This window comes from Pseudomonas sp. NY15463, assembly GCF_048068415.1.
GTDB lineage: Bacteria > Pseudomonadota > Gammaproteobacteria > Pseudomonadales > Pseudomonadaceae > Aquipseudomonas > Aquipseudomonas mosselii_C.
Genome location: NZ_JBLUQD010000007.1, coordinates 340,845 through 398,515 on the forward strand (window position 1 = coordinate 340,845; position 57,671 = coordinate 398,515).

General features: G+C 61.6%; 52 protein-coding genes and 6 tRNA genes (2 of these 58 cut by a window edge). 10 read left to right on the forward strand and 48 right to left on the reverse strand.

The features are described 5' to 3' along the window. The 30 genes from ACNFIC_RS19455 to ACNFIC_RS19600 form a co-directional block, all read right to left on the reverse strand. A protein-coding gene (locus ACNFIC_RS19455) for a sensor histidine kinase (protein WP_416781653.1) crosses the window boundary here: on the reverse strand, positions 1-1,122 show its 5' portion. Its footprint begins 90 nt before the window's first position; the window shows 1,122 of its 1,212 coding nt (coding positions 1-1,122); its start codon is at positions 1,120-1,122; its stop codon lies beyond the left edge, outside the window. A 160-nt stretch (positions 1,123-1,282) separates the two neighbouring features. Beyond that, on the reverse strand, positions 1,283-2,758 hold the full coding sequence (gene fleQ / locus ACNFIC_RS19460; protein ID WP_138218199.1) for a transcriptional regulator FleQ: 1,476 nt from the start codon (positions 2,756-2,758) through the stop codon (positions 1,283-1,285). Positions 2,759-2,925: 167 nt separating this feature from the next. Then, positions 2,926-3,222, reverse strand: a complete 297-nt coding sequence (gene fliT, locus ACNFIC_RS19465; RefSeq protein ID WP_138218200.1) for a flagellar protein FliT — start codon at positions 3,220-3,222, stop codon at positions 2,926-2,928. Positions 3,223-3,235: 13 nt separating this feature from the next. Then, positions 3,236-3,631 (reverse strand): flagellar export chaperone FliS, encoded by a 396-nt coding sequence (gene fliS, locus ACNFIC_RS19470; RefSeq protein ID WP_138218201.1) that lies wholly within the window; start codon positions 3,629-3,631, stop codon positions 3,236-3,238. A 133-nt stretch (positions 3,632-3,764) separates the two neighbouring features. Continuing rightward, the gene (fliD, locus tag ACNFIC_RS19475) at positions 3,765-5,183 is read right to left on the reverse strand and encodes a flagellar filament capping protein FliD (protein ID WP_138218202.1); all 1,419 of its coding nucleotides are present in this window, start codon (positions 5,181-5,183) and stop codon (positions 3,765-3,767) included. A gap of 79 nt (positions 5,184-5,262) precedes the next feature. Continuing rightward, a complete protein-coding gene (locus tag ACNFIC_RS19480; protein ID WP_138218203.1) occupies positions 5,263-5,637 on the reverse strand; it encodes a flagellar protein FlaG in 375 nt (124 codons plus the stop codon). Positions 5,638-5,708: 71 nt separating this feature from the next. Continuing rightward, positions 5,709-6,560, reverse strand: a complete 852-nt coding sequence (locus ACNFIC_RS19485; RefSeq protein ID WP_138218204.1) for a flagellin domain-containing protein — start codon at positions 6,558-6,560, stop codon at positions 5,709-5,711. A gap of 249 nt (positions 6,561-6,809) precedes the next feature. Beyond that, positions 6,810-7,745 carry a ketoacyl-ACP synthase III gene (locus ACNFIC_RS19490; protein ID WP_138218205.1) on the reverse strand — a complete coding sequence of 312 codons (936 nt, stop codon included), beginning with the start codon at positions 7,743-7,745 and terminating at the stop codon, positions 6,810-6,812. Positions 7,746-8,015: 270 nt separating this feature from the next. Next, complete coding sequence (locus ACNFIC_RS19495; RefSeq protein ID WP_416781654.1) at positions 8,016-10,940, reverse strand: TIGR00180 family glycosyltransferase; 2,925 nt, start codon at positions 10,938-10,940, stop codon at positions 8,016-8,018. 32 nt (positions 10,941-10,972) lie between these two features. Continuing rightward, the gene (locus tag ACNFIC_RS19500; protein ID WP_416781655.1) at positions 10,973-11,710 is read right to left on the reverse strand and encodes a cephalosporin hydroxylase family protein; all 738 of its coding nucleotides are present in this window, start codon (positions 11,708-11,710) and stop codon (positions 10,973-10,975) included. A 17-nt stretch (positions 11,711-11,727) separates the two neighbouring features. Beyond that, positions 11,728-12,795, reverse strand: a complete 1,068-nt coding sequence (locus ACNFIC_RS19505; RefSeq protein ID WP_416781656.1) for a class I SAM-dependent methyltransferase — start codon at positions 12,793-12,795, stop codon at positions 11,728-11,730. Next, positions 12,785-13,657 (reverse strand): NAD-dependent epimerase/dehydratase family protein, encoded by an 873-nt coding sequence (locus tag ACNFIC_RS19510; protein WP_416781657.1) that lies wholly within the window; start codon positions 13,655-13,657, stop codon positions 12,785-12,787. The genes ACNFIC_RS19505 and ACNFIC_RS19510 overlap by 11 nt, the downstream gene beginning before the upstream one ends. Then, positions 13,654-14,214, reverse strand: coding sequence for a dTDP-4-dehydrorhamnose 3,5-epimerase family protein (locus tag ACNFIC_RS19515; protein ID WP_416781658.1), 561 nt, complete (start codon positions 14,212-14,214; stop codon positions 13,654-13,656). The genes ACNFIC_RS19510 and ACNFIC_RS19515 overlap by 4 nt, the downstream gene beginning before the upstream one ends. Before the next feature lie 42 nt (positions 14,215-14,256). Beyond that, entirely contained in the window at positions 14,257-15,339 is a 1,083-nt protein-coding gene (rfbG, locus tag ACNFIC_RS19520; protein WP_138218210.1) for a CDP-glucose 4,6-dehydratase, read from the reverse strand. Next, a complete protein-coding gene (rfbF, locus tag ACNFIC_RS19525) occupies positions 15,321-16,094 on the reverse strand; it encodes a glucose-1-phosphate cytidylyltransferase (RefSeq protein WP_416781659.1) in 774 nt (257 codons plus the stop codon). The genes rfbG and rfbF overlap by 19 nt, the downstream gene beginning before the upstream one ends. Positions 16,095-16,275: 181 nt before the next feature. Then, the gene (locus tag ACNFIC_RS19530; RefSeq protein ID WP_416781660.1) at positions 16,276-19,842 is read right to left on the reverse strand and encodes a glycosyltransferase; all 3,567 of its coding nucleotides are present in this window, start codon (positions 19,840-19,842) and stop codon (positions 16,276-16,278) included. 73 nt (positions 19,843-19,915) lie between these two features. Next, entirely contained in the window at positions 19,916-21,487 is a 1,572-nt protein-coding gene (locus ACNFIC_RS19535; protein ID WP_416781661.1) for a flagellar hook-associated protein 3, read from the reverse strand. Between the two features lie 13 nt (positions 21,488-21,500). Next, positions 21,501-23,555 carry a flagellar hook-associated protein FlgK gene (gene flgK / locus ACNFIC_RS19540; RefSeq protein WP_416781662.1) on the reverse strand — a complete coding sequence of 685 codons (2,055 nt, stop codon included), beginning with the start codon at positions 23,553-23,555 and terminating at the stop codon, positions 21,501-21,503. A gap of 11 nt (positions 23,556-23,566) precedes the next feature. Continuing rightward, positions 23,567-24,757 (reverse strand): flagellar assembly peptidoglycan hydrolase FlgJ, encoded by a 1,191-nt coding sequence (gene flgJ, locus ACNFIC_RS19545; RefSeq protein ID WP_416781663.1) that lies wholly within the window; start codon positions 24,755-24,757, stop codon positions 23,567-23,569. Between the two features lie 11 nt (positions 24,758-24,768). Next, positions 24,769-25,878 carry a flagellar basal body P-ring protein FlgI gene (locus ACNFIC_RS19550; protein ID WP_138219101.1) on the reverse strand — a complete coding sequence of 370 codons (1,110 nt, stop codon included), beginning with the start codon at positions 25,876-25,878 and terminating at the stop codon, positions 24,769-24,771. A gap of 12 nt (positions 25,879-25,890) precedes the next feature. Beyond that, entirely contained in the window at positions 25,891-26,586 is a 696-nt protein-coding gene (flgH, locus tag ACNFIC_RS19555; RefSeq protein WP_138218216.1) for a flagellar basal body L-ring protein FlgH, read from the reverse strand. A gap of 33 nt (positions 26,587-26,619) precedes the next feature. Beyond that, positions 26,620-27,405, reverse strand: coding sequence for a flagellar basal-body rod protein FlgG (flgG, locus tag ACNFIC_RS19560; RefSeq protein ID WP_138218217.1), 786 nt, complete (start codon positions 27,403-27,405; stop codon positions 26,620-26,622). Between the two features lie 47 nt (positions 27,406-27,452). Beyond that, positions 27,453-28,193, reverse strand: a complete 741-nt coding sequence (locus tag ACNFIC_RS19565; RefSeq protein WP_138218218.1) for a flagellar basal body rod protein FlgF — start codon at positions 28,191-28,193, stop codon at positions 27,453-27,455. Positions 28,194-28,377: 184 nt separating this feature from the next. After that, a complete protein-coding gene (locus tag ACNFIC_RS19570) occupies positions 28,378-28,563 on the reverse strand; it encodes a hypothetical protein (RefSeq protein ID WP_138218219.1) in 186 nt (61 codons plus the stop codon). A gap of 72 nt (positions 28,564-28,635) precedes the next feature. Then, positions 28,636-29,997, reverse strand: coding sequence for a flagellar hook protein FlgE (flgE, locus tag ACNFIC_RS19575; protein ID WP_138218220.1), 1,362 nt, complete (start codon positions 29,995-29,997; stop codon positions 28,636-28,638). A 31-nt stretch (positions 29,998-30,028) separates the two neighbouring features. Then, positions 30,029-30,748: a flagellar hook assembly protein FlgD gene (gene flgD, locus ACNFIC_RS19580; RefSeq protein ID WP_138218221.1), complete on the reverse strand. Its 720-nt coding sequence runs from the start codon at positions 30,746-30,748 to the stop codon at positions 30,029-30,031. A gap of 15 nt (positions 30,749-30,763) precedes the next feature. Next, positions 30,764-31,207: a flagellar basal body rod protein FlgC gene (flgC, locus tag ACNFIC_RS19585; protein ID WP_138218222.1), complete on the reverse strand. Its 444-nt coding sequence runs from the start codon at positions 31,205-31,207 to the stop codon at positions 30,764-30,766. 3 nt (positions 31,208-31,210) lie between these two features. Next, positions 31,211-31,618, reverse strand: coding sequence for a flagellar basal body rod protein FlgB (flgB, locus tag ACNFIC_RS19590; RefSeq protein ID WP_138218223.1), 408 nt, complete (start codon positions 31,616-31,618; stop codon positions 31,211-31,213). Positions 31,619-31,903: 285 nt separating this feature from the next. After that, positions 31,904-32,731: a protein-glutamate O-methyltransferase CheR gene (cheR, locus tag ACNFIC_RS19595; RefSeq protein ID WP_416781664.1), complete on the reverse strand. Its 828-nt coding sequence runs from the start codon at positions 32,729-32,731 to the stop codon at positions 31,904-31,906. A 50-nt stretch (positions 32,732-32,781) separates the two neighbouring features. After that, positions 32,782-33,711 carry a chemotaxis protein CheV gene (locus ACNFIC_RS19600; protein ID WP_138218225.1) on the reverse strand — a complete coding sequence of 310 codons (930 nt, stop codon included), beginning with the start codon at positions 33,709-33,711 and terminating at the stop codon, positions 32,782-32,784. 63 nt (positions 33,712-33,774) lie between these two features. On the opposite strand from ACNFIC_RS19600, the gene flgA reads away from it, so the two are divergent. The 4 genes from flgA (at position 33,775) to ACNFIC_RS19620 (ending at position 36,366) form a co-directional block, all read left to right on the forward strand. Continuing rightward, positions 33,775-34,524: a flagellar basal body P-ring formation chaperone FlgA gene (gene flgA / locus ACNFIC_RS19605; protein ID WP_138218226.1), complete on the forward strand. Its 750-nt coding sequence runs from the start codon at positions 33,775-33,777 to the stop codon at positions 34,522-34,524. Between the two features lie 186 nt (positions 34,525-34,710). Beyond that, a complete protein-coding gene (gene flgM, locus ACNFIC_RS19610; protein WP_138218227.1) occupies positions 34,711-35,025 on the forward strand; it encodes a flagellar biosynthesis anti-sigma factor FlgM in 315 nt (104 codons plus the stop codon). A 48-nt stretch (positions 35,026-35,073) separates the two neighbouring features. Next, a complete protein-coding gene (locus ACNFIC_RS19615) occupies positions 35,074-35,541 on the forward strand; it encodes a flagella synthesis protein FlgN (RefSeq protein ID WP_138218228.1) in 468 nt (155 codons plus the stop codon). A gap of 81 nt (positions 35,542-35,622) precedes the next feature. Further along, the gene (locus ACNFIC_RS19620; RefSeq protein ID WP_138218229.1) at positions 35,623-36,366 is read left to right on the forward strand and encodes a flagellar brake protein; all 744 of its coding nucleotides are present in this window, start codon (positions 35,623-35,625) and stop codon (positions 36,364-36,366) included. 234 nt (positions 36,367-36,600) lie between these two features. On the opposite strand, the gene ACNFIC_RS19625 is transcribed toward ACNFIC_RS19620, so the two are convergent. Next, positions 36,601-37,938 carry an MFS transporter gene (locus tag ACNFIC_RS19625; protein ID WP_416781665.1) on the reverse strand — a complete coding sequence of 446 codons (1,338 nt, stop codon included), beginning with the start codon at positions 37,936-37,938 and terminating at the stop codon, positions 36,601-36,603. 147 nt (positions 37,939-38,085) lie between these two features. Beyond that, complete coding sequence (gene bkdR / locus ACNFIC_RS19630) at positions 38,086-38,571, reverse strand: Bkd operon transcriptional regulator BkdR (protein ID WP_138218231.1); 486 nt, start codon at positions 38,569-38,571, stop codon at positions 38,086-38,088. Positions 38,572-38,767: 196 nt separating this feature from the next. Here bkdR and ACNFIC_RS19635 point away from each other — a divergent pair, with 196 nt between their 5' ends. From ACNFIC_RS19635 to lpdA, 4 genes are read left to right on the forward strand one after another with little or no spacing between them, the layout of a single operon-like run. Further along, entirely contained in the window at positions 38,768-40,000 is a 1,233-nt protein-coding gene (locus ACNFIC_RS19635) for a 3-methyl-2-oxobutanoate dehydrogenase (2-methylpropanoyl-transferring) subunit alpha (RefSeq protein ID WP_138218232.1), read from the forward strand. A gap of 1 nt (position 40,001) precedes the next feature. Then, positions 40,002-41,060: an alpha-ketoacid dehydrogenase subunit beta gene (locus ACNFIC_RS19640; protein ID WP_138218233.1), complete on the forward strand. Its 1,059-nt coding sequence runs from the start codon at positions 40,002-40,004 to the stop codon at positions 41,058-41,060. After that, a complete protein-coding gene (locus ACNFIC_RS19645; RefSeq protein ID WP_416781666.1) occupies positions 41,061-42,335 on the forward strand; it encodes a dihydrolipoamide acetyltransferase family protein in 1,275 nt (424 codons plus the stop codon). It begins immediately after the preceding gene. A 2-nt stretch (positions 42,336-42,337) separates the two neighbouring features. After that, positions 42,338-43,717, forward strand: a complete 1,380-nt coding sequence (lpdA, locus tag ACNFIC_RS19650) for a dihydrolipoyl dehydrogenase (RefSeq protein WP_416781667.1) — start codon at positions 42,338-42,340, stop codon at positions 43,715-43,717. Positions 43,718-43,826: 109 nt separating this feature from the next. Here lpdA and ACNFIC_RS19655 read toward each other — a convergent pair whose 3' ends face one another. Continuing rightward, the gene (locus tag ACNFIC_RS19655; protein WP_416781668.1) at positions 43,827-44,825 is read right to left on the reverse strand and encodes a diguanylate cyclase domain-containing protein; all 999 of its coding nucleotides are present in this window, start codon (positions 44,823-44,825) and stop codon (positions 43,827-43,829) included. Positions 44,826-45,043: 218 nt separating this feature from the next. Here ACNFIC_RS19655 and ACNFIC_RS19660 point away from each other — a divergent pair, with 218 nt between their 5' ends. Beyond that, on the forward strand, positions 45,044-45,607 hold the full coding sequence (locus ACNFIC_RS19660; protein WP_416781669.1) for a hypothetical protein: 564 nt from the start codon (positions 45,044-45,046) through the stop codon (positions 45,605-45,607). Between the two features lie 42 nt (positions 45,608-45,649). Here the strand turns inward: ACNFIC_RS19660 and ACNFIC_RS19665 are convergent. Continuing rightward, positions 45,650-45,726 (reverse strand) — tRNA-Arg (locus tag ACNFIC_RS19665). 64 nt (positions 45,727-45,790) lie between these two features. Beyond that, positions 45,791-46,402, reverse strand: coding sequence for a phosphonate metabolism protein/1,5-bisphosphokinase (PRPP-forming) PhnN (gene phnN, locus ACNFIC_RS19670; protein ID WP_138218237.1), 612 nt, complete (start codon positions 46,400-46,402; stop codon positions 45,791-45,793). 347 nt (positions 46,403-46,749) lie between these two features. Between phnN and ACNFIC_RS19675 the strand changes: the two genes are divergently transcribed. Further along, positions 46,750-47,076 (forward strand): Arc family DNA-binding protein, encoded by a 327-nt coding sequence (locus ACNFIC_RS19675; protein ID WP_138218239.1) that lies wholly within the window; start codon positions 46,750-46,752, stop codon positions 47,074-47,076. 95 nt (positions 47,077-47,171) lie between these two features. On the opposite strand, the gene mgtE is transcribed toward ACNFIC_RS19675, so the two are convergent. The 13 genes from mgtE to astD form a co-directional block, all read right to left on the reverse strand. Then, entirely contained in the window at positions 47,172-48,614 is a 1,443-nt protein-coding gene (mgtE, locus tag ACNFIC_RS19680) for a magnesium transporter (RefSeq protein ID WP_138218240.1), read from the reverse strand. 386 nt (positions 48,615-49,000) lie between these two features. Continuing rightward, positions 49,001-49,077: transfer RNA gene (locus ACNFIC_RS19685), tRNA-Arg, on the reverse strand. Between the two features lie 72 nt (positions 49,078-49,149). Beyond that, positions 49,150-49,226 (reverse strand) — tRNA-Arg (locus ACNFIC_RS19690). A gap of 72 nt (positions 49,227-49,298) precedes the next feature. Beyond that, positions 49,299-49,375, reverse strand: a tRNA-Arg gene (locus tag ACNFIC_RS19695). Between the two features lie 70 nt (positions 49,376-49,445). Then, positions 49,446-49,522 (reverse strand) — tRNA-Arg (locus ACNFIC_RS19700). A 48-nt stretch (positions 49,523-49,570) separates the two neighbouring features. Further along, a tRNA-Ser gene (locus ACNFIC_RS19705) sits at positions 49,571-49,661 on the reverse strand. Between the two features lie 72 nt (positions 49,662-49,733). Next, entirely contained in the window at positions 49,734-49,922 is a 189-nt protein-coding gene (gene csrA / locus ACNFIC_RS19710) for a carbon storage regulator CsrA (protein WP_003254503.1), read from the reverse strand. Positions 49,923-50,087: 165 nt separating this feature from the next. After that, positions 50,088-51,323 (reverse strand): aspartate kinase, encoded by a 1,236-nt coding sequence (locus tag ACNFIC_RS19715; RefSeq protein ID WP_138218241.1) that lies wholly within the window; start codon positions 51,321-51,323, stop codon positions 50,088-50,090. Between the two features lie 80 nt (positions 51,324-51,403). Continuing rightward, the gene (gene alaS, locus ACNFIC_RS19720; RefSeq protein ID WP_138218242.1) at positions 51,404-54,028 is read right to left on the reverse strand and encodes an alanine--tRNA ligase; all 2,625 of its coding nucleotides are present in this window, start codon (positions 54,026-54,028) and stop codon (positions 51,404-51,406) included. A gap of 275 nt (positions 54,029-54,303) precedes the next feature. After that, positions 54,304-55,311 (reverse strand): succinylglutamate desuccinylase, encoded by a 1,008-nt coding sequence (astE, locus tag ACNFIC_RS19725; RefSeq protein ID WP_138218243.1) that lies wholly within the window; start codon positions 55,309-55,311, stop codon positions 54,304-54,306. A 10-nt stretch (positions 55,312-55,321) separates the two neighbouring features. Beyond that, positions 55,322-55,612 carry a topoisomerase II gene (locus ACNFIC_RS19730; protein ID WP_138218244.1) on the reverse strand — a complete coding sequence of 97 codons (291 nt, stop codon included), beginning with the start codon at positions 55,610-55,612 and terminating at the stop codon, positions 55,322-55,324. A gap of 15 nt (positions 55,613-55,627) precedes the next feature. Next, a complete protein-coding gene (astB, locus tag ACNFIC_RS19735) occupies positions 55,628-56,977 on the reverse strand; it encodes an N-succinylarginine dihydrolase (RefSeq protein WP_138218245.1) in 1,350 nt (449 codons plus the stop codon). A 23-nt stretch (positions 56,978-57,000) separates the two neighbouring features. Beyond that, positions 57,001-57,671: the end of a succinylglutamate-semialdehyde dehydrogenase gene (astD, locus tag ACNFIC_RS19740; protein WP_138218246.1), read on the reverse strand. It continues 793 nt past the right edge of the window; 671 of the gene's 1,464 nt are visible here — the last part of the coding sequence; the start codon falls outside the window, past its right edge — the gene reads right to left on this strand; the stop codon is at positions 57,001-57,003.

Genomic DNA, 57,671 nt, shown 5'->3' on the forward strand with positions numbered 1-57,671 from the left:
GTGGGCACGCACCACCGCCTGGACCACCGCCAGTCCTAGCCCGGTGCCGGTCGTCTTGGTGGTGAGGAATGGCTCACCCAGCCGCGCCAGCAACTCGGCATCGATGCCGCAGCCAGCGTCGCTCACGCACAGGTGAAGGTTTTGCGCACGGCGGTACAGATGCACTTTCAGGCGCGCCGGCTCGGCACTGGCCTGCAGACCGTTATCGATCAGATTGAGCAAGGCGCCCACCAGGGTATCGCGATTGCACAGCAACTCACCCAGATGGATATCGCACTGCCAGCGCACCGCATGCCCCTGTACATGCACCTGCGCGGCCTGCTGCAAGGCCTGGAACAAAGCCTTGGGGGTCAAGCGCTCGCCCAACGGCAGCTCGCCCCGAGCAAACACCAACATATCGCGCACCTGATGCTCCAGCTCCTGCAACCGCTCCTTGAGGTTACCGGCAAAACGCTGACGGGTTTCAAATGGCAAGTCACGCTCGCCATCAGCCAGATGACCGGCATAGAGCATCGCTGCGGCAAGCGGGGTACGGATCTGATGAGCCAGCGAAGCGACCATGCGCCCCAGCGACGACAGTCGCTCATGACGCGCCAACTGGTCTTGCAGGCGACGGGTTTCAGTCAGGTCGGTCAGCAGCACCAACTGGCCCGGCTCGGCGTCCAGCGAACGGGTCGCGATCGACAGGCGCCGACCGTCGCGCAGCGAGACTTCGTGGCCGTCATCCTTGCGCGGGGCGAAACTGCGGGCAATGACCTGACGCCATAGCTGACCGATCAGTGGCTCGCCCAGCAGCTCGCAAGCGGCCGGGTTGGCCTCGGACACGCAGCCCTGGGCATCGATCACGATCACCCCACCCGGTAGCAGGTCCAGCAGGTTTTGCAGACGATTGGCCAAGCGCTCTTTTTCACCAAGCTCGGCCATACGCTGGGCGCTGACGACCTCCAGTTCACCCTTGAGCTCGCTGACGCGCGCCTCGAGCATCCCGTAGGACTCGGTGAGCTGGGTCGATACCTGACTGAACAGGGCGAAGGCCTGTTCAAGGCCCAGTCGGCTTTCCTGCTCGACCGGGAGGCTCCCCTGCAAGGCAGGGACTCGGGAGTGATGGGCGGCCTGGGGCATCGTGCTCTCTCGCGTGGCTGACCGTCATAAAAACGGTGTGATGCCAGCGATATAGCAATAGCCGTGCCGGGGATGGGGAAATAGTCCAAACGGGCCACCCACCGCGCGCCACAAGCGCCCGCTAGGACAAACCCACCCCAACCCCAAGGCCGAACAGGCGTCAATCCTCCGCCTGCTCCTCGCCACCTTGGCGGCTCATGCCGTACTTACGCATTTTTTCCACCAACGTGGTACGACGGATGCGTAGACGCTCAGCGGCACGCGCAACGATGCCATTGGCATCATCCAGCGCCTGCTGGATCAGGCCTTGTTCCAGCCCGCCCAGATAGTCCTTCAGGTCCAGGCCCTCAGGCGGCAGCATCGCGTGGCTGGCAAAGCTCGGCGTATGGCCATTGATCGCCACCCGCTCCTCCAAGTCACTGCGCAGGCTGTCCACCAACTGCTCGTCTTCGTCATCGACATAGCGGAATTTCTTTGGCAGCTCGGAAACACCGATCACACCGTACGGATGCATGATCGCCATGCGCTCCACCAGGTTGGCCAGTTCGCGAACGTTACCCGGCCAACCGTGGCGACACAGCGACATGATCGAGGCCGAGTTGAAGCGGATCGAACCGCGCTTCTCATGCTCCATGCGTGAGATCAGCTCGTTCATCAGCAGCGGAATGTCCTCGACACGCTCGCGCAGGGGCGCCATCTCGATAGGGAAGACATTCAGACGATAATAGAGGTCTTCGCGGAACGTGCCGTCCTCGATCATGCTCTCGAGGTTCTTGTGGGTAGCCGCGATGATGCGCACGTCAATGCTCTGGGTCTTGTTGCTGCCCACGCGTTCGAAGGTGCGCTCCTGCAACACACGCAGCAGCTTGACCTGCATTGGCAACGGCATGTCGCCGATCTCATCGAGGAACAGCGTACCGCCGTTGGCCAGCTCGAAGCGCCCGGCACGGCTGGTGATGGCCCCGGTGAATGCTCCCTTCTCGTGACCGAACAGTTCGCTTTCCAGCAGCTCGGCCGGAATAGCACCGCAGTTGACCGGCACGAACGGGGCTTCGCGGCGCTTGGAGTGGTAGTGCAGGTTGCGCGCGACCACCTCCTTGCCGGTACCGGATTCACCGAGAATGAGCACGCTGGCGTCGGTATCGGCCACCTGCTGCATCATTTGGCGCACATGCTGGATCGCACGGCTGGTGCCTACCAGACTGCGGAACAGGTTGGGCTCGCGCTGGCGGCCGCGCTCGCGAGCCTGATCGTACATCTCGCGGTAGACCTGCGCACGGTGCAGCGAATCGAGCAGCTGACTGTAGCTCGGCGGCATTTCGAGGTTCGAAAGCACGCGCCGACGCAGCTCTTCGGGGAACTCCGCAGAAGAAATTTCACCCAGAAGCAACACCGGAAGGAACTCATCCCACCCAGCCACTGTCTTAAGAAGCCCGAGCACACTACCCGGAGCATTCACAGCCCCGATCAGCACGCACAGCACTTCACGACTAGACGATAACGACTCGACCACCTGCTGCCAGTTGTCACTGGAACAGGACAGGTTTTCTTCGCCGAGGAAATTCAGAACCACCGCCAGATCGCGGCGGCGTGCGCTGTCGTCATCGATCAGGAGAATCTTGGTTTCACGCCACATGCAATAGCAACTTCCCTAGTCATATCGGCGCCCTGGGGGCGAGCTCGACATCATTCCGACTGAATGGTCAGTGTTCGGACGTCTGAAATTCGAAAACAGCCACTAGTTAAGTCAAAAAATAGCGTGCAGTCAAATTAATGGCGCGCTATTTCTCGTATCGCTCGTGGTCAAGAGAACAGATGGTATACCTTCGCGGCGCTTTTCGCCTGACGTATCTGCATCATCTCGTCGACTATCGATTGCCGTTCACCACTGGCGACATCAATCAACTGCCGGTAGACCGCCAGCAACTCCTCGAGGCTCGCGCGCACCGCCCTCTCGTTGCTGCTCGCCTCGGCCAACACGTCCTCGACGCAAATCCGACATTCCAGATCGAGTTCCCCCACCGCATCCCAGTCACGACTGGCCAGCGCCGACAGCAGCGCCTCGCGGGTCTGTTCGATACGCTCGATCACCTCGCTCATACCACCTCCTGGATCACGGCGTCGCCACAGGCTCGGCGATCGCGTCCCAACCTTCCTTGACCGTGATCAGCAGGCGCGCTACTTCGTCGATGATCGCCGGATCACTTTTCACGTTGGCTTCGACCAAACGGCGGCTCATATAGGTGTAGAGACTGTCCAGGTCAGCCAGGCTCTCAGCGTGGTTTTCCAGGTCCAGACCTTCGCGCAAGCCGCCGATGATGTCGATGGCCTTGCCGATCAGGATGCCCTTCTGGGCCACGTCCTTGCGTGCGATAGCACCCTTGGCCTGGGCCAGGCGGTCCAGGCCACCCTGCATGAGCATTTGCACCAGGCGGTGCGGACTGGCTTCGGAAGTCTGCGCCACGCCGTTGACTTTCTGGTATTGCCGAAGGGCCAACATCGGGTTCATGAATCTACCTCGTTGCAGCGAAAAAAGTTGCCTATAGCCAGTGTATCGCCGACACGTCAAAAAACTTTAGGGGAAAAACAAAAAGCCCGGGACACCAGGTTGGCGTCGCCGGGCTTTTGGCGCCATCAGCGTATCAGGAGTTCTTCGCCTGGGCGTTGAGCGCTTCGAAGATCGCGGTGATCTGCGAGGCCTGGGCCTTCATCTTGCCCAGGTTGGCGTCCAAGGTCGCGTATTGCTTGGTCAACGAGGTGGTCAACGCGTCGATACGACGGTCCAGCGCGTCCTGCTGATCACTGAGGTTCTTGGCGATTTTGTCCAGACCAGACTTACGCGTAGCCAGACTACCGTCGGTCTTGTTGTACGGGTCGATTGCCTTGTTCATGCGGGCAATGATGCCGTTGTCACCAGTGAACAGCTCCTGCACCTCATTACCCAGCTTTTTGTCGTTCATCGCCGCGGTGAACTTGGTGCTGTTGAACTCGAGGGTGCCGTCCTTGGTGGTGTTGATACCCAGCTGGCTGAGGCTGGTCAGGCGATCACCCGAACCGACTTCGCTCAGCACCTTGCGGACATCACCCAACAGGGAGCGAGTGGTCGGGTCGTTGGTCAGCGAACCCAACACGATGTTGCCATCTGCATCCTCAGAGGTGGAGGTCAGCGAAGTGATGGCTTTCTGCAGGGTGTTGTAGGCGTCAACGAAGCTCTGAATGGAGGTTTTCAGGCCGTCGTTGTTGGTGGCCACGGTGACCTTGGTGCTAGTGAAGGCGTTGCCACTGGAGGCGCTGACACCGGTGAGCTCAAGGGTCAGGCCGCTGACTGCATCGGCCACCTTGTTGGTGGAGCTGGTCACCACCAGACCATCGATGGTCAGCTTGGCATCCTGAGCCGCCGCCTCGATGAAACCAGCGCCATTGGCGTTTTGGCTCATCGACTGGGTGCCATCGATCTGCAGTTCGGCGATATCACCGGTCACGGAGATGTCGTTACCGGCACCGGTGGTGCTGGAGCTCAACACCAGGCGCGAACCATCCTTGCCGTTGACGATGTTGGCAGAGATACCGCTGGCACCCAGCTCCTTGTTGATCTGGTCACGCACCGATTCGAGCGTGGCACCCGCGCCCACCTTGACGGTATAGCTGGTGCCAGTGCCCACACCGATGACCATGTCGCCTTCACTGATCGCCGTGGTGCTGCTGGCGAAGCTCTGGCTGGCAACCTTTGAGCTGGTTGCCAGGGCTTCCACGGCAATGCTGTAGCTGCCGGCCACCGCCTTGTTGCTGGCCGTGACCTTGATCACACCCTCGTTGGCCGACGTAGCCGCATAGGCGTTGAACGCCGGCGAAGTGCTGTCGTTGAGCTTGCCCATGGAGGTGGTGAATGCAGTGAGGGCACTGCGCAGCGCACCGATACCCGAGATCATTGCCGAGTTATTGCTGGTCTGGCGAGCGATCTGGGCCTTCTTGGCCGCCGTATCAGCGTTTACCAGGGTCTGGACGATCGTACCGATCTCAAGACCCGAACCGATACCAACGGAGGAAGTAATGGTTGCCATGCTGTGTCCCTCTTGATTTACGCGCCTTCCCCGCTCCTGCCGGGCCGACATGAATTACTTCAGGATGCTCGCTGCCAGGTCAGACCTTGGCATCGAACAGAATACTGTTGACATCGCTGAGGCTGTTGGCGATTCGCAGTGCCTCTTCGGAGGGCAACTGACGAACCAGCTCACCGGTCTCGCTGGCGATGACCTTGACCACGATCTTGCCGGATTCTTCGTCCGTGGAGAATTCCAGGCTGCGTCGTGTCGTACTGAGAAATTTTTCGATATCCGATACGGCGCTTTTGACCTTTTCGATATCGTTTGCACTATCGGCAGCGCTGATTGCCGTAGGTTCCAGCGAATCACTGCCATGGTTGTTTTGTACCGACTGGGCAGCCGGCTTCTCGCCTACCTGCTCGGCCGGACGAGCGGCCGGGTAGGACAGATTCAGCTTGACGCTCATGTCCATTTCTACCACCTCGCAACGAAAAGGCGGGGAAGTGCCCTATTATGCACTCCCCCGCCGGTTACCATCAGCGATTACTGAAGCAGTTTCAGTACGGCGGATGGCAGCTGGTTGGCCTGGGCCAGAACCGAAGTCGAAGCTTGCTGCAGAGTCTGCTGCTTGGTCAGCTGGGCAGTTTCAGCGGCGAAGTCGGTGTCCTGTACACGGCCACGGGCAGCTTCGGCGTTTTCGTTGATGTTCTGCAGGTTGTTGATGGTGCTGGTCAGACGGTTCTGCGAAGCACCCAGGTCAGCACGAGTGGTGTTGATGGTCTGCAGAGCGGCGTCGATGGCGTCCAGAGCAGCGTTCATGCTGGCTTCGGCTTCGTCGGAAGTCGAACCGGTGATCGCGATGGTAGCCGAGTCAACGCTCAGGGTAGCAGCGTCGAAGCCGCTGTCCAGAGTGATGGAGATCTGGTTGTCAGCACCGGAGTTCGAACCGACCTGGAAGGTCATCTTGCCAGCCGAACCGTCCAGCAGGTTTTTGCCGTTGAGCTGAGTCGAGTTGGCGATACGGGTCAGCTCGTCGGACATCTGGGCGAACTCTTTGTTCAGAGCTATGCGGTCTTCGGTGCTGTTGGAGTCGTTACGCGACTGGACGGCCAGTTCACGCATACGCTGCAGGATGTTGGTCTGCTCTTGCATCGCGCCTTCAGCGGTCTGTGCGATGGAGATACCGTCGTTGGCGTTTTTGATCGCCATGGTCTGACCGCGGATCTGCGAGGTCATGCGGGTAGCGATCTGCAGGCCGGCGGCGTCGTCTTTGGCGCTGTTGATTTTCAGGCCGGAGGACAGACGGGACATCGAGGTGCTCAGGGCATCGGTAGCACGGTTCAGGTTCTTCTGAACGCCCAGGGAGGTGGTGTTGGTGTTTACGGTCAAAGCCATGACGAATTCCTCGTGATATGGGTACTACGGCTTCCGGCCCTGGCATTCGCCGGGTGTGGCACAGAGAACCTTCGTAATAGTTATCGTCGTCAGGGCGGGTTGCTTTAGCGGATTTTCGAAAAAAATTACTGGCATCCTGCCAGCCCAATGAAATCAAGGACTTGACGCCAGATTACAGGCGCGCCCTTTGATGCAGCAGAAACAAAAACGCCGCCTGAAGCGGCGGCGTCTTGCGATGGCAAACAACGGTCAGTCGCGGCGCTCGATGATCGCAGAGCCCCACGACAAGCCCACGCCGAAGCCGCTCAACGCAACGCGCTGGTGCTGCGAGCCAATCACATGCTTTTCCAGCAGCAACGGGATGCTCGACGACACGGTGTTGCCGGTCTCGACCATGTCCTTGACGAACTTGTGCTTGTACTCGCCCTCGTCGAAACGCTGGGACACCGCATCGACGATCGCCGCGCTGCCCTGGTGCAGGCAGTACAAGTCGATGTCGCCCGCCTTAAGCTCACTGGCTTCGAGCAACTGCTGAAGGTGCGCCGGCACCTTCACCAAGGCGAAGTTGTAGACCTGGCGGCCGTTCATGAAGAACTTGCCGTCGGTGGTGCGCAGATGCTCGGCACCGGCACCGTCGCTGCCGAACAACGACTTGCCCAGTTGCCAGGCAGCACCCTCGCCCATCCAGGTGGCGGTGGCGGCATCACCGAACAGCATGGTGGTATTGCGATCTTCCGGGTCGACGATCTTCGAATATGGATCAGCGGTAAGCAGCAGTCCGTTCTTCAGGCCCGCTGCTTCCATGAAGCCCTTCATCGCGTACAAGCCATAGACATAGCCCGAGCAGCCCAGCGAGATATCGAAGGCAGCAATCGCAGTCGGCAGGCCCAGCTTGTGCTGGACGATGGCCGCGGTGTGCGGCAGGCCTTCGGCGTCGCCGTTCTGGGTGACGACGATCACGACATCAATGGCTGCAGGATCCAGCGAAGGGTTGGCAGCGAACAGGTTCTTGGCAGCCTCGACGCACAAGTCGGAGGTTTCCTGGCCAGCTTCCTTGCGCGGCAAGAAGGTCGAACCGATCTTGCCAAAGATGAAATCCTGATCCTTGCCGAATTTCGCGCCCTGGGCGTAGTTGTCCACGCCTTCAGTTGGCACGTAACTGGCGATGCTTTTAATGCCAATCATATGGCTTCCCAATTCAGTAACAGCGAAATACCCGCGCGCCTTCAACAGAAAAACGCCAGGCGATGGGGGCGGCCCTATCCCTGACGGCTTGTCCGGGTGCGACGCAGCGGTTCCCGGTTTCGACAATATACAGTGAAGATGCGCGTTATGACTCTCAGGTCACGCTCTTTTTGTCGAATCGACACAAGGGCTTGGCTGACCGTACCGACAAATGAAAAAGCCCTGGCCGTCACTCGACGACCAGGGCTCCATGCAACTGCCAGCTCGGCGTCAGCCGATCAGCGCCTGCCACTGCACTCGAGCCTCGAGGTCGAGGCTGAACAACTGGCCGTCATGCCGATGGCTGGCGTTGTGGCAAGGGTCTTGCGCCAGGGCCTGAGCCCAACGCTGGCGCAGCACCGGACAGGCCAACGCATCGTCGTTGACGGCCGCGTGTCGCACCGCCTGAGCCTGTGGCGTCAACACCACCAGCAGGCCGGAAGCGGCGGCCTGTAGACACAGATCGACCTGCGCGGCGCGCACGTCCGTGGCCTGTTCATCCAGACCACCCGCCGCCCGCAGCAGCTCGGCGCGCACCATCACACACCCAGACACCGCCGAGACATTGTGTTCGGCCTGCAAGCGCTGCAGATAACCCGCCGCGTCCTTGGCCTCTCCGGCGAACGCTGCACGCACACCCGCCTGACCTGCCAGCACCAGGCCGGCCTCCACCACCTTGCCATCGGCGCCCAGCAGCTTGCCGCCCACCACCCCGACTTCCGGACGCAGGGCCTGGTTGAGCAGACTTTCAAGCCAGTTGGCGTTGAGCACTTCGGCAGAACTGTCGAGCAGTACCAGGTACTCGCCGCGCGCCTCACGGCAAGCCAGGTTGAGCATGGCCGCCGGAGCCAGCGCCTGCTCGCTGCGAATCACCCGCACCCGGCTGCCAGCGGCTGCCAGGCTTCCCAACCAGTCGCGCAGCGCGGCGCTCTGGCTGGCGTTGTCGGCGATCAGGATCTCGTGATTCTGGTAGCGGGTACGCTGCAGCACGCTGACCAGGCACGCCTGTAGCTCGTCGAAATTGTCCTGGCAATGCAAGATGATCGAAACCAGCGGACGCGCCTCGTGGCGATAGTCGACCTGTAGCACGCCCGGATGGTTCATGCCGATCGCTGCGGCGTAGCCACGCTGCTTGATGTGGTGGGCCAGCACACTGCGCTGCTGGTCATGCTCGTCGGTGCCAGGTGCCGTGCAGATCAGCAGCGGCTCGGCGAGGTGCGCAAGGCCGGCCATGCCACCTTCGCCGATCAGGCGCAGCAGCAGGTCGAACTCCAGTGCCTGGGGATACTGCGCATCGAAGCCGCCACAGGCCAGCCACAGGTCTCGGCGCACCAGCCAGTGGCGCGCCATCAACCCCGGCACGCTTTGCAGCAGGTCGAGGTTGACGCCCGGGCGCAGCACTTCGCGCAGCGAACCATCGGTCTGGCTGTGCAGCTCATCCATGGCCACGGCACGCACACCGTCGACATTCAACAACTCAAGACCGGCGCGCAACAAACCACCGACGGTGAAGCGATCACCACTTTCGGCCAGCAGCAGCCAGTCGGTGCCCAGCTCGCGGGCGGCTTCATTCAGGCGCTGAACGTAGTCCTGCGTGCTGACCTTGACGAAGTGCACGGTCTGCTGCGCATGGGTGACCGCCGGCAGCTCGCCGGTAGTCAGCACCACCACCTTGAAGGCACGGCAGTGGCCGTTCATCAGGCTGTCGAAGGTCGCCTGCAACTTGGCCATGTCAGCGTCCAGGTCCAGCAGCAGGATGCCGAAGCTCGGCCCCCCCTGATGCTGCGCCAGGTGCTGAGCCGCACTGCGCGCCTGCTCGGCGCTCGGTTCGCGGGCCTTCAGCCAGTTCAACAGACGCCCCGATGGCAAGCTGTCGAGCAGCGCCTGGCTGTCAAAGCACGGCACGCTGTCGAGCTTGCCCAGCCACGCGCGCAGCGACGCCGCTTCGCTGTCTTCGCCGGCCTCTTCCAACGACGCCAGCAACTGCTGGACCACGACGCGGTTGAACGGGCTGAGCGTCAGCGCTTCCCACAAGCGGCTGCGGCGGGTCCGCGCATCATCGTTGGCCTGCACTTGCAGCAACTGCGACTGACGCAGCAGGATCGGTTCAAGCTCCAGCAATTGCTGGCGACCGGCCGGCATGGTGTGAATCAGGAATTCGCATTCAGCCAGCAGGTCGAAGGTAGGCTGGTTGTAGAACGGCATCTCGACGAACTGCCGCTCGCCGAAAATCCGCTCCGGCTCGGCCTTGGGCTGTGACCAGTACGAGCGAACGATCAAGCAGCCCTGTAGCGCACGCCCCGTGAGCAGGCCCTCAGCCATAGCCTTGAAACTGTCCAAGGCAATACGCTTGACTGCCTCTGCCCCCTGCCCGCTCAACGCGGTTGGGATGGAGGCGAGGAATTCGGCGAAGGCTTCGCGCCCACGCTGCGACTGCTCGTCCTGCAGCGCCAGCACGGTCAGCACGTTGGTGCTGTGCTCCGAGGCACCATAGTTGATCTCGCGCACTGCGTAAGGGATCGGCAGAATCCGCGCCTTGGCGTTGGCTAGCAGGTAGAAGGTATGACCGATCTCCTGCCATTCGAAATTAGTACCCGGCGGCAGCAAGGCATACCACTGCTGCAGCAACGCGGTGCGGGTGACTGCATAAAATGGCGGCAGGAACTGCCCCATGAACTCGATCAGGCGCTGCCCCGGCTCAACGCAGTAGTCTTCCTGCACGCGCTTGTCACGCCGATAGAAGTCCACCCGGGTACCGCGCCCGACGTACATCATGCCGTAGCCATGGCACATGCCGTAATCGGGATGCTGCTCCAGGAACTCGAGGGATCTCACCATGCCCTCGTGCAGCAGGAAGTCGTCATCAGCAGCGAAGGTCATGTAGGGCGTGCGGACTTCATTGACCCCGTAGCTGACCTTGTCCTGCAAGCCCTTGTAGGTGAACTGCGGCAGGTGCCGGTAGTCAACGTTTGGGTAGTCATCCAGCAGGGCGGCATTGCTCTGGGCGGAGGAGTCGAGCACCAGGATGCTGGCGGGGAAATTCCGATAGTAGTGCAAGGTCCGACGCAGAAACGCCGGGCGATTATGGGTAATCACCACGACAGTGAAGCGCTCGCGCAGCGAGCTGTCGATGCACGGGTTTTGCTGATACGGCATAAGGCGTTCCTGCTTGAGATCCACGATATTGATCAGCGCACTCGGCGCAGATAGCCATCCGGCGCGACGGTCAGCAAAAGCTTGTCCTGCAGCGGGCGATCGATTTCAAAGTCACCGTTTTCTTTCAGGTACTGCCACACGGCGGTTTTCGGATTGTCGCCATGGCCCCATGGGCGATCCGGGAAGAAGTCGGCCGGCATGTCTTCGACCACGGTATCCATCACCACGCAGTAACTGTCGACCGACACCAGCGGCGCATAGGCACGCAGCTCCTGCAAGACATGATCATGGGTGTGGTTGGAGTCCAGCACCACGATGACTTTTTTACCCGCAGCGATGCGTGCCACCTCGGCAACCATTTCCGGCGCGACGCTGGAGCCTTCCAACATGCTGATACGGTGGGCCATGGGGTGCTCTTCGATGGCCTGGCGGTTGTGCGGTCGGATGTCGACGTCGATGCCCAGCACCTGACCATGACCCACCAACTGCAGCAGCGACGCGTAGTAGATGATCGAGCCGCCGTGGGCGATACCGCATTCGATGATCAGGTCCGGCTTGATGCGCCACACCAGCTCCTGCATGGCGATCATGTCCTGGGGCAGTTGGATGATCGGCCGCCCCATCCACGAGAAGTGGTAGCTGTACTTGTGCCTGGCCGACTCGTTGAAGAAATCGCGAGCCAGGCCCTTGACTTTCTGATCCGCTGCCTGAGCGCTGATTTCGGCCTCGCACTCACGGGCGAATATGGCGTTGGGATGATTGTCTTGCATGTGAAATTCCTTGAAGTTCAGGAGGCCGTGACGCCATCTACGGCCAGATAGGTATACCGGCCACCGGTCATATGACGAATTTCGTCCAGATAGTTGGAGTTCATTACCAGGATCAGCGCCCCGGCAGGCAGTGTCTGGAGTAGCTGCTCAGGCGATGACACCAACTGCCCGCTCAGCGGAAGAAAACGACCTTGTTTGTCTGGGTTGATATCGACCACGCAATCGATGGGCACACCAGCACGCAGCAGGAACAGCGAGTAGATCACGCCCTTGGAAGACGCCCCCCAAAGGGCGACACGCCGCTCAGGCTGGGCCAACAGGGCACGCGCGGCAATGTCGGCGCCGGCCTTGAAGGCCGTTGGCAGCGACAGCGGGGCGAATGCCTGACGCGGCGCCCGCAGGCTCGCAAGGTCAGCAACGACATACAGGTACTGACCGCCAAACAGATGTCCGCTCTCGACAACGCGGCCGAACATGCGGGTAAAGTCGTCCAGGCGGAAATAGTTGACGTGCTCGTAGAACACATCGAACCAGGCGCAGCGCTCAATGATCCAGTCGAAACACGGCACCTCGATGTAGATCAACCCACCCTCATTGGCCTCGGCGATTTCGCCAAGAAATGCACAGGGGTCCTGAATGTGTTCGAGCACGTGGCGCAGAATCACACCGTCGGCCTGGATACCCAGCTCGCGAGTAAAGGGTGCGCAGACCACATCATCGCTCTGCCCTTCATAGGACGGATCAACGCCTTTCACGGCATAGCCGCGCTCACGCAACATCTGCAGGAAATAACCCTTGCCGCAGCCAACCTCCACCAGACTCGCGCCTCTGAAGTGACGGGCCAGAATGCCTTCGACAGCCTCCAGATGACGCTGAAAGTGCGGCGAATGGGCCTGCTCGTTCTGGTAGTCGGCGTCGTACACCAGCTTGCTGGGATCGAAGACCTGGTTGAACACCAGGCCACTGACCTCATCCTGCACCAGCAGCACGTCCGCCGCGCCACACGCGCGGGCCTGCTGGGCGGTTGCGAATGTGCGGTTCTGCAAGACCGGCAGCCCCGCGGCCCGATACAGTTCACGCGCCATGCTGCTCTCCTGTCAGTTGCTGCAGCCGCTGCGGATCGCCCCAGAACGCCATCGGTTCGTGGGCAGAATACGGGTAATGACCTAGCTGCAGCGCCATGCGGCTGTTGCGCCGTGCGAGGTGCTGTTCGACCAGCGACCGAACCGATATCGGCTCGCCGCTGCAACAATTGACCACACCGGAAAATTCGCGCCTGCCAAGGATGGCCAGTAGATGCGCGGCAACCTGCTCGATGGGCAGGTAGTCACGCAACTGCTCCCCGGCAGACATGGGGAACTGCGCATGCCCTTGGTCGATTGCCCGGTCTAGGCTAGCCAGCAGGCTATTGGCCGCTTGCCCAGGGCCATACAGGTAGAACAGCCGCACCCACTGCAGCGTGAAAGGTGTTTGTTGACGCATGTGCTCAAGGAACAGACGCAAGGCATTCTTCGCCAGCCCATAGGCAGTAGCCGGCTGAGCAGCATCGGTTTCACTCTGCGGTCCATTGCGCAGACCATATTCGAAGCAGGTCCCGGTAACCATCACCTGCCCCACCCCGGCGGCGACCACGCGCTTGATGAACTGTAAGTCCGCCGGCAGGTTGACCTCGTAATGAAAGGCCTGCTGATAGTTCGGCAGCCCTGACCACGCCAGGTGGGCGAGCGCGTCGACGCTATCGGTCAAAGCCTGCACGTCCAGGGCTTGATCGTGGATATCCGCCGCTACGAACTCCACCTGGTCGAACCAGGGCAGCACGCGCGCGCGCTCGGACGAACGGGCAACCGCACGCACCTGCACGCCAGCGGCCAACAGCGCAGCCACCAAATGTTGGCCAACGAACCCCGTGGCACCGGTCACCAGCACCTTGGCCGGCAGGCAACTCACAAGCGCACCCCGCTAAAACCTGCGTCAATCGGCGGATGTGCGGCATCCCGGGCAGACAGATTGGTCACTGGCAGCGGCCAAGCGATGGCCAGCGCTGTATCCTCCGGCCCAATACCCGATTCGTGGGCAGGGCTGTAGTCGGCATCGGAGCAATAGAGAATGGTCGCCTCTTCGCTCAACACCTGAAAACCGTGCGCGAACCCGGCTGGGATCAACAGGCTGCGGCCATCGCCGGCCACCAGCTCTTCGGCATGCCACTGCAGATACGTGGGCGAGTCGATCCGCAGGTCAACCGCCACATCCCAGATCGCGCCGGCAAGGCAGGTAATCAGTTTGCTTTCGGCATGCGGGGCATACTGAAAATGCAGGCCGCGCACACTGCCTTTGCCGAGCGTATGTGAGTGGTTGATCTGGCGAATGTCAAAGCGCTTGCCTTGCACCTGTAGGCGCGATTGGCAGAACAACCGGGCAAAGCGCCCGCGATGATCGGTAAAGACTTTCTGCTGAATCAGACACAGCCCCTCCAGAGGGAGCGCGTGCACATCAAAATCATTCATTGAGATTCCTTACACAGGGCCGTGGCCGCTCAAGGTACTGGCTCATAGCGACTCCTCGTATTGGCTAAGCTGAGTCAGGCTGACCGCGCGCATGTCCACGCCCTTGCGCCAAGCAAGATGCCATCCCAGGGTCTGGCCGAGGCATTCGTGCAACGACCAACGCGGGCGCCAGGCCAACAGTTTCCGGGCCCGGGAGCTGTCCAGACGCAACAGACCGGCCTCATGCATGTCGCTCTGCTGCACGACGATGCCCGGCGCCTGCGGCCACTGCGCGGCCATCAACTCGACCACATCGCCAACGCTGCACATGTCCTCATCGCTCGGCCCGAAGTTCCACGCCCCGGCAAAGCGCTGGCCATGCTCGTAAAGCGCGGCGGCCAGTTGCAGGTAGCCGGCCAGCGGCTCCAGCGCATGCTGCCAAGGGCGAACAGCGTGGGGCATGCGCAGAGTCACTTGCTCGCCCTCGCTCCAGGCCTTCAGCACATCGGGGATCAGTCGCTCGGGAGAGAAATCGCCGCCGCCCAGCACGTTGCCGGCACGCGCCGTGGCCAGGCTCAGGCCGTGCTCGGCGTGGCGCTCGGGGGGGAAGAACGACGCGCTGTAGGACTGCGTCAGGATCTCGCAGCAGGCTTTGCTGCTGCTGTAGGGATCGTGCCCGCCCAAGGCTTCATTCTCACGGTATGGCCAGGACCACTCCTGGTTGGCATAGACCTTGTCGGTCGTGACCACCACACAGGCGCGCACGCCACCTACCTGACGCATGGCCTCCAGCAGGTTGAGGGTGCCCATGACGTTGGTCGAATATGTGCCCAGAGGGTCGCGGTAGCCTTCACGAACCAGCGGCTGCGCGGCCAGGTGCAGGACGATTTCAGGCTCGACTTCGGCCATCAGTTCCAGCAGCACGCCCAGGTCACGCACATCGCCACGCCGATCATCGATGCCTTCTCCGGCACGGGCCAGCTCGAACAAGTTCGGCTCGGTGGCCGGGTCCAGGGCAAAGCCGGTCACTTGGGCGCCCAGGCGCTGCAACCAGAGGACCAGCCAGCTGCCCTTGAAGCCGGTATGGCCAGTGACCAGGACGCGCTTGCCCTGCCAGAACGCGGGGTTCAGGCCCACTGCTTCCATGGTGCCTCCCCGCTGCTCCAAAGGTGCTCGAGGTGGTTCTTGTCGCGCAGGGTGTCCATCGGGTGCCAGAAGCCGTCATGCTCGAACGACATCAACTGCCCCTCGCGGGCCAGGTTGGTCAATGGCTCGGACTCCCATGGGGTGGCATCGTCGGCGATATAAGGAATTACCCTGGGCGATAAAACGAAGAAGCCGCCGTTGATCCACCCACCATCACCACGGGGCTTTTCACTGAAACCCAGGACCTGATCGCCGTCACGCTGCAACGCGCCATAGCGCCCCGGCGGCTGCACGGCGGTGACCGTGGCCAGCTTGCCGTGGCCGCGATGGAAGTCCACCAGCGCGCCGATGTTCAGGTCCGAGACGCCGTCGCCGTAGGTGAAACAGAATGCCTCTTCGCCTTCGAGGTAGCGCGACACACGTCGCAGGCGGCCACCGGTCATGGTTTCCTCGCCGGTATCTACCAGGGTCACGCGCCACGGCTCGCTGTAGTTCTGGTGGACGTCCATGCGGTTGTTGCACATGTCGAAGGTGACATCGGAGGTATGCAGGAAGTAATTGGCGAAGAAATCCTTGATCGCGTAGCCCTTGTAACCGAGGCAGATCACGAAGTCGTGGATGCCGTGGGCCGAGTACTGCTTCATGATGTGCCAAAGAATTGGCTTGCCACCGATTTCGATCATCGGTTTGGGCTTGAGGTGCGACTCTTCGCTGATCCGCGTGCCGAGTCCACCCGCCAGAATGACTGCCTTCATCGTTTTCCTCATGTGCTTCGCGCCCCCCGGACCCCCAGGGTGAAGGATTTATGGCGATAGCCAGGGTTATTGCAGGAACTGCGCCAAGATTCACTGGACATGAAAAGGGGGCCGCAGCAGGCCCCCAATGGACAAGGATTGGCGATGGGCTACACAGCAGCCCCAATCCTGGCAGCGACGGTCAGTCCGCCAACCACCCCCACTCCCAGTGCCGCAGGTTGTCGTCGCGCAGCACGAAGTCGCGCATCACCGCCTCGCGCAACTCATCCCCCATGCGGTAGCTGGCTGCCGGGTCGCTCAAGTGCATGCGGATCGCCTTCAACCATTCCTCAGTGCTGTTGCTGTATACCCGAGTACACGGCAAGTAGCCGCGATAGGCTTCGGTATCGGTGCAGATGGTCGGGTAGCCGCAGGCGCCGTACTCCAACAGGCGCAGGTTGCTCTTGCAGTCGTTGAAGATATGGAATTCCAACGGTGCCAGGGCCAGGTCCAAGTTGAGGCTGGCAAGCTTGGCCGGATACGCCTGCAGCGGCACGCCCGGGTGGTACTCGTGGATATACGGCTTGAGCGCCTCCGGGCACATGCCGAAGAACACCCACTCCACCTCGTTCGCCAGCTCGCGCACCACCTCGGCAATGATCTCCAGGTCGCCGCTGTGGCTGGTGCCGCCACCCCAGCCCACACGCGGCTTGCTGGAGCTGCCACGGCGGCTCGGCGGCAGGTTGGTCCACAGGTGCGGCGCGAGCATGTTGGGCACCACGCGGATATCGCGATGCATGTCGGCCAGGGCGTTGGCCAGCGCCTGGGTGGTTACCACCACCCGGTCGCACAGGCCAATGCCGCGGCGCAGGTGCTGCTCGATATCGGCTGGCTTGTTACGGGCGTGGGTATTCTTCTTCGGCGCGCTGAGCACATAGTCGTCAATCTCGTAGACCCGGCGGGCATTGGAGAAACGCGCGATGCGCTCAATGTCACGCACCGAGTCATCGGCATGGCGCAGTTGCAGGATGATCACGTCAGGGTCCATGCGCGCCAACTGCACGACGCTGGGCGACTCGTAGGCGATGCGCCCGACCACCCGGCCGGCTGCCTCCAATTGTTGGAACGGCTGACTGACCCGATAGTGGCCTACAGCGGTATCGTTGACCGGCAAACCCAGCACGGACGGCAGCGCCCGCGCGCACAGCGGGTTCCAGCTGCCGCGTAGGCTCGGTTCGAGGCTGAAGTCGGCGGTGGCCAAGCTAAGACTTGGGTTATAGGCCGGATCGCGCACCACCTTGCTCAACCAGCGCTCGCAGAACGCCTGCTGCTGCTCCAGCGCCTGCTCCGGGTCAAGCGGCGTGCCCGGCGCGGTCGCGCCAGCCTTGAGCAGCAACGCATACGGCGTGCCCACTACCAGATAACCCAGGCGCCCGGCGCGCAGACACAGGTCCAGCTCAGCCAGCCCCTGGGCCAACGCCTGGCCGGCAAGCCCGCCCAACTCGTCGAACACAGCCTTACGCACCATCAGGCAGTCGCCGCCGACCGCGCTCCAGTTCTGCACCACCTGCAAGCGTTGCAGATAGCCTCGGGCTTGCAGCTCCTCACCGGCGAACGCAGGGCCTGCAACGCTGGAAACACCCAGCACGCGCCCCACCTCGACAACCCGGCCCTGCACATCGATCAGCTTGGCACCGACCACCGCCACCTCAGGGCGACGGGCATGCTGCAACAGCTCCTGAAGCCAATGCTCATCGAACACCTGCAGCGAAGCGTCGAGCAAAAGCAAGTACTCGCCGCGCGCTTGGCCGGCCGCCGCATCGAGCAGCGACTCACGCGACTGCTGGCCCGGCAGGCGCACCACGCGCAGCATCTGCGCATCCAGCTCGCCCATGGCCTGCAACCACGTCTCGACGTCTTGATCCTGGGACTGGTCCGCCACCAGCAACACTTCGTAATGGCCACGGGTATGTTCGATCAGCGACTGCACGCAGGCATGCAAGCGTGCAAGCTCTGCGGTCGCCGGGACGATCACCGAGACCAGCGGGCTGCCCTCGTGCAGGTAGTCAACCCGGTTGAGCAGCGGCATGTCGTCATGGCGGATGCGATGGGCTACGCCAAGACGCTCCAGGTGCGCCGCCAACACCGGCTCGCTCTGCGCCTCGACCACTGGCAACGACAGCCACTGGGCGAAACTGAAGGTCGATTGCACCAGGATTTCGGCGATATGCTCCACCGCCTGCGGTCCACGCTGCTCGACTAGGCGCCAGAGCAGATCGTGCGGTGACAGCTCGGCGAACTGACTGGCAAAACCGCCAAGATCCACAACGGCGTCGCGGGCAAATGCCAGGGTCCGCCCGACGTAGGGATAGCTGCGCAGCAAGTCGAGGTTGAAATCAGGTTTGAAAACCGGCTCGCCAGGCTTGCCATCCACCCAGCAGCCTTCGTCGCTGTAAATGCATGCCACACCCGGAAACACCGCGGCGCGTTCGGCCAGCAGCAGCAGCGCGGCCTCGTCCAGCTGATCACCGGCACGCAACAGGTAGATCCAGTCAGCCTCCGGCAGCGAGACCAACAACTGATTGAGCTGCCGCGACCAGTCCTGCTGCAACGGCTGATGGACCAGCGCGAGGTCGCTGCTCGGCACGTGCTCGGCCAGCACCACGCAGGCATGCACTGGGTACAGCTGCGCCTCCAGGCTAGCGAGGGTCTGCGCCAGGGCCTGGGTATCACCGGTGCTATCCAGCACCACCGGGACGATCCGTGGCTGACGCGGCCAGGCCGCGACGGTCTGCGGCAGCAAGCGGCGCTGCACATCGCTGAAGTGTCGCGCCGCCAACCAATGTTCGTAGAGTTCGGCGTAGCTTTCGCAATCACTGCCCACGCGGCCTTTCAGGCGCATCTGCCAGTTGCTGATGACGCGTACCAGGCACAGTTCCTGCCAGTTGCGCGGCTGCTGGGCGGCCTCCTGCACCGGCACATAACGTACCCATCCGCTGGCCGGCGCGGCTTCGCCGCTGCGCGCAGCGAGCATTTGCATCAGCCAGCGCCATTCCTGGGCCTGCGCTTGGGCCACCGCCTCTTGCTTGCTCAGGCGCTGCGGATGCAGGCGCTCGATCAGCCCGGGCTCGCTGAGCATGACCATGTTGGCGCGCCGCATCAGGCACACGAACAGCGCAAGGTCGAGCAGTGCGACGAAGGTCATGCCTTCACCGGTCAATGCCTGCAAGAACCCCAGGGCCTGTTCGCGACGCATCAGCGCGGCAGAGAAGTTACCGATAAAATTCACCGGCCGGCCATCGAGCAACGCCAGCATGTCCTCGCCCTTGAACAGGCTGTCGACGGCGGCGAAACGGGTATTGGCCACACGCATGGGCAGGATGTAGTTGTTCTCGTCGCACAGCACGCGCTGGGACAGCACCAGGCCGACCTCCTCATGCGCCAGCAGCACCTCGGCCTGGCGCTCCACGCACAGCGGGAACAGGCGGTCGTCATCGCACAGCACCTTGACCAGCTCGCCGCGGGCCAGCCCCACCGCGTGCAGCAGGTTGCCGACGAAGCCCTTGCGCGACGAATTGCGCACAAAGCGCAGGCGCGGATCATCCTGCACGGCGCGGACGATGGCTTCGATCTCCTCGCCCTCGCTGTCGTCGCATACCAGCACTTCCAGCGCGGGGTAACTCTGGCCGAGGGCGCTTTGCAGCGCCATGGCGAAGAATCGAGGGTTGTAGGCGGGAATGACGATGCTGACCAGTGGCTTTTCGTTCACGATGACGACCTTGCAAAAAAAATGCGCCGCACCTGACGGTGGCGGCGCATGGTTGACGACGCGTCAGGCGCGGTCAGATGTAGTTGACCAGCGACAGACTCGCCACCTTGGCATAGGCCTGCAACGAGGCCTGGAGCATGTTGGTCTGCATCTGCAGGCGCAGCATGACGGTGGCCGGATCGCTGTCGCGAATCGAGCTTTGGGTCTTGGTATTCTCACCGCTCAGGGCTTCGTTGGTTTCGGCCTGCACGTCCAGTGCCTGACCACGACCACCAATGGCGCTGATGGAGGAAGACACCTGATTGGTGGCGCTGCTGATGTTGCCGATAGCCGAATCCAGCGCAGCCTTGAATTTCTGCGTGGCCGCCGGGTCGCCATCGATAGGCGTGTTCAGCGCGGTGCGCAGTTGGCCGATGGTGTCCAGGATGTTCTGGGTCTGGTGGGTATCGACCTTGACGCCGAACGAATCACCAGCCGCTGGCGCGCCGGACAGCTCGAACTCCACGCCCATGGCCGTGGCGGTGGTGCCACTCAGAGTTCCACTGGTGACAGGACGGCTGTTGGCTGTCACGGGCGATGCGTACAGCTCGAAATCAGTGGCGCTGGTGAACTTGAGCACCGCACCTTCCGGGAACGCTGCCTTGTAGGCCGCCTGGTCGGTGATGGTGGCGTCAGTGATCTGCGCAGAAGAACTGTTGCCGGCGCTACGGGTACCGCTGATCTGATCGGCCTTGGAGCTCAGGCTGAAGGTGTGGCCGGCGATGGCCGCATCCGGGTCGGCGGCGTCGCCCGCCTGGAAACTGACAGCCAGACGCAGGTCGACCCCGCGGAAGCTGATCATGGTGTTGTCGCCGTTAGGGTCGAACTTGCCGCCCTGGGTGGCTTCCAGGGTCACGTCGTTGCCGCTGGCATCGGTGATCTTGAACTGCGTGCTGCTGGTGAACTCGATGCTGTAGGGCTCGCCGCTACGGAAGCGGTCGTTGTACACCGAGCTGCCCGACACCTGGCCATTGGACAGGCTAACGCGACCGTCATCGGTGGCCGGCGAGGTCAGTTGAGTTTCGCTGCGGCTGGTGTTCAGTGCCTGCTCGAACGCATCGTAGCCGGTCTCGTTGGCCGCCAGGGTCAAAGCATCGCCGACCTGCAGCTTGAGCTGGGTCTGGTCGCCCTGGTAGGTGTAAGTGCCGTCAGCGTTGCGCACATAGGGCTGGGTGTCACCCTTGGAGCCCGAGAACAGGTACTTGCCGTTCTCATCCTTGCTGTTCATCAGCGAGAACAGCTGTTGCTCCAGCGCCTCCAGCTCCGCAGCGTTGGATTTACGGTCGTCGTCGGTCATGCCCGCGTTACCCGAACTCACCGCCAGTTCGTTGACACGCTGCAGAATATGCCCGATTGAGGTCAGCGTGCTTTCGGCCGAGCCCAGCGAGTTACGCACGCGGACGATGTTGTCGCTGTACTGCTTGAGCATGTTCTGCTGCTGCTCAAGCTGTAACAGGCGCGCGGCACCGACCGGATCGTCGGCGGCAGTGCGCACGCGGATACCGTCGCTGGCCTCCTGACGGGTCTTGTCCAGGCTGGCGAAGTTGCGCTGATAGTTGGCGCTGGTGGTGTTGTAGAACTGCGAAGTAGAGATGCGTACGCTCACGATCTACGATTCCTTAAAGACTGTTGATCAGGGTGGCGAAGGTTTCCTGGGCCGCCTTGATGATCTGCGACGACGCGGTGTAGTACTGCTGGAACTTGATCAGGTTGCCGGTCTCTTCATCGACCGACACCCCTGACAAGTTGTCGCGGGCATCCAGTGCCGACTTCTTCAGCGCGGTGGTGGCGTCACTGTCCATCTGCGCCTGCCCCGTCTTGCCGCCGACGTTGGACACAAGCTTTGCGTAAGCGTCAGTGAAGCTGATGCCCTTGCCATCGGCATTCAACTCGACCGTGGGCTTGGTCTGCAGATCGAGCACCGATTGGGCGTTGCGGTTGTCGGCCGAGCCCGAGGCAGTCAGCGACACGGTGAAGCTATCGCCGGTCTTGGGCACACCCGCCACGTTCATCTCGAAACCGAAGGTCTTCTGGGTAACGCCATCGGCTTCATAAATCGGGTTGCCACTGGCATCGACCATCGGCACCGACAGCTGCAGGGCGTTGTCCTGGCCCGGCACGATGGTGCCGCTGCCGATGTTGTTGCCTTGGGCGTCGAACAGGGTGTAGGCCTGCGGCGAAGCGGTGTCGTCGCCGAACACCAACTTGACCGGGGTGGAGTACTTCAAGCCCGTCTGCAAATCAGCCTTCTGGGTGGCATCGTAGATGTCCACCAGTGAGGTCAACGTCGGCTGGGTGATCGAACCAGTGCCTTTGTTGCCCGAACCGCTGACGGCGGTAAGGGGCGCGGCCATAGCCAGGCGCTTGGGATCGGTCAGGGTCGCATTGATGCTCGCCGCTTCGTTGCGGGTCGGGGTGATCTTGAAGCTGTCACCGGCGCTCATTCCACCGCCATTGAGCGACAGGCTGAAGCCGTCGATCACCGGAGCCGGGTCGTCACTCAGGTCGTAGCTGCCCATGTCGGTGCCTTCGGGCAGCTTGCGCACGGTGTAGCCAGTAGCACTGGTGAAGGTCACCTGGTAATCGCTGGTGCTCAGCTTGCCGGTGTCTTTGATGGTCACGTCGAGGTTGCCGGAACCTGCACTGTTGCCGGTCTTGGCAACACTGCGGTTGGCGATGGCCTTGGCGCTGTTGATGTCGGCGAACAGACTGGCGCCGAACTCGCCATTCTTGTCGATGCCTTGGCCCAGTTGACGGTTGATGGCATCGGCCACCACCAGCGCCACGCGCCCCAGCTCGTTGAGCGCCGGGTCCAGGGTTTCCTTGCGGTAGCGGATCAGGCCGCCCAGTTCACCACCGGTAGTGCTGTTGGTGATGTCCATTTGCGTCGAGCCGCGGTTGAGGATCAGGCTCATGCGCGTCGGATCGGTGGCACTGGCGGCCACGCCGATGGTCTGGGTGGTGTTGCCCAATACCAGCGCCTGACCGTTCTTCAGGTAGATGTCGTAGTTGCCGTTCTTTTGCTCGACCACGTCGGCGCCGATCAGCGACGACAGTTGACGCACGGCACCGTCGCGTTGGTCCAGCAGGTCGTTGGGCTGGCCGGTGATGGCACCGACCTTGGAGATTTGCGCATTGAGGTCGGCGATGGTCGCAGTCAGGTTGTTCACCTGGGAGGCCAACGACGCCATGTTGCTGTTGATGTTGCTGTTCTGCTGGTTCAACTGCGAAGACAGGGTGTTGAAGCGCTTGGCCAGCGATTGCGCGCTGGTCAGGAGCAACTGGCGCGAGGCGTCTTCGGTTGGCTTGGCCGAGGCGTCCTGCAAGGCACTGAAGAAACTTTGCAGAGCCGCAGTGATACCGGTATCGGCACTGGACAGGGCTGTGTCCAGGGGCGTGATCTGGTTCAGGTACGAGGTAGCGTCGCTAGACAACGAGGTGGTAGTGCGCAGCTGGCTTTCCAGATAGGCGTTATAGACCCGGCGTACGTCGGCCAAGGTGGTGCCGGTGCCGATAAACACCTGGCCAACCTGTTGGCCACCCTTGGTTTTCTGCACGACCTGCTGGCGCGAGTAGCTCTCGACATCGGCATTAGCGATGTTGCTACCGAGGGTGTACAACCCCGACTGCGCAGCGCCAAGTCCCGACATACCAATGTTTAGCAAACTCGCCATGGTTCAAGCCCTTAAAGTTTCGTGGTGGTACCGAGCGACGCGTAGCTCTCGTACGACTTCATCTGTCTTGCGATCTGCGAGATCTTGCTGGCGTAGTTCGGGTCGGTTGCGTACCCGGCCTTTTGCAGCTCTCGCACGAACTGTTCTGGTTTATCGGCCGACTTCACCGCTTCTTGATAGCGCGAATTGTTCTGCAACAGGCTGACCAGGTCGTGGAAACTGTCTTGGTACGAATCATACGAACGGAACGCGGCGGTTTCCTTGACGAACTGTCCATCGCGGAATTCGCTGGTGATCGCCCGCGCCTCGCCCCCTTGCCAGTTGCCGGTGGCCTTGATGCCGAACAGGTTGTGACTGCTGCTGCCATCGCTGTTGCGCATGACCGACTTGCCCCAGCCGGTTTCCAGGGCAGCCTGGGCCACCAGGTAACGCGGGTCGATGCCGATGCGCTTGGCGGCTTGCTCAGCCATCGGCAGCATGGTGGCGACAAAGGCGTCACTGTCGGCGAAGGCTTTCTTCGGCGCCAGCGGCGGTTGCGCCACGGCCCGTCCGAGAATGCGCGTGCCGTCGGTGCCGACGCCGAAGGTCTGTGCCGGCTGCCAATCGCCCTTGACCACGCCATCGACCAGGGTTTGGCCGTCACGCAGCGGCAAAGCCACCGTGTTGGGGGTGGCCGCCGACGGTACGATACCGGCCAGCAGGCGGTCGGTGAGCTTGCCTGGCAAGGCCAGACGGCGCGAGTTGAGCGCCGCCACGTCGTTGCGGTGCACGGTGGACTGGGTCGTATTGGCCTGCTCGTCCACTTTGGCGCCCCACAGCGTCGGGGCCTTGCCTTCGATACGCGGGAACGGGCTGGTGTTGACGGGAGCCGCCTTGTTCTTCGACAACTGCCGCACCAGCACATCCTGCAGGCCGATCCCGCCGCCCTCGCGAGACATGCTCACCGCCAGCTGCTGGTCGTACATGTCACGGTACTGCTTGACCGTCGAACTGTTCATCGGACTGTCTTCGTCAGCCAGCACGTCGGACGCCTTGCGCGAAGCCTTGAGCATCTCGCTGACGAACAGCGACTCGAACTCCTGGGCCACCTTACGCACATTGGCATCGCTGTCGCGGTCACCATGCTTGAGCGAGTTCAGGCGATTGAGGTCAGTGAAGGCGCCACTGTCGGCGGGGCTGGAAACCAGGCTTTTCGGATTCATCAGCGGCGCCCTCAGATCACGATCAGGTCGGCCTGCAACGCACCGGCCTGCTTCAGGGCTTCGAGGATCGCCATCAGGTCGCCGGGGGCGGCGCCTACCTGGTTCACCGCACGGACGATCTCATCCAACGTGGTGCCAGGGCCGAATTTGAACATCGGCTTGGCCTCTTGCTGGGCGTTGATTCGCGAGCGCGGCACCACGGCGGTCTGGCCGTTGGAGAGCGGGCCTGGCTGGCTGACGATTGGATCTTCGGTGATGGTCACCGTCAAGCTGCCGTGGGTGACCGCCGCAGGCGATACCTTGACGTTCTGACCGATCACGATGGTACCGGTACGCGAGTTGATGATGACTTTGGCCACAGCCTGGCCGGGATCAATCTCCAGGTTCTCGAGGATCGACAGGTAATCGACCCGCTGGCTCGGATCCATCGGCGCACTGACGCGCACCGAGCCGCCGTCCAAGGCCTGGGCCACGCCAGGACCGAGCAGTTCGTTGACTTTGTCGACGATACGCTTGGCGGTGGTGAAATCGGGACGGTTGAGGTTCAGGGTCAAGCTGTTGCCCTGGTTGAAACCACTCGGCACCGCACGCTCGACCGTGGCGCCGCCAGGAATCCGACCGGCCGACGGTACGTTGACGGTGATCTTCGAGCCGTCACGGCCTTCGGCATCAAAACCGCCAACCACCAGGTTGCCCTGAGCGATGGCATAGACGTTGCCGTCGATCCCCTTGAGCGGGGTCATCAGCAAGCTACCACCGCGCAGGCTCTTGGAGTTACCAATCGACGACACGGTGATATCGACTACCTGGCCAGGCTTGGCGAAGGCCGGCAAGTCCGCATGCACCGAGACCGCAGCGACGTTCTTCAGCTGCACGTTGCCCGAGCCTGCCGGCACCTTGATACCGAACTGCGAGAGCATGTTGTTGAAGGTCTGCAGGGTGAACGGGGTCTGGGTGGTCTGGTCGCCCGTACCGGCCAGGCCCACCACCAGACCGTAGCCGATCAGCTGGTTGGCACGTACGCCGGAAATGCTGGCGATATCCTTCAGACGCTCGGCATGGGCACCGAACGCGCAGGTCAGCAAGAGTGTCGCGGCAATCAACCGCCTAGCGTTGAACATGGTCATCCGTACTCAGAAGGGCCAGAGCGGGCTGATGAAGAAGCGGTCCAGCCAACCGGGTTGGCTGGCATCGGCGAACGAACCGGTACCCGAATAGGTGATGCGCGCGTCGGCCACACGGGTGGACGGTACGGTGTTGTCGGTGGCGATGTCGTCGGCACGGATCATGCCGGCGATGCGCACCAGCTCTTCACCGGTGTTCAGGGTCATCCACTTTTCGCCGCGCACGGCAATGATGCCGTTGGGCAGCACCTCGGCCACGGTGACGGTGATCGAACCGGTCAGGGTATTACCTTGCGAGGCGGTGCTAGCACCCTTGGTGGCCCGGGTGCCGCTGTAGCCAGCGTTCAGCGTAAGGTCGCCGCTGCCCAGCGGGTTGTTGGTGTTGGGCACGGCACCGAACAGCGAGGTCAGGCCGAGGTTCGCGGTGCTGTCCTTGGCAACCTGGGATCCGGCGTTCTTGCTCGCGGAGGTACGCTCGTTGAGGGTGATGGTGATGATGTCACCCACCCGGAACGCCTTGCGATCGGAATACAGGTTCTGCTCGAAGCCGGACTGGTAGATCGAACCGTTGTTGGCCGCCGCCGGCAACGGGGTGCGCGGTAGAACCGGCGCGTAGTACGGGTCGTTGGGCTTGGGCGTCGGCGCGACGCAACCGGCCAACGACACCGCCCCCCCAAGGGCGAAAACGGACAACAGACGCTTCATGACACTTACCTCACGGTGTTACTGGCTCAGGGCTTACAGCTGCTGGGTAACGAACGACAGCATCTGGTCGGCGGTGGAGATGACCTTGGAGTTCATCTCGTAGGCACGCTGGGTGGTGATCATGTTGACCAACTCTTCCACCGTGCTGACGTTGGAGTTTTCCAGGGTCTGTTGCAGGGTGGTGCCGAAGCCGTTCAGGCCTGGCGTGCCAACCTGCGGCGCGCCGCTGGCAGCGGTTTCCAGGAACAGGTTGTCGCCAATGGCTTGCAGACCGGCCGGGTTGATGAAGTCGGCGGTCTGGAGGTTACCGATCACCTGGGGTGCGGCGTTGCCAGCAACGGTGATCGAGACAGTGCCGTCCTGGCCAACCGTGAAGGTCTGGGCGTTGTTGGGCACCACGATCGCAGGCTCCAGCGGGAAGCCATTGACGGTGACCACCTGACCGTCAGCGTTCAGGTGGAAGGTGCCGTCACGGGTATACGAAACGGTGCCATCGGGCTGCAAAACCTGGAAGAAACCACGGCCATTGACCGCGAGGTCCAGCGGGTTTTCGGTGGTTTGCAGGCTACCGACGGAGAAGTTCTTCTGGGTGCCGACGATGCGCACACCGGTACCGACCTGCAGGCCCGACGGCAGCTCGCTGTCCTGGGTGGACTGCGCGCCCGGCTGGCGTTTGATCTGGTACAGCAGGTCCTGGAACTCGGCGCGATCACGCTTGAAGCCGGTGGTCGAGACGTTGGCCAGGTTGTTGGAAATGACGGTCAGGTTGGTGTCCTGGGCGGACAGGCCGGTTTTAGCGACCCAAAGAGCCGGAAGCATCAGTGTTCTCCTCGTGCGCCTGTTTTACGGCACCCGTTCAAGTGTGGTTAGCCGATTTGCAAAACACGCGCCATGGCTTCATCGCCTTCTTTGGCTGCGTTCATCATTTTCACGTGCAGTTCGAACTGACGGGACAGCGCCAGCACCGAGGTCATTTCCTCGACCGCATTGACGTTGCTGCCTTCCAGGAAGCCCGACACCACGCGTACAGTCGGGTCGATGTCGGCAGGCTGCCCGCTCTTGGTATGGATCATGCCGTCCAGACCCTTGGTCATGGCGGTGGTAGCGGGATTGACCAGCTTGATGCGGTCCACCTCAGCCATCACCCGCGGACCTTCGCCCATGGAGCGGATGCTGATGGTGCCGTCAGCCCCCACCTCGACCTTCTGCTCCGGCGGCACCGCGATAGGACCGCCATTGCCGAGTACCGGCATACCGTTGCCGGCACGCAGCACACCCAGGGCGTCAATGTTCAGGCTGCCGGTGCGCACATAGGCTTCGCTGCCGTCGGGCGCCTGCACGGCAATGAACCCCTTGCCGGACACCGCCACATCCAGGTCACGCCCGGTTTCGACCAGCGGGCCTTCACTGAAATCGGTGGCCGGACGCTCGGTCATGGCGTAGGCGCGCGACGGAAAGCTGTCGCCGAACACCGGCATCGAGCGCGCCTGTTCGAGGTCTTTCTGGAAACCATTGGTGGAAATGTTCGCCAGGTTGTTGGCGTGGGCCTTTTGCGCCAGCGCGTTCTGGCTGGCGCCGGTCATGGCCACGTAAAGCATCTTGTCCACAGTCATCCTCCGCTGCACTGGCGATCGTTTGCCGCTCGCCGTTGCTGTACAGGCTACAAAGCAAGTTCCGAACCAACTTTTGAAAAACACGAAAAAGCCCGTGGAATCGGGCTTTTGCAGGACCGATCAGCGGGCGCGCCGTCGGATAACCGGCGCGGAATTGCCGGTGGGTGGCAACACAACATCAAGGCTCGCGACACCCCGCATTGGTGTAGGGCCCGGCGAACTTCTTCCAGCCCTCCCCCGGCGACCATTGCGAACACACCAGGCGCCCGTCGGCCTGGCTTTCCCAGCGCCACCAGGGTGCAGTGCCGGCCTGGGCCTGACACAGGCAGAACGCGACTAGCAACGCCACAAGCAACTTGTTCATGATCCCTCCTGCAAAAACGACGAACCCCTTCGCACGCAAAGGGGTTCGCCGAACACGCTCAGTCAGGCCGTATCAGGTCATCTGGATGATGGTCTGCATGATGGTGCTTTCAGTAGAGATGGTCTTGGCGTTGGCCTGGTAGTTGCTCTGCGCCTTGATCAGCTCGACCAACTCCTGGGTCAGGTTGACGTTCGAGGCTTCCAGCGAGTTGGACTCGACGCTACCCAGAATGCCAGTCTTCGGCGAGTCGATGCCCGGAATACCCGAAGAGAAGGTCTCGGTCCAGCGAGTACCACCGATCTGCTGCAACCCCTGGTCGTTGGCAAAGCTCGCCAGGGCGATCTGACCGATGGCGCGGGACTGCTGGTTACTGAAGCTGGCGAACATCACGCCGGTGGAGTCGATCGACAGGCTCGACAGAATACCGGTGGCGTAGCCGTCCTGGGACTGCGACGAGCGCGCGGTCTCGGTGTTGTAGGAGGTGGTGCTGTTCATCGACAGGCGCATGCCAGCGGTGTTCTCGGCCGAACCGTTGGACACCCAGTTACCCGAGGAATCCTGAGTCGCCGGAATCCAACCCTTGAGGCTGAAGGTATTGTTGGTCACAGCCCACTCGGCAGTGGCCGGCGCGCCGACCGGGATACTGGTGGCGTCGGCGTCCATCGCTTTCACGGTGCCATCTTCATTGAACGAAATGGTGCCGATCAGTGGCGAGGTACTGGAAGGATCCATCGGATTGCGACCGTCGATCAGGGTATACATGGTCCACTCGTTCTGATCGGTCTTGCGATAGAACTGCTCCATGGTGTGTTCGTTACCTTGGGTGTCATACACCTTGGTGGCGAACGACTTGGTGTACGTGGTGTCATCGGACGGGTCGAAGGCGATTTCGCCAGGCCCCGGCGGCGTGGCGGTCGGCAGTGGGATATCGTCGGCTTCGGAGTTCAGGTTGATGCCCTGGTCGATCAGCGAGGTCGCCTTCGGCGCCAGCGCCGAGGTGTCGATCCTCAGATCAGTCAGGATGCCCTTCTTGATGTTGCCATTGGCATCGGCGGCATAGCCTTGTAGGCGCAGGCCGTCCGAGGTAACCACATAGTTGTCCTTGTTGCTCTGGAAAGCACCCGCACGGGTGTACACCATCGAGCCGTTGTCGGACAGGATGAAGTAGCCAGTCCCCTGGATGCCCATGTCCAACACGTTGCCGGTGTTGTTCACATCGCCCTGGGTGAACTGCTGGGAGATCGCCGCCAGGCGCACGCCGTTGCCGACCTGGTTCTTGCCCACGCCCAGGCGGTTGGCGCCAGCGTACACGTCGGCGAATTCGGCGCGCGACGACTTGAAGCCGGTGGTATTGACGTTGGCGATGTTGTTACCGGTGACATCCAGTTGCTTGTTGGCCGCGTACAGACCGCTAAGACCGATATTGAAAGACATGCTGTTGCTCCTTTTTGCCGTTCTGTCGGCCTTAGATACCGATGGTTTGGATGTCGGACAGCGAAACCTTGCCAACCCCAGCCAGGTTCAGGACCATCTCGCCAGTGGTGTTGAAGCTGACGCTGGTGACCTTGGCGGGCAGCAGGGTGTTCATCTGCACCGACTGACCATCCACCGTGGTGGTGGCAGTGAAGGTGTAGGTGCCCGGATCGACCTTCTCGCCACTGCTGTTGGTGCCGTCCCAGATGAAATCGGCGTAACCGGCTTTCTGCTCGCCCAACTCGATGGTCTTGACGGTCTTGCCGTCCTTGTCGGTGATGGTGATCTTCGCTTCGCTGATCGCCTGCGGCACAACGAACTGGGCATTGAAGCTCTCGGCGGTGTCGACGACCGCCTTGTCGTTCTGCACGATCACCGAGCGACCAACCAGCGAGGAGGCTTGCAGGGCCTGCGACGAGGCCATGGCGCTGGTAATGGCGGAAACCGATTCATTCAGCGAGGTGATGCCTTCCAAGCTGCTGAACTGTGCCAGCTGGGCAACAAACTCACCGTTGTCCTGCGGGTCCAGCGGGTTCTGGTGCTGCATCTGAGTCACCAGCAGCTGCAGGAACGCGTCCTTGCCGAGGGTGTCGTTACCGGTGGTCTTGGTGGTCGTTCCGCTGAGCGCGCTCTTGCTGGTGCCGGAGCTGACGCCGGATGCCGCGAGCACGTCGTTGAGATTCACACCCGTGGTGCTGGTATCGATAGCCATGGTCTGGGTTCCTTATTACTGACCCAGGGTCAGCACTTTCTGCATCATGGTCTTGGCGGTGTTCATCAGCTCGGCATTGGTCTGGAACGAACGGCTGGCGGAGATCATGTCGGCCATCTCCTCGACCACGTTGACATTCGGGTAATAGACATAGCCGTCCTTGTTCGCCGCCGGGTGGTTAGGCTCGTAGCGAGCCTCCAGGTTGCTCTGGTCCTCGACGATGCCGCTCACCTGAACACCCTGCCCAGCCTCACCCTGATCCTCGAACAGCGACTGGCCCGTGCCGTTTTGCGCGTTCTGGAAGGTGGTGGCGAATACCGGGTGGCGGGCACGGTAGGTCTGATCGATGCTCGACGAGACGGTCTCGGCGTTGGCGATGTTGGAGGCGACGGTGTTGAGGCGGGTGTTCTGCGCGCTCATGCCGCTACCGGCGATATTGAAAACACTGGAAAGGGACATGAATTACTCTCCGCGCAGGGCCGACACCAGCCCTTTGAATTTACTGTTGAGCAAGGTGAAGCTGGCCTGGAAATTGATGGCGTTCTCGGCGTAGTTCGATTGCTCGATCTGCGCGTCCACAGTGTTCTGGTCAATCGATGGCTGAGTCGGGGTACGGTACTTGAGGCTGTCGTCAGCCATGGCCAGGCCTTCGGCCTCGATGTGCCGGCTGTCGGTGCGCTCAAGGGTGATACGACCCTTCTGCTGCTTGTCCGCCTCGGCGGCGAGCACCGACGAGAAGTCCATGTCACGTGCCTTGTAGTTGGGCGTGTCGGCGTTGGCGATGTTGTTGGCCAGCACTTCGGCGCGCTGAGCGCGGAAGCTCAGTGCCTTTTCGTGGATGCCGAGCGCTTTGTCGAAGCTGATGCTCATGTCGGGGAAACCTTCGAAGGTTGACCGGAATTTCGTTGGCAAAGCTTTAGCAAGCCCTGTGCCAGTTTTGCCAAAGACCGAATTCACGGGGCTGCACGCCCCTAAGGCGATCGATGGATGCCAGAAAAGCGGCAAAGCGGTTCCGCCCAATGGCAGACAAGCGGCAATTGCCGGGTGGCAAAAGCGGCAAAACGGAAAATTGACGCCAGGACTTGCCTCTTGCTGCGACACCGCCCAAGAACGAAAAAGGCCGGCGTCTTGCGACACCGGCCTTCGTTCAACGCCTTACTTGGCCTGGTAGATGATCCCCGGGCTGCACTGGACCATCTGGTAGTGCTCAGGCAATCCGTTGAGCGCCTCGGAAGCACCAAGGAACAGGTAGCCACCGGGCTTGAGGGTGGCATGGATGCGCATGAGGATGTCTTTCTTGACCTGGGCCGAGAAATAGATCAGTACGTTGCGGCAGAACACGATATCGAACTTGCCCAACGGCGCATAACTGTCGAGCAAGTTGTAGGAGCGGAACTCGACACGACTGCGAATCGGCGCCTTGACCGCCCAGCGCCCCGGCCCCTTGGTGTCGAAATAACGCTGCAGGCGCTCCTGCGAAAGCCCCCGGGCGATAGCCAGGCTGTCGTACTCGCCGGTCTTGCAGTTGGTCAACATGGAGCCTGACAGGTCTGTGGCGACGATCTGCGCACCCATTTTCAACTGACCGATATTACTGCGCTCGAACTCGTCGATGGCCATTGAGATGGAGTACGGTTCCTGGCCAGAGGAACAGGCAGCCGACCAGATACGCAGGCGCTGCCCTGGGTTTTGCTTGATGAACTCAGGGATGACCTTGCTCTTGAGCACCTCGAACGGATAGGTGTCGCGAAACCACAACGTCTCGTTGGTGGTCATGGCATCGACCACCTGCTCGCGCAGACCGCTACGCGGCTGGGCCTGGATGCGCTGGACCAGCTCGCCCAACGATTTGATACCCTGCTGCTCCATCAACTTGTTGAGACGGCTGGACACCAGGTACTGCTTATTCTCGCCCAGCAGGATGCCACAGGCTTTCTCCAGGAAGACCCGGAACTGTTCGAAATCCAAATTACCCGTAGACAAAGCTGCCGCCTCTTTTCAAATCACTAAAGCCGGGGCGTACCCCGGCTAATTCAATGCATTGCCTTGATCCGATCGACCACGCGCTGGGCGAGATCATCCGGCCTGAACTTGGCCAGGAAGTCATCGGCACCGACCTTCTTCACCATTGCCTGGTTGAATACCCCGGAAAGCGAAGTATGCAGGCAGATGTGCAACTTTTGCATGCGTGGATCGCTGCGGATTTCTGAGGTGAGGGTATAGCCGTCCATTTCCGGCATTTCAATGTCGGAAATCATCATCAGGAACTCGTCCTCCGGCCGCTTGCCCTCATCGACCAGCTTGCGCAGGTAGTCCAACGCCTGCTTACCGTCATTGAGCGCCACCACCTCGACACCGACGGTTTGCAGGCAACGGCTGACCTGCTTGCGCGCCACCGACGAGTCGTCGACGGTCAGCACCCGCAGCATCACGGCCTTGTCAGCCACCTCAGCATCCACTACACCTGCCGACACCGACTGTGACGACGGTGAAACCTCCGCAAGCACTTTTTCCACGTCGATGATCTCAACCATGCGGTTGTCGACCCGCGTCACCGCCGTCAGGTAGTGATCGCGCCCGGTGCCCTTGGGTGGCGGGTGGATCTCTTCCCAGTTCATGTTGACGATGCGCTCTACCGAATGCACCAGGAAACCTTGGGTCTTGGTGTTGTATTCGGTGATGATCACGAAGCTGCTGCGGGTGTCTTCCTGCAACCCCGGCAGCCCCGTGGCCATGGACAGATCCAGGATCGGGATGGTCGCCCCACGAATGTTGGCCACCCCGCGCACCACCGGATGAGCCTTGGGCAGCAGCGTCAGTGCCGGGCACTGCAGCACCTCCCGGACCTTGAACACATTGATGCCGTAGAGCTGCTCGCCATTGAGGCGAAATAACAGCAACTCCAGGCGATTCTGCCCCACCAGCTGCGTGCGCTGGTTGACCGAATCCATCACTCCAGCCATGCCGGACTCCTTGAACGATTGCCTGCGTACCAAATCGGCACGGGCTTTGCTTTTTTGAGCACCATGTACACGAAAACGACATTTTCCCGACGACTGACGCGCCTGCTGACTAGCTCGCTCGCCGCCTTGTGCCTCATGGCACCCAGCGCTCGTACACTGGCGGAGGCGTTCACCTTGCCTGAACAGCTTATCGGTGTCACTCAAGGGTTTCTTGAATTCACGGTGGAAGATTATCTGGCTAGCACCCAAACCCAGGGGCGCTATGAGATCCAGGTCAACAACCTCGACCCGCGCTTGCGCATGCCACTGTGCAGCCAGCAACTTGACGCCTCACTGGAAAGCCCCGCGCCACTGGGACGCGTAACGGTGAAGGTCCGCTGTGACGGCAGCTCGCCCTGGACGGTTTACGTTCCGGCGCAAGTGCGCCTATTGCGCGACGTGGTGGTGATGACCCGGCCGCTCAAGCGCGAAAGCGTGATCGAGGAAGGCGACGTAGGCCTGCGCGAACGCGATGTCGGCACACTCGGCCAGGGCTACCTCACCACGCTGGAGCAGGCCGTGGGCATGAAACTGGTGCGCCCGGTGGTGCACGACCAGGTGCTGACGCAGGTGCATATCGAGCAAGCCGAAGTGGTGCGCAAGGGCGATCAGGTGGTGATCATCGCCCGCAGCGGCAACCTGAGCGTGCGCATGCCGGGCGAAGCACTGAGCAAAGGCGGCTTGCAGGAACAGATCCGGGTGCGCAACCTGAACTCCAAACGTGTGGTGAAGGCCCGTGTGACAGGGCCTGGCCAAGTCGAGGTGGCAATGTAGCACGCCCCCCGACAACGAAGTGCCGGCGAACGACGCAAGACTGGCGGCGCGCAACCGCTGCCCCTAAACTGTGTCGGAAATCGGGTGACGCATGCCTGCTGACAGGCGGCGACGCATTCGTGCCTAAAGTTTATTTCGGGTTGGCCGAAAACAAGGCATGCGTCCCAATACCCAGAGGTTCTGATCATGGTCATCGACTTCAGTCGTTTGAATAATTCTCCGTCCGTCACAGGCGGCGTTCGCAGCAACACGGCATCGGGCAGCCCCGAAAAAGCCGGTGAAGCCAGCGAAACCACCGTGCGTAGCAATGCCAGCGGAGAATCGGTACATCTCAGCCAAGAGGCACAGCAGTTGCAGAAGATCAGCGACAAGCTGCGCGACCAGCCCACCGTCAACAGTGCCCGCGTGGCTGAGTTGAAGCAGGCTATCGCAGACGGCAGCTACAAGGTCGATGCCGGCCGGGTCGCCAGCAAACTGCTCGATTTCGAAGCTCAGCGCTAACCGTTTGGCGCGCTGACTTCAAGGACGCAACACAGCCAAGAGTTAGCCATGCACGACATCACTCTGCTGCAACTGATCGAAGACGACATCGCACCTACCGAGGAACTGCTTGACCTTCTCAAGAGGGAAGCAGTCGCCCTGCATGGTCGCGACATGGTGGTGCTGGAACAGATCCTGGCACGCAAGCAGTCTTTGATCGTCTTGCTCGAGCAGCAGGGCCAGCGGCGCAACCAATTGCTCATTGGCCAAGGTTTCAGCGCCGATCGCGCAGGCGTCATGGCGGTGGCCGCACAATCGGCCAACGGCGACATCATCCTGCAGCAACTCGACGTGCTCACCCAATTGATGGATACCTGCCAGAAAGTCAACGAGACCAACGGCCGGATCATTCAGATGCAGCAAAACGTCACGGCCAACCAGATCAGAATCCTCAACGGCGGCGATTCTCCGTCGCTGTACGACAGCCGTGGCGCTACCTCTCCGATGGCCAAGCCCCGGGCGCTCAGCCAAGTGTGATTGTTTCTATTCAAGGCACGGAACATACTGGCAAAATGCCGTTACTTGCGTGTGTCGTTTTTGCCTGGAGATTGATAACCCGTGTTCAATGAAACCGATGCCCCCCAGCCACCGAAGGTGCTAAACACCCCTTTGGAGATCACGGCCAACCTGCGCCAATTGCTGGAGAGCCACGACCCGCTGATTCTCACTTTCCATGAGCGCAGCCAGCGGTTCCAGAGCTATGTGGTGCACGTGGACCGAGACACCGGTGTTCTCGCCCTGGACGAAATGATCCCCCGAGACGGCGAAAAGTACATCGAGAACGGCGAACCGTTCCGTGTCGAGGGCTTCCACGACGGCGTGCGCATCGCCTGGGAATGCAACACCCCCCTGACCATTACCGAAATCGACGGCCACCGCTGCTATCGCGGCCCGCTGCCCGAGGAAGTCACCTACCACCAGCGCCGCAATGCGTTCCGCGCCGCGCTGAAGCTCTCGCAGTTGGTCGAGGTGATCCTCGATGGCACCCACCTCAAGGGTAACGGCGCCCTGCGTGGCAAGTTGCTGGACATCTCGGCTACCGGTTGCAAGCTGCGCTTTGACGGCGACATCGAAGATCGCCTACAACTGGGGCAGGTGTACGAACGCTTCAAGGCCGCCAACCCGCTAGGCCTGTCAGACACCATGGTCGAGCTGCGCCATCTGCACTTCGAAGAACGTATCAACACCACTTTCGCTGGCGTGCGCTTCCACAACCTGAACGGCCAGGCACAGCGCAAGATCGAAAGCTTCGTCTACCAGCTGCAACGCGAGGCGCGGCGCTTCGACAAAGACGACTACTGATCGCTCGAGCCTTCTGAAAACGCCACCCACTCGGGTGGCGTTTTTCATTCGCACAGAGGATACGAAACACCACCTGCCGACCACAGCACGGGTAAAGCTCCCCCAACTGAGCTGGGCAACTGCGCATCGCTCTGTCAGTGCCCTGTCTCGGAAACAAGCTGTTCACTTTCGGCGGTGCCTTGGCCGAACACTCCGGTCATTCATCAAAAGGGAACGCATTTCCCAGACAAGGCACTAGGTCGGTCGACCCAACTCTGGCTCGGCCTGGCGCGGCCCGGGTGCAGCAGGTTCTTCTTCGGTATCTTCCGCCGCCACCGGTGCCTGCATCACGTCCTGGACGGTCTGCTCGTCAACCCGTGGATCAAGCGCCGCCGACAAGGGCGAGCCAGCTGCCGGCATGGCCACGTGCCCCAGCGGCGCATCTTGTACCTGATGCAGGCCCGTAACGGCCTGAGGACGGATACGCCAGACCAGTACCAGCGCGAAGAACAGGAAGAAGGCATAGAGCATCTGCGGCCCCAGCAGCTTCATCAGCACGCCGGCCGCCAATGGCCCGATGCAAGCCCCCACGCCATAGGTCACCAGGAGCATGGCCGTCAGCGACACGCGGCGCTCACTTTCTACGTGGTCGTTGGAAAATGCCACGGCTAGCGGATACAGGCCGAATTGCAACAGCGAAATGACGAAGCCGACGCCGAACAACAGCTCCAAAGGCACGCTCGGCAAAATGGCCAACGGCGCCGAGGCCACAGCCAAGCCAATGGCCACGCTGCGGATAAGCACCGCGCGGTCGTAACGGTCGGATAACCAGCCCAACGGCCACTGCACCAGCAGGCCGGCAAAAATGCAGCTCCCCATGAACAGACCGATCTGTTCGGTGCTCAGGCCCTGGTTAGCGGCATACAACGGCGCCAAACCGTAGAACGAGCCGACGATCAGGCCCGATCCGAGCACGGTGGACAGCGATTGCGGCACGCGCTTGATGAAGAACTTAGGGTCCATCGGTGCAGGACGCAATGGCGCAGGGTGAATGCGCCGCGTCATAGCGACCGGAACCAGGCACAGGGCGAAGCACATGGCCACCAGCATCAATAGCTCCGGCCCCAGTTGCGGGTGTACCACCAGGATCAGTTGCCCCAGTACCAGTCCCAGGTAAGAGGCGATCATGTAGCCGCTGAACACCGCGCCACGGTGCTTGGCATCGGCCTGCTCGTTGAGCCAACTCTCGATGACCATGTACTGGCACATCATGCCGAGGCCGACGATCATGCGCAGGCCAACCCATACCGGCAGCCAACTGGTCATGCCATGGCCGAGCACGGCCGCGCCAACAATGCCAGCGCAGGTGGCGTAGGCACGGATGTGCCCTACCCGCCCGATCAGCCGATGCCCGACCTTGCCGCCCACTGCCAGGCCGAAGTAGTTGGCGGCCATCAGCGCACCGACCCATAGGCTATCGACATGCTCAGCAGCCAGGCGCAAGGCCAGGTAGGTACTGAGCAAGCCCGAGCCGATCAACATCATCAACGCGGCGAAATACAACGACTGAAACGGTTTCCAGATAGTGCGCATACGTCCCGAAAAGCTCCCTGGGTCAGGTGGCAGCGGTGCACGCTAGCATAAGGGCAAAACGGCTGGGGTGCAGGCCTGCGTAATCGAAAAAAACACGGGCGGCGCGCTTGTTACACCTTACGTCGCGCACAGACCATGGCGCAGCGCTCACTCGCGCAAGGTCATGCCGTTGGCCGGCAACGGCAGCGCCGTCTTATAGCGCACCTGCTTGAGGGCGAAGCTGGAGCGAATGTTGGCCACCCCGGGCAAGCGGGTCAGATAGTCGAGAAAACGCTCGAGCGCCTGGATGCTGGGCAGCAGCACCCGCAACAGGTAATCCGGGTCCCCCGTCATCAGGTAGCACTCCATCACCTCGGGCCGCTCGGCGATCTCCTCCTCGAAGCGGTGTAACGCCTGCTCCACCTGCTTTTCAAGGCTCACGTGAATGAATACGTTGACGTCCAGCCCCAGCACCTCGGGCGACAGCAAGGTCACCTGCTGGCGGATCACCCCAAGCTCTTCCATGGCCTTGACCCGGTTGAAACAGGGGGTGGGCGATAGGTTCACCGAACGCGCCAGCTCCGCATTGGTGATCCGCGCGTTTTCCTGAAGGCTGTTGAGAATGCCGATATCGGTGCGATCCAGTTTGCGCATCAGACAAATTCACCCGGTTTTTGTGTTTGTGCGGAATGTTTATCTCCCGCGCCAAACAAAGGCAACGAACTTGAGAGAAAAATTCTCCGTCAGCCCCCCTATGATGTAACTGACGCTGACCTGCCAGTCACGAGCCGGCACTCAGCGGCGACCGCTTCAAAGCTCACAAAAACAACATCCGAGCGAGCGTAAAAGCATGAACGAGTACGCCCCCCTGCGTTTGCATGTGCCCGAGCCCACAGGCCGGCCAGGCTGCCAGACCGATTTCTCCTACCTGCGCCTGAACGACGCAGGGCAAGTCCGCAAGCCTCCCATCGATGTCGAGCCGGCAGACACCGCTGACCTTTCCGGCAGCCTGATACGCGTGCTCGACGAGCACGGCGACGCCTTAGGCCCATGGGCCGAGGACATCGCCCCAAGCGTGTTACGCCAGGGCATGCGCGCCATGCTCAAGACGCGCATCTTCGACAGCCGCATGGTGGTTGCCCAGCGCCAGAAGAAAATGTCCTTCTACATGCAGAGCCTGGGCGAGGAAGCCATCGGCAGTGCCCAGGCGCTGGCGCTCAACCGTAGCGACATGTGCTTCCCCACCTACCGCCAGCAGAGCATCTTGATGGCCCGCGACGTGTCGCTGGTCGAGATGATCTGCCAACTGCTGTCCAACGAGCGCGATCCACTCAAGGGCCGTCAGTTGCCGATCATGTATTCGGTGCGCGAAGCCGGCTTCTTTACCATCAGCGGCAACCTGGCCACCCAGTTCGTGCAGGCGGTCGGTTGGGCCATGGCTTCTGCAATCAAGGGCGACACCAAGATCGCCTCGGCCTGGATCGGTGATGGCGCCACGGCCGAGTCCGACTTCCACACGGCCCTGACCTTCGCTCACGTGTACCGTGCTCCGGTGATTCTCAACGTGGTCAATAACCAATGGGCGATTTCGACATTCCAGGCCATCGCAGGCGGGGAGTCGACCACCTTCGCCGGTCGTGGTGTGGGCTGCGGCATTGCCTCGCTACGGGTAGACGGCAACGATTTCGTCGCCGTGTACGCCGCCTCGCGCTGGGCCGCCGAACGCGCCCGCCGCGGCCTTGGCCCGACGCTGATCGAGTGGGTGACCTACCGCGCCGGCCCTCATTCCACCTCGGACGACCCATCCAAGTACCGCCCCGCCGACGACTGGAGCCACTTCCCGCTGGGCGACCCGATCGCTCGCCTGAAGCAGCACCTGATCAAGGCCGGCCACTGGTCCGAAGACGAGCACCAGGCGGTCACCGCCGAGCTTGAAGCCGAGGTGATAAAGGCCCAGAAGGAGGCCGAACAGTACGGCACCCTGAGCAACGGCCACATCCCAAGCGCCGCCTCGATGTTCGAGGACGTGTACAAGGACATGCCCGACCACCTGCGCCGTCAACGCCAGGAACTGGGGGTTTGAGATGAACGACCACAACAACAGCATCGACCTGGAAAACGCCATGTCCACCACCACCATGACCATGATCCAGGCCCTGCGCTCGGCCATGGACGTGATGCTCGAACGCGATGACAACGTGGTGATCTACGGCCAGGACGTGGGTTACTTCGGCGGCGTGTTCCGCTGCACCGAAGGCCTGCAGGCCAAGTACGGCACATCGCGGGTGTTCGACGCACCGATCTCCGAAAGCGGCATCGTCGGCACCGCCGTGGGCATGGGCGCCTACGGACTGCGCCCGGTGGTGGAGATCCAGTTCGCCGACTACTTCTACCCCGCCTCCGACCAGATCGTGTCGGAAATGGCGCGCCTGCGCTACCGTTCGGCCGGCGAGTTCATCTCGCCACTGACCCTGCGCATGCCCTGCGGCGGGGGCATCTATGGCGGCCAGACCCACAGCCAGAGCCCGGAAGCGATGTTCACCCAGGTGTGCGGCTTGCGCACCGTGATGCCGTCCAATCCCTACGACGCCAAAGGGCTGCTGATCGCCTCGATCGAATGCGACGACCCGGTGATTTTCCTTGAACCCAAGCGCCTGTACAACGGCCCGTTCGACGGCCATCACGAGCGCCCGGTAACGCCCTGGGCCAAGCACCCGCACAGCACCGTGCCAGACGGTTACTACCGCGTACCACTGGACAAGGCAGCCATCGCCCGCCCCGGCAACGACGTCACCGTGCTGACCTACGGCACCACCGTGTACGTTTCGCAGGTGGCCGCCGAAGAGAGCGGCGTCGATGCCGAGGTGATCGATCTGCGCAGCCTCTGGCCGCTGGATCTGGAGACCATCGTCGAGTCGGTGAAAAAGACCGGGCGCTGTGTGGTAGTGCATGAAGCGACGCGCACCTGCGGCTTCGGCGCTGAGCTGGTGGCGCTGGTGCAGGAACACTGCTTCCACCACCTTGAAGCACCGATCGAGCGTGTCACCGGCTGGGATACCCCCTACCCCCACGCACAGGAATGGGCCTACTTCCCCGGTCCTTCGCGAGTCGGCGCGGCATTGAAACGGGTCATGGAGGTCTGAATGGGCACGCACGTCATCAAGATGCCGGACATCGGTGAAGGCATCGCGCAGGTCGAGTTGGTGGAATGGTTCGTCAAGGTCGGCGATGTGATCGCCGAAGACCAGGTCGTCGCCGATGTCATGACCGACAAAGCCACGGTTGAAATCCCCTCGCCGGTCAGCGGCAAGGTCCTGGCTTTGGGCGGCCAGCCCGGCGAAGTCATGGCGGTGGGCAGCGAGCTGATCCGCATCGAGGTCGAAGGCGGCGGCAACCACATCGATACGCCCCAGGCCAAACCCGCAGAAGCCGAAGCCGAACCCGAGCCAGTACCGGCCAAGCCTCACACCGAACCGCACACGCCGGCGCAACCGACAATCGCTGCGCAACACCCAGCAGCGCCCATCGTCCCGCGCGAGCCGCACGACAAACCCTTGGCCTCCCCGGCCGTGCGCAAGCGTGCGCTGGATGCCGGCATCGAACTGCGCTACGTACAGGGTAGTGGTCCAGCCGGGCGCATCCTGCATGAAGACCTCGACGCCTTCATCAGCAGACCGCACATCAGTGCGAGCCAGCCCCCCAGCGGCTATGCCCGACGCAACGACAGCGAACAGGTGCCAGTCATCGGCCTGCGTCGCAAGATCGCCCAGCGCATGCAGGATGCCAAGCGTCGCGTGGCCCACTTCAGTTATGTCGAGGAAATCGACGTCACCGCCCTGGAAGCCTTGCGCCAACAGCTCAACGCAAAGTATGGCGAAAGCCGCGGCAAGCTGACGCTGCTGCCGTTCCTGGTTCGTGCAATGGTCGTCGCCCTGCGCGAGTTCCCGCAGATCAACGCCACCTACGACGACGAAGCGCAGGTCATCACCCACCATGGCGCGGTGCATGTGGGCATCGCCACCCAGGCTGACAATGGTCTGATGGTGCCGGTTCTACGCCATGCCGAGGCCGGCAGCCTGTGGGGTAACGCCAGTGAAATCGCGCGAGTGGCTCACGCCGCACGCAACAACAAGGCAAACCGTGACGAGTTGTCAGGCTCGACCATCACCCTCACCAGCCTCGGCGCACTGGGCGGGATCGTTAGTACACCGGTGGTCAACACCCCGGAAGTGGCAATCGTCGGCGTCAACCGCATGGTTGAACGCCCGGTGGTGGTCGACGGGCAGATCGTCGTGCGCAAGATGATGAACCTGTCCAGCTCGTTCGACCATCGTGTGGTCGACGGCATGGATGCAGCCCTGTTCATCCAGGCCATGCGCGGCCTGCTCGAACAACCCGCCTGCCTGTTCGTGGAGTAAGCATGCAACCGACTATCCAGACAACCTTGTTGATCATCGGCGGCGGCCCGGGCGGCTACGTGGCGGCCATCCGTGCCGGACAACTGGGCATCCCCACGGTACTGGTCGAAGGCCAAGCACTGGGCGGCACCTGCCTGAACATCGGCTGTATTCCATCCAAAGCGCTGATCCATGTGGCCGAACAGTTCCATCAGGCCAGTCGCTTCACTGAACCCTCGCCGCTTGGCATCAGCGTGTCGTCACCGCGCCTGGATATTGCACGCAGCGTGGAATGGAAAGATGGCATCGTCGACCGACTCACCAGCGGTGTCGCGACCTTGCTGAAGAAACAGGGCGTGAAGGTGATCCATGGCTGGGCAAAAATCCTCGACGGCAAGCACGTCGAAGTGGACGGCCAGCGCATTCAGTGCGAGCACCTGCTGCTGGCGACCGGCTCCAGCAGCGTCGAGTTGCCAATGTTACCGCTCGGCGGCGCGGTGATCTCGTCCACCGAAGCGCTGGCGCCCAAGTCAGTACCTAACCACTTGGTCGTGGTCGGTGGTGGCTACATCGGCCTGGAACTGGGCATCGCCTACCGCAAACTGGGAGCGAGGGTCAGTGTGGTCGAGGCGCGCGAACGCATCTTGCCCACCTACGACGCCGAACTGACGGCGCCGGTGGCCGCGTCACTGAAGAAACTGGGCGTGGATCTGCATCTGGGCCACAGCGTACAGCACTATGCCAACGGTTGCCTGAGTGCTCGGGACGGCCAAGGCAACGAGCTGCGCATCGAGGCCGATCAGGTGCTGGTGGCCGTTGGGCGCCGACCGCGCACCCACGGTTTCGGCCTGGAACAGTTGGACCTGAAGATGAACGGCGCCGCCATTGCCATCGACGCGCGCTGCCAGACCAGCATGCGCAACGTCTGGGCCATTGGGGACGTGGCCGGCGAGCCGATGTTGGCCCACCGTGCCATGGCCCAGGGCGAGATGGTCGCTGAATTGATCGCCGGCAAGGCGCGCCGTTTCGAGCCGAACGCAATCGCTGCGGTGTGTTTCACCGACCCCGAAGTCGTCGTGGTCGGTGCCACGCCCGAGCAGGCCAGCCAGCAAGGCGTCGACTGCATCGTCGCGCAGTTCCCTTTCGCCGCCAACGGCCGGGCAATGAGCCTGGAATCGAACAGCGGTTTCGTGCGGGTCGTGGCCCGACGGGACAATCACCTGATCCTGGGTTGGCAGGCGGTGGGGGTGGCAGTGTCTGAACTGTCCACAGCCTTTGCCCAGTCGCTGGAGATGGGCGCGCGCCTGGAAGATGTGGCCGGCACCATCCACGCCCACCCCACTCTGGGTGAGGCCGCACAGGAAGCGGCGCTCAAAGCGCTGGGGCATGCGCTACACGTCTAGGTACTGAAGCGGCGAAAGCCGAGTTGGCCCGTGACGTTACCAGGCGTCGCGGGCATTTTTTTGCCTGGCCGCTAAGGCATAGTCAGCATGAGCGCACAACGCCAAACCCTCACTCGGCAACGGTGTTCTTGCCCGCCGCCTTGGCCCGGTACAACGCCTGATCGGCCCGTGCCAGCAGGCCTTGCTGACTTTCGCCTGCGCGCCACTGCACCACCCCATAACTCATGCTCAGCCGACAATCCCCTACTGACTCAAGCGTCGCCAGTGCCTGACGAATTCGCTGGGCAGCCTCGCGCGCGTCGGCAAGCGAGGTACACGGCAGCACCACGACAAACTCATCACCGCCCCAGCGCGCCAGCAGGTCATGCTCGCGCAGGCACTGGCGCACGCGCTCGGTCACCTCGATCAACACCGCATCGCCGCGGGCATGCCCGTGCACGTCATTGATGGGCTTGAAGTCATCCAGGTCCATGACGATCAGCGCCAGCGGCTCGCGAAAGCGCCGGGCGCGCTCACAGGCCTGTTGCAAGGTGTTCTCCAGATGATAACGGTTGGCCGTGCGGGTCAGCGGGTCACGCTCAGCCAGCATGCGGTTTTCGTCCAGTTGCCGTTGCAACTGCTGGTTGACCCAGGACAGCTCTTGAGTACGCTCGGCCACTAGGCTCTCCAGCGACTTGTTGCGCAGTTCAAGCTCCGCAACCAGCCGCTTGCCGGCATCGATGTTGCGATGGGCACCGAGCATGCGCGCCACCGAGCCATCCGGGTTGTGCGCAATAATGTGCCCGCTGTCCTCGATCCACAGGTAGCTGCCATCCTGGCAACGGCAACGATATTCGATGCGATAGCGTTCACTGCGGTGATCGAGATAGGCCTCAAAATGGGCCATCACCCGCGGGTAATCCTCGGGGTGGATCAGGTTTTCCCACGTGAACACCGAATTATCCAGGGAATGGCTGGGATAGCCGAGCATCGCGTACCAGCCTGGATTGCGATACACATAGCCGGTGTTGGCATTCCAGTCCCAGATCCCGTCGCTGACCAACTCGAACAGAGTGTGCAGTTGCTGCTCGGTGAAGCCGGTTGGCACCGGCTTTGTAACCTCACTCATCGCCCCACTCCCTCGCAGTTCAGCGGCTGCGTCCCTGTCAGGGATTGCCGTTAGCTCACTCGATTGCCGCCAGCGGCAATCCTGTTCCTCTGGCGGGCAAGCTCGTGCCAACCCGCGTCCCACCAGAATAGCCAATTCTTGGGATTTTAAGGGTTTACGAGCGCTGGCACAGCTTTTGCCGTTTTACAGGCGTCCATCGACTCAGTCAGGAACAGACTATGAGCATCGCATTGAACGGGCTGGGGTGGCAGACCGCCCTCCAGCAGCAGAACCGCGTCAGCGGCGAACTCGCGTTGAGCCAGTTCACGCCGGTGCAACCGGTAACGGCAACCGCCGATACCACAGCGCAGCGCAACAGCCAGGGCAGCCTCTCGCAGCACAATACCGAAGACAATCAGAAAGAAGCCTTCGCCAAGCTGCTGGTGATGCTCCAGAACCCCGACAACGATGCGCGCCGACAGGCCAGCGTCGGTAAACAGGAGCAAAGCACGGCGGCACAGGACTTCCACGACTATATGGCCAAGTCGCCGGAGGAAAAAATCAAGGAGAAGATGCTTCAGGAGCTGGGGCTGACCGAGGAGGACTACAACAACCTGCCGCCTGAAAAGAAAGCGCAGATCGACGATAAGATCGCACAACGGATCAAGGAAGACGTCGAAATCAAGACCCAAGCCAAACTGCAGCAGCAGGCAGAGAAGCAGGCGCAGCAGGTCGGTAGCGGCCTGGCAGTGGCGGCATCGGAGGCTGAACGTAGCGAGAAACAAAAGACAGCCGAGCTTTGAATGGCTGACCGGGACCGGGGCAAGCCCAGCGCATGAGGGGAATGGCGTCCCAGGCAGGATTTGAACCTGCAACCTTCCCCTTAGGAGGGGGATGCTCTATCCAATTGAGCTACTGAGACCTGTCGAGCGCTGTACGCTGAAGACGGCGTGCATGTTAACCAGCATGCAGCCGTTTGTCATGCCTCAATCAGGCAGTTTGCCCGTCGGAGAATTCCCAAGCAGGCCCTGCTCGCGCAAAAGCCCGAGCAATGCCTGCACGACGCTGTCCAGCGGGCCCGAGTTATCCAGCACGTGAACGTCGCTGTCATAGGGCGCCAGGCTGGCGTTGCGCGCCAGGCGCTGCTCGATTTCAACGGGGCTCTCTCGCCCACGCGCCAGCAGCCGGGCACGTAGCACTTCGGGCGCGACGGTAAGGCCAACGGCCAGCAGATCCGGGTAGCGGCGACGCGCTTGCGGCAAATACCCACGTGAGCCATTGACCAGCACCGAACGTCCCGCCGCCAGCCACTGCTCAATCTGGACCGGGATGCCATAGCTCAAGCCATTGGCGCGCCAGTCCAAGGCGAATGCGCCCTCTGCGCGCATACCTTCGAAACGCTGCGGGTCGACGCCCTGAGCGGCTTCACCCTTAGCCTCGGCAGAGCGGGTGATGACCCTTCGGGCGATGTCTACCCCTGCGACTTGCAACGCCCCCCTGGCAGCGTCGATCAGGGAATCTTTTCCAGAACCGGACGGTCCGATCAGGAAGATCAGTCGCCCAGGCAGAGGCAATGTGCCGCTTGCGTCATGTTGCATAGCCACTATGCTCATTATGAGGGTGAACGCGCGCATTCTAGGCTTTTTCCCTTGTCTTTGCCGCCTGTTACCAGATTTTGACGACAAAGGCCTGACACCGGTGGGAATGGATGAACGTTAAACTTTTCAAACCAGTGCTCATTTCTGATAATTGGTACTGGCAGAAAGCCTTTATCCAGATCACTATTTGTCACAGAATTGACGCCAAGGAAACGGCGACATTGAGGCAAGATGACTAACCAAAATCCAACGACGGTTGAACATTTTGTCGTCGCCGCGGTCGTACCACCACCGTGCGGCCAATTTGAGAACCGCTTCCCCTGAACCAGAACAACCGGTCAATTTATATGCGCCCAATGAAACAGGCTATCTATTCGAGCCGCACCGCTGACAAGTTCGTCGTCCGCCTGCCAGATGGGATGCGAGAGCGCATTGCCGAGGTAGCGCGCAACCATCACCGCAGCATGAACTCCGAGATCATCGCCCGCCTGGAACAGAGCCTTCTTCAGGAAGGTGCGCTGGGTGACGAGCTGAGCATGCGCCTGGACAGCCCAGAGCTCAGCCTGCACGAACGCGAGCTGTTGCAGCGTTTCCGTCAACTGTCACACCGACAGCAGAACGCACTGGTTGCCCTCATCGCCCACGATGTAGAGATGGCCGCCGACGCGTCCTGATCGAGCAACTGACGCCGCACACGAAAAAGCCAGCAAAAGCTGGCTTTTTCGTGTGCGGCTCATGCGATGCCTACCGCGTGGGCACCCCTACTGCATCAGAGCAGGAACAAGGTGGCCAGCCCAAGGAAGATGAAGAAGCCACCGCTGTCGGTGACGGCAGTGATCATCACACTCGACCCCATAGCCGGGTCGCGACCAAGGCGCGTCAGAGTCATCGGAATCAACACCCCCATCAGCGCCGCAAGCAGCAAGTTCAAGGTCATGGCGGCGGTCATCACCAAGCCCAACGACCAGCTGCCATACAGCCAGAACGCCACCGCCCCGATCACCCCACCCCAGATCAGACCATTGAGCAGTGATACCGCCAGCTCCTTGCGCATCAGGCGACTGGTGTTGCCCGGCGTCACCTGATCAAGCGCCATGGCACGCACGATCATGGTGATGGTCTGGTTGCCGGAGTTGCCACCGATACCGGCCACGATCGGCATCAATGCGGCCAACGCCACCAGTTTTTCGATGGAGCCTTCGAACAGGCCGATGACCCGCGAAGCGAGGAAGGCCGTGATCAGGTTGATGGCCAACCAGGCCCAACGGTTGCGCAGCGAGCGCCAGACCGACGCGAAGATGTCTTCCTCTTCACGCAAGCCGGCCATGTTGAGCACTTCGCTTTCGCTTTCCTCGCGGATCAGATCGACCATCTCATCGATGGTCAAACGACCGATCAGGCGCTCGTTCTTGTCCACCACCGGGGCAGACACCAGATCGTAACGTTCGAAGGCCTGAGCCGCGTCATAGGCATCTTCCTCGGGGTGGAATGCCACCGGGTCGTTGGCCATGACGTCGGCGACCTTCTTATCCGGGTCGTTCACCAGCAGACGCTTGATCGGTAACACGCCCTTGAGCTTGCCGTCGTAGTCGACGACGAACAGCTTGTCAGTGTGACCAGGCAGCTCCTTGAGGCGACGCAGGTAACGCAGCACCACTTCGAGGCTGACGTCTTCGCGGATGGTCACCATCTCGAAGTCCATCAGCGCACCGACCTGCTCCTCGTCGTAGCTCAAGGCCGAGCGCACGCGCTCGCGCTGCTGGGCATCGAGGCTTTCCATCAGCTCGTGGACAACATCGCGTGGCAGCTCAGGCGCGAGATCGGCGAGTTCGTCGGCGTCCATTTCCTTGGCGGCAGCCAAAAGCTCGTGATCGTCCATATCGGCGATCAGGGTCTGGCGTACAGCGTCGGAGACTTCGAGCAGGATATCGCCGTCGCGATCCGAACGTACCAACTGCCAGACCGTCAGACGGTCTTCCAGCGGCAAGGCTTCGAGGATATAGGCGATGTCGGCAGGGTGAAGGTCGTCAAGCTTGCGTTGCAGTTCGACGAGGTTCTGGCGATGGACGAGGTTTTCCACCAGGTCGTGGTGGTGGCCTTCCTGACGGTGCGTCAGGTCTTCGACCACCCGCTGGCGCTGCAGCAGCTCGATCACCTGAGCCAGGCGATCCTGCAGGCTCTCTTGGGCTTTCTTTACTTCGATTTCAGTCATAGGCGAACTCCACTCCCAGCAGTGGGCACGCCGGGAGATTCAATCAGGCAAATCTGGCTGTATGAAACGGATTAACGAGTAACTACTGGGTAAGTCCATGGTGGGATTCCACAAGCCCCGGCGGGGCTGACGGGCGCAATCATACACTGTACAAGCTGTCGGATCGCTTAAATTTTTGGCCAGAACAATCGTTTGCGCGCTAAAGCTGTGACAACGCTCGAAGCCAACAGTGCGACGGCGCACAGACGGTAAAAAGCACATGAACGGGTAAAGGCAGGAAAACCCGGAGTGATTGGCATCTAGCCTCAGCCGGCCAATCGAGCGCTACCGCAGTGAATGCAGTAGATAAAGAAAAAGCCCGCTTTGATAAGCGGGCTTTTCAGATATGGCGGACTCAGCAGGATTCGAACCTGCGACCGCTCGGTTCGTAGCCGAGTACTCTATCCAGCTGAGCTATGAGTCCGTGGTTGGTAGTTTTAGACCAGATTACCACTGGCTTGTTGAAGCGTCTTCGTCAGCAAAGCCACTTCAAAAGTGGCGGACTCAGCAGGATTCGAACCTGCGACCGCTCGGTTCGTAGCCGAGTACTCTATCCAGCTGAGCTATGAGTCCGTGGTTGGTAGTTTTAGGCCAGGTTACCACTGGCTTGTTGAGGCGTCTTTGCAAGCAAAGCCACTTCAAAAATGGCGGACTCAGCAGGATTCGAACCTGCGACCGCTCGGTTCGTAGCCGAGTACTCTATCCAGCTGAGCTATGAGTCCGTGGGGTATTTTTAGACCAGGTTACCACTGGTTGATTGAAGCGACCTTGCAAACAAAGCCACTTCAAAAGTGGCGGACTCAGGAGGATTCGAACCTCCGACCGCTCGGTTCGTAGCCGAGTACTCTATCCAGCTGAGCTATGAGTCCGTGTCTTACTGTGCCATTCAGATCGCCAGAAGCGCTCTAGGCAAATAATGGCGGTGAAGGGGGGATTCGAACCCCCGATACCCTTATGAGGTATACTCCCTTAGCAGGGGAGCGCCTTCGGCCACTCGGCCACCTCACCGCAACACGGGGCGTATATTAACCAGACCCCTCCCCGTTTGCAAACCCTTTTTTGAAAAAAACTTCAAAAAAATTAAAGGCTTGGTTCTTCGTCCTTCTCTTTCTTGATTCGCAGGTAGATTTCTTCGCGGTGAACGGCCACTTCCTTGGGCGCGCTCACGCCAATACGCACCTGGTTGCCCTTGACACCCAGGACCGTCACGGTGATCTCACCATCTCCAATGATCAGGCTCTCGGCGCACCGACGAGTCAGAATCAGCATACTTTTCTCCTTACAGGGATCTACAGGAATAACAGTCTGTGAAAAACAGGCAGTGCCGGGGACGACGGCATTGCCCGGTTGGCGATTGAAGGCGCCTGGACAGAAGCCCCTCCAAAAGCCAGAAACGCGAAGGGCGCGGCAAGCCGCGCCCCTCTTGGCTGCGCGTCACTCGCCCTGTCGGGCAGGCGCATCGAGCTCGAACGCGGTGTGCAGCGCGCGAACAGCCAGCTCCAGGTACTTCTCTTCGATCACGACCGAGACCTTGATCTCGGAGGTGGAGATCATCTGGATGTTGATGCTCTCCTTGGCCAGGGCTTCGAACATGCGGCTGGCGACACCGGCGTGAGAACGCATGCCAACACCGACGATGGACACCTTGGCGATCTTGGTGTCGCCGCTGACTTCACGTGCGCCGATTTCGCGAGCAGTGTTTTCCAGCACGCTCAACGCTTTCTCGTACTCGTTGCGGTGCACGGTGAAAGTGAAGTCGGTGGTGTTATCGTGCGAAACGTTCTGCACGATCATGTCTACTTCGATGTTCGCGGCGCTGATCGGGCCGAGGATCTTGAAGGCGACGCCTGGAGTGTCCGGGACGCCACGAATGGTCAGCTTGGCCTCATCACGGTTGAAGGCGATACCGGAAATGATCGGCTGTTCCATGGATTCCTCTTCATCAATGGTAATGAGGGTACCCGGACCCTCCTTGAAGCTGTGCAGCACGCGCAGCGGAACGTTGTACTTGCCGGCGAACTCCACCGAACGAATCTGCAACACCTTGGAGCCGAGGCTGGCCATTTCCAGCATCTCTTCGAAGGTGATCTTCTCCAGGCGCCGGGCCTGAGGCACGACGCGCGGGTCGGTGGTGTAGACGCCATCGACATCGGTGTAGATCTGGCACTCATCGGCTTTGAGCGCTGCCGCCAAGGCCACGCCAGTAGTATCCGAACCACCACGCCCGAGGGTGGTGATATTGCCGTGCTCGTCGACGCCCTGGAAACCTGCCACCACGACCACACGCCCGGCCTTGAGGTCGGCGCGAATTTTCTGGTCGTCGATCTGCAGGATGCGCGCCTTGTTGTGAGCGCTATCGGTAAGGATGCGCACCTGGTTGCCGGTATACGAGACCGCCGGTACGCCACGCTTCATCAAGGCCATGGCCAACAATGCGATGGTCACCTGCTCGCCAGTCGAGACGATGACGTCCAACTCGCGAGGCTCTGGTTTATCGCAGATCTGCTTGGCCAGGTCGATCAGGCGGTTGGTTTCACCGCTCATGGCCGACAGCACGACCACCAGGTCGTCGCCCGACTCACGGAATTTCTTGACCTTGTCGGCAACCTGCTCGATCCGCTCGATGGAACCGACAGAGGTACCGCCAAATTTCTGTACGATCAACGCCATTTCAAAGGTGCCTCAGCCCACAAGGGCCCCAAAAAACAATCCAACATGAGGGACGGCGACCAGGCCGCCGCCCCTGCATCTCAAAGTCCCTGCTCGGCGAACGGCACTGCCAAGGCCAGGGCGCTGTCCAAGGCTGCGACGTCAACGCCACCGCCCTGGGCCATATCCGGGCGACCACCGCCCTTGCCACCGACCGCCGCAGCGGCTTGTTTCATCAGGTCGCCAGCCTTGAGTTGGCCGGAGAGGTCCTTGGTCACGCCAGCCACCAGCACGACCTTGCCCTCATGCTCACTGCCCAGCAGGATCACTGCGTGGCCGAGCTTGTTCTTCAGTTGATCGACGAGCGCCAGCAGCGCCTTGCCATCCTGCCCATCCAGGCGGGCGGCGAGCACCTTGGCACCCTTGACCTCAACGGCCGCATTGGAGAGATCGTCCCCGGCGGCGCTGGCGGCCTTGGCTTGCAGCTGCTCGAGCTGCTTTTCCAGCTGACGGTTGCGCTCAAGCACAGCCGACAGCTTGTCGATCAGGTTGTCACGGTTGCCCTTGACCAGTTGCGCAGCTTCCTTGACCTGCTCTTCGGCAGCGTTCAGGTAGGCCAGTGCAGCAGCGCCGGTGACCGCTTCGATACGGCGTACGCCAGAGGCCACACCGCCCTCGCTGATGATCTTGAACAGGCTGATGTCGCCGGTACGCTTGGCGTGGATACCACCGCACAGCTCGACGGAGAAGTCGCCGCCCATGCTCAACACACGCACGGTATCGCCGTACTTCTCACCGAACAACGCCATGGCGCCCTTGGCCTTGGCAGTCTCGATGTCGGTCAGCTCGGTTTGCACTTCGGTATTGCGCCGAACTTCGCGGTTGACGATTTCTTCCAGGGCCTTGATCTGCTCAGGCTTGACCGCCTCGAAGTGGCTGAAGTCAAAACGCAGGCGCTGGCTGTCGACCAACGAGCCCTTCTGCTGCACGTGCTCGCCCAGCACCTGGCGCAGCGCTTCGTGCAGCAAGTGGGTCGCGGAGTGGTTCAGCGACGTGGCGTGCTGCACCTCGGCGTCGACCTTGGCCTCGACCGTGGCCCCGACGCTCAGCGCACCGCTGGCGACTACGCCGTGGTGCAGGAAGGCGCCACCGGTCTTGGTGGTGTCACGCACGTCGAAGCGCACTGCACCGGCTTGCAGGAAGCCGGTGTCGCCCACCTGGCCACCGGACTCGGCATAGAACGGGGTGCGGTCCAGGACCACGACGCCCTGCTCGCCTTCGCCCAACTGCTCGACAGCCTGACCGTCCTTGTACAGGGCAATCACCTTGCCCTGGCCTTCGGTGACGTCGTAACCGAGGAAATCGGTAGCCGTGTCGACCTTGACCAGGCTGTTGTAGTCCATGCCAAAGGCGCTGGCGGAACGGGCACGCTCGCGCTGAGCTTCCATTTCCCGCTCGAAACCGGCCTCGTCGAGGGTCAGTTCGCGCTCGCGGGCGATGTCGCCGGTCAGGTCCATCGGGAAGCCGTAGGTGTCGTACAGCTTGAACACCACATCACCCGGCACTACCGAACCCTCGAGCTGGGCCAGGTCCTGTTCGAGGATACGCAGGCCCTGCTCCAGGGTCTTGGCGAACTGCTCTTCTTCAGCCTTGAGCACGCGCTCGATGTGTGCCTGCTGGCCTTTGAGTTCCGGGAAGGCCTCGCCCATCTCGGCCACCAGGGCCGCGACGATCTGATAGAAGAAGCTGCCTTTGGCCCCCAGCTTGTTGCCATGCCGGCAAGCGCGACGAATGATGCGGCGCAGCACGTAGCCGCGGCCTTCGTTGGACGGCAGCACGCCGTCGGCGATCAGGAAGCCGCAGGAGCGGATGTGGTCGGCGACCACTTTCAGCGAAGCCTGGCCTTCGTTGCTGCAACCGATGGCCTTGGCCGCCGCGTCCAGCAGGTTCTGGAACAGGTCGATCTCGTAGTTCGAGTGCACGTGCTGCATCACCGCACTGATGCGCTCAAGGCCCATGCCGGTGTCCACCGACGGGGCTGGCAGCGGGTGCAGGACGCCATCGGCAGTGCGGTTGAACTGCATGAAGACGTTGTTCCAGATCTCGATGTAACGGTCACCGTCTTCTTCCGGCGAGCCAGGCGGGCCGCCCCAGATGTCGGCGCCGTGGTCATAGAAGATCTCGGTGCACGGGCCGCAAGGGCCGGTGTCGCCCATGGTCCAGAAGTTGTCGGAGGCGTACGGGGCGCCTTTGTTGTCACCGATGCGCACCATGCGCTCGGCCGGCACACCGACTTCCTTGGTCCAAATGTCGTAGGCTTCGTCGTCACTGGCGTAGACGGTGACCCAGAGTTTCTCCTTCGGCAGGTTCAGCCACTTGTCCGAGGTCAGGAAGGTCCAGGCGAAGGTGATGGCATCGCGCTTGAAGTAGTCACCGAAGCTGAAGTTGCCCAGCATTTCGAAGAAGGTGTGATGACGAGCGGTGTAGCCGACGTTTTCCAGGTCGTTGTGCTTGCCGCCGGCGCGCACGCATTTCTGGCTGCTGGCCGCGCGGGTGTAGGCGCGTTTTTCCTGACCGAGGAAGCAGTCCTTGAACTGGTTCATACCGGCATTGGTGAACAGCAGGGTCGGGTCATTACCCGGGATCAGGGAGCTGGAGGCGACGCGAGTGTGTCCCTGCTCTTCGAAGAAGCGAAGGAAGGCTTCACGGATTTCTGCGCTTTTCATAGGTTCTTCCACGGAAACGGCGGCCACGTCGAAACGACGGCAAAGGGCCGCATTATATCGGTCCTGCAGTCTGGGTGCAGTGTGTTTATGCGATAGAAACCGTCGTTTGGACGGTTTTTAGCGGCTTGAAAACCAAAAAGACATGGCGCGATGCTAAATGCAGGCTTTCGTCACTGGCAAGCCGATTAGCAGCCAAGGGAGGGGAAAAGCGAATAGGTGCTGATGAAAGGGCATTCAACCCCGATCAGGATCCCACCTAAACGCGCGGGCGGCCGTCAGTCCAGGCGCTGCCCCGAATCCGGCACGATCAGAATGCCGGCGCGCAAGCCATTGCGTACCTTGGGGTTAGGGAAGATGATCCGCGCCCCCTCCTCCTCCACGATCCAGCGCGTCTCGGCGAGGTCCTCGGCCAGCAGGTAGCCCTTGCTCAGTTCGGAGAAGTTCTCGATGTCTGCGGGCAGGTGCAGGTGGAAATTGTCACTGTGCTTGATGATCTCACGGGCCACGCTGAACAGTTTCAGGCCCTCGAGGGACTGCTCGGTTTCAGGCTCGGTGTGCTCGATGATCTGAATCAGCCGCGCTTCGAGCCGATCAAGATTGACCTGCTCGTTCTGCCCGAACGGACGCGCCTTGCCCAGCTCCAGGGTAAAGGCCTCGGCGTCGAGCTGCTCGTAGGTGAAAGCGCTGAAGGTAATCGATGACTTGCTCTGCAATAGCACCGCTTCCATACCGGCCGCCGCCAGGCGGGCCAACTCGCGGCGCGAGTGCTTGCGCCCTTCCTTGTACGGATAAAGTGCGAACTGCTCGATTTTCGAGCCACGAATGGCCGTGTGCAGGTCGTAGTGCAGGCGGGTACGCTCAGGCTTGCTGAAGAACACCCGAGCGAACTGCTCGAGCTCTGCAGCACGCAACGCCTCGAACCCACTGGAAAGCTCATGCCGGCCATTGAACAGGCGATTGATATCCTGCTCGATGAAACGCTCGCCCTTGCGGATCGCCGCCGGATTGCCGAACAGGAACAATATCCTGGCCCGAGGCTTGATCTTGCCGTTGGCCACCCCATGCAGGAGCCGTTCAAGCAGCTCGATCGGCGCAGTCTCGTTGCCATGGATCCCGGCCGACAGCAACAGGTCGAGCTGGCAGTCCTCGGCTTCGGGCGGACGCACCTCCAGCGCGCCCTCCCCCAGCCAGCGCAAACGCACGCCCCTGGGAGTCACTTGGGTCTTCTCGGCCGGTTCGTGATCGGTCAGGGTCAGCTCAAGCAATTTGCCAAGGGCGAGCATAGGCGCTTCCTTAGTGGTGGTGGCCGCAGTCCGGGCCGTGGACGTGATCGTCGTCTTCACCGGCATCGGCCGGTTCCATCTCCAGTTGCAGGCTCACCAGGTTGGTGGCCATCGGGCGCAGCAGCAGGTTGGCGTACTCCGCATCGCCTTCCTCGACGTCGACACCGATCAGCAACTGGCCACGGCCGTCCTGCTGAATCCAGACCTCCTTGCCTTGCCAGACCACGGCAAAGCGGGTGCAGGAAGTTTCCAGCTGGGTGCCGTCTTCATCTTCCAGGATCAGGCGCAGGGCATCGGACATTGCAAATTCTCTCTATCAAGGTTGGCGTTGGAACGGATAGACCGAGCCCAGCTTGAGAATGCCGGTCAGTTCATCCAGTGCCGTGCGGCATTCGTCCAGCAACTGTGGGTCGGCCAGGTCCGCTTCACCGAGGCGATCGCGGTAGTGCTTGTCGACCCACTGCACCAGGGTGTCGTACAGCGGGGCGGTCATGATAACGCCTGGATTGACCGCCGCCAGTTCCGATTCTTTCAGCGCCACGCGCAAGCGCAGGCAAGCCGGGCCGCCGCCGTTCTGCATGCTCTGCTTGAGGTCGAATACCTTGACCTCCTTCACCGCACCGCCTTGGTGGGTGAGTTGCTGCAAGTAGTCCCATACGCGCTCGTTGTTGCGACACTCCTCCGGCACGACCAGCAGCATCGAGCCGTCGTCGCGGCTGAGCAACTGGCTGTTGAACAGGTAGGAGCGCACTGCGTCCTCTACCGTAACCGCCGAACGCGGCACGCAAATGCCCTGGAAATTACCGCCCTTGCTGGCCAGTTTAGCCTGCAGCTGGGCAAGCACCGCTTCGGTTTCAAGAAACGCGTCCTCGTGGTAGAACAGCACCTCACCGTTGCCCACCGCGATCACATCGTTGTGGAACACCCCCTGGTCGATCACCGCGGGATTTTGTTGAGCGTAGACCACCCCACCCTCGCTCAGCCCGTGCAGACGCGCCACTGCCTGCGAAGCCTCCAGGGTCTGGCGCGCCGGATACTTCTGAGGCGCCGGGTAGCGGCTGTCGAAGGCGCTGCGGCCGTAGACGAAGAACTCGACGCCGGCCTCGCCGTAGCTGCGGCAGAAACGCGTGTGATTGGCCGCCCCTTCGTCACCGAACTGCGCCACTGCCGGCAGCGCCTCGTGATGGGCAAAAACGCGCGCGTCGTGGAACATCGCCCCCAGCACGCGGCTGGTGGTCGGGTGCTCGATGCTGCGGTGGTACTTGCAATTGAGGTTGGCGGCAGTGAAGTGCACGCGACCATCGGCAGTATCGGCGCTCGGGCTGACGGTCGCGGCGTTGGCCACCCACATACTCGACGCCGAGCAACTGGCCACCAGCAAGGGCATGGCTTGCTTGGCGGCACCTTGAATCACCTCGGCGTCACTGCCCGAGAAGCCCAGGCGGCGCAGTGCTGCCACATCCGGGCGCTCTTGCGGAGCCAGCACGCCCTGCTTGAAGCCCATGTCCATCAACGCTTTCATCTTCGCCAGGCCCTGGCGCGCCGCTTCGCGCGGGTTGGAACCCTGCTGGCTGTTGCTCTGCGAGGCCACGTTGCCGTAGGACAAGCCGCCATAGTTGTGGGTCGGCCCCACCAGGCCATCAAAATTCACTTCGTAGGATTTCATCGGCTAGGCTCCGAGACCGGTTGTTATAGGGTGACGCCCGGCGTCAGAGTCGCCGGCAATGCAAGGCTGGCGGTCTCCAGCGATGCCACAGGGTAGGCGCAATAGTCGGCTGCGTAATACGCACTGGCGCGGTGGTTGCCACTGGCACCGACACCCCCGAACGGCGCGCTGCTGGCAGCGCCAGTCAGTTGCTTGTTCCAGTTGACGATACCTGCACGGCTGCGCAACCAGAAGTGCTGGTAGCGCGCGTTGGAGTCCGACAACAGGCCAGCGGCCAGGCCATATTGGGTGTTATTGGCCTCCTCGATGGCAGCATCGAAGTCGGCGTAGCGAATCACCTGCAACAGCGGCCCAAACAACTCTTCGTCCGGGCGCCCGGCCACCCCGGTGACATCCAGCAGACCAGGGGTGAGCAACGCGGAACCGACCTGCGGCTGGGTCATTGGCAAAAGGGCCACAGCGCCCTTGCCGAGCAGTTCGGCCTGGGCTGTCAGCAGCGCCTGTGCAGCCTGCAGCGAAATCACCGAGCCCATGAACGGCGCCGGTTGCTGATCAAAGGCGCCGACGCTCAGGCCACGGCTGACTTCCACCAGGCGCGCAAGCAAACGGTCGCCCCAGGCGCCTTGCGGCACCAGCAGACGACGGGCACACGTGCAGCGCTGCCCGGCAGAAATGAACGCCGACTGGATGATGG

Coding starts and splice junctions, on each gene's coding strand:
- fleQ (WP_138218199.1), bottom strand. CDS start 2,758: ATGTGGCGTGAAACCAAGATTCTCCTGATCGATGACGACAGCGCACGC.
- fliT (WP_138218200.1), bottom strand. CDS start 3,222: ATGAGCGAGGTGATCGAGCGTATCGAACAGACCCGCGAGGCGCTGCTG.
- fliS (WP_138218201.1), bottom strand. CDS start 3,631: ATGAACCCGATGTTGGCCCTTCGGCAATACCAGAAAGTCAACGGCGTG.
- fliD (WP_138218202.1), bottom strand. CDS start 5,183: ATGGCAACCATTACTTCCTCCGTTGGTATCGGTTCGGGTCTTGAGATC.
- ACNFIC_RS19480 (WP_138218203.1), bottom strand. CDS start 5,637: ATGGACATGAGCGTCAAGCTGAATCTGTCCTACCCGGCCGCTCGTCCG.
- ACNFIC_RS19485 (WP_138218204.1), bottom strand. CDS start 6,560: ATGGCTTTGACCGTAAACACCAACACCACCTCCCTGGGCGTTCAGAAG.
- ACNFIC_RS19490 (WP_138218205.1), bottom strand. CDS start 7,745: ATGATTGGCATTAAAAGCATCGCCAGTTACGTGCCAACTGAAGGCGTG.
- ACNFIC_RS19495 (WP_416781654.1), bottom strand. CDS start 10,940: ATGCCGTATCAGCAAAACCCGTGCATCGACAGCTCGCTGCGCGAGCGC.
- ACNFIC_RS19500 (WP_416781655.1), bottom strand. CDS start 11,710: ATGCAAGACAATCATCCCAACGCCATATTCGCCCGTGAGTGCGAGGCC.
- ACNFIC_RS19505 (WP_416781656.1), bottom strand. CDS start 12,795: ATGGCGCGTGAACTGTATCGGGCCGCGGGGCTGCCGGTCTTGCAGAAC.
- ACNFIC_RS19515 (WP_416781658.1), bottom strand. CDS start 14,214: ATGAATGATTTTGATGTGCACGCGCTCCCTCTGGAGGGGCTGTGTCTG.
- rfbG (WP_138218210.1), bottom strand. CDS start 15,339: ATGGAAGCAGTGGGCCTGAACCCCGCGTTCTGGCAGGGCAAGCGCGTC.
- rfbF (WP_416781659.1), bottom strand. CDS start 16,094: ATGAAGGCAGTCATTCTGGCGGGTGGACTCGGCACGCGGATCAGCGAA.
- flgK (WP_416781662.1), bottom strand. CDS start 23,555: ATGGCGAGTTTGCTAAACATTGGTATGTCGGGACTTGGCGCTGCGCAG.
- flgJ (WP_416781663.1), bottom strand. CDS start 24,757: ATGAATCCGAAAAGCCTGGTTTCCAGCCCCGCCGACAGTGGCGCCTTC.
- ACNFIC_RS19550 (WP_138219101.1), bottom strand. CDS start 25,878: ATGTTCAACGCTAGGCGGTTGATTGCCGCGACACTCTTGCTGACCTGC.
- flgH (WP_138218216.1), bottom strand. CDS start 26,586: ATGAAGCGTCTGTTGTCCGTTTTCGCCCTTGGGGGGGCGGTGTCGTTG.
- flgG (WP_138218217.1), bottom strand. CDS start 27,405: ATGCTTCCGGCTCTTTGGGTCGCTAAAACCGGCCTGTCCGCCCAGGAC.
- ACNFIC_RS19570 (WP_138218219.1), bottom strand. CDS start 28,563: ATGAACAAGTTGCTTGTGGCGTTGCTAGTCGCGTTCTGCCTGTGTCAG.
- flgE (WP_138218220.1), bottom strand. CDS start 29,997: ATGTCTTTCAATATCGGTCTTAGCGGTCTGTACGCGGCCAACAAGCAA.
- flgD (WP_138218221.1), bottom strand. CDS start 30,748: ATGGCTATCGATACCAGCACCACGGGTGTGAATCTCAACGACGTGCTC.
- flgC (WP_138218222.1), bottom strand. CDS start 31,207: ATGTCCCTTTCCAGTGTTTTCAATATCGCCGGTAGCGGCATGAGCGCG.
- flgB (WP_138218223.1), bottom strand. CDS start 31,618: ATGAGCATCAGCTTCGACAAAGCGCTCGGCATCCACGAAAAGGCACTG.
- ACNFIC_RS19600 (WP_138218225.1), bottom strand. CDS start 33,711: ATGGCTGGAGTGATGGATTCGGTCAACCAGCGCACGCAGCTGGTGGGG.
- flgA (WP_138218226.1), top strand. CDS start 33,775: ATGTACACGAAAACGACATTTTCCCGACGACTGACGCGCCTGCTGACT.
- flgM (WP_138218227.1), top strand. CDS start 34,711: ATGGTCATCGACTTCAGTCGTTTGAATAATTCTCCGTCCGTCACAGGC.
- ACNFIC_RS19615 (WP_138218228.1), top strand. CDS start 35,074: ATGCACGACATCACTCTGCTGCAACTGATCGAAGACGACATCGCACCT.
- ACNFIC_RS19625 (WP_416781665.1), bottom strand. CDS start 37,938: ATGCGCACTATCTGGAAACCGTTTCAGTCGTTGTATTTCGCCGCGTTG.
- bkdR (WP_138218231.1), bottom strand. CDS start 38,571: ATGCGCAAACTGGATCGCACCGATATCGGCATTCTCAACAGCCTTCAG.
- ACNFIC_RS19635 (WP_138218232.1), top strand. CDS start 38,768: ATGAACGAGTACGCCCCCCTGCGTTTGCATGTGCCCGAGCCCACAGGC.
- ACNFIC_RS19640 (WP_138218233.1), top strand. CDS start 40,002: ATGAACGACCACAACAACAGCATCGACCTGGAAAACGCCATGTCCACC.
- ACNFIC_RS19645 (WP_416781666.1), top strand. CDS start 41,061: ATGGGCACGCACGTCATCAAGATGCCGGACATCGGTGAAGGCATCGCG.
- lpdA (WP_416781667.1), top strand. CDS start 42,338: ATGCAACCGACTATCCAGACAACCTTGTTGATCATCGGCGGCGGCCCG.
- ACNFIC_RS19655 (WP_416781668.1), bottom strand. CDS start 44,825: ATGAGTGAGGTTACAAAGCCGGTGCCAACCGGCTTCACCGAGCAGCAA.
- ACNFIC_RS19660 (WP_416781669.1), top strand. CDS start 45,044: ATGAGCATCGCATTGAACGGGCTGGGGTGGCAGACCGCCCTCCAGCAG.
- phnN (WP_138218237.1), bottom strand. CDS start 46,402: ATGCAACATGACGCAAGCGGCACATTGCCTCTGCCTGGGCGACTGATC.
- ACNFIC_RS19675 (WP_138218239.1), top strand. CDS start 46,750: ATGCGCCCAATGAAACAGGCTATCTATTCGAGCCGCACCGCTGACAAG.
- mgtE (WP_138218240.1), bottom strand. CDS start 48,614: ATGACTGAAATCGAAGTAAAGAAAGCCCAAGAGAGCCTGCAGGATCGC.
- csrA (WP_003254503.1), bottom strand. CDS start 49,922: ATGCTGATTCTGACTCGTCGGTGCGCCGAGAGCCTGATCATTGGAGAT.
- ACNFIC_RS19715 (WP_138218241.1), bottom strand. CDS start 51,323: ATGGCGTTGATCGTACAGAAATTTGGCGGTACCTCTGTCGGTTCCATC.
- alaS (WP_138218242.1), bottom strand. CDS start 54,028: ATGAAAAGCGCAGAAATCCGTGAAGCCTTCCTTCGCTTCTTCGAAGAG.
- astE (WP_138218243.1), bottom strand. CDS start 55,311: ATGCTCGCCCTTGGCAAATTGCTTGAGCTGACCCTGACCGATCACGAA.
- ACNFIC_RS19730 (WP_138218244.1), bottom strand. CDS start 55,612: ATGTCCGATGCCCTGCGCCTGATCCTGGAAGATGAAGACGGCACCCAG.
- astB (WP_138218245.1), bottom strand. CDS start 56,977: ATGAAATCCTACGAAGTGAATTTTGATGGCCTGGTGGGGCCGACCCAC.